This is a genomic window from Streptomyces sp. NBC_01446 (genome assembly GCF_026340095.1).
Lineage (GTDB): Bacteria > Actinomycetota > Actinomycetes > Streptomycetales > Streptomycetaceae > Streptomyces > Streptomyces aureus.
Genome location: NZ_JAPEPO010000001.1, coordinates 7695991 through 7751062, shown reverse-complemented (window position 1 = coordinate 7751062; position 55072 = coordinate 7695991). Strand labels below are relative to the sequence as shown.

The following is a 55072-nucleotide window of genomic DNA, read 5'->3' as shown; positions in this document are numbered from 1 at the left end:
CGACAACGTGGCCGACACAGGCGGCATGGACGTCGCACCCCATCCGCACACAGGCCTGCAGACCGTCAGTTGGCTGTTCAGCGGAGAGATCGAGCACCGCGACAGCCTCGGCAGCCACGCGCTCGTACGGCCCGGTGAGCTGAACCTCATGACGAGCGGGTACGGCATCAGCCACTCGGAAGCCTCCACCACCCGCACCACGATCCTGCACGGTGTCCAACTGTGGGTGGCTCTTCCCGAGGAGCACCGGCACACCGCCCGTGACTTCCGGCACTACCTCCCGCGCCCGGTCCGGGTGGGCGGGGCAGAGATCAGAGTGTTCCTGGGATCCCTCGCCGGTGGCACCTCGCCGGTACGGACCTTCACGCCCTTGCTCGGTGCCGAACTCCTCCTTGAGCCACGCTCGACGACCACGCTCCCGGTGGAAGCCGCCTTCGAGCACGGCCTGCTCGTTGACCAAGGAGATGTCCGCATGACCGGAACGCTGCTGCGCCCGGCGGAACTGGGTTACCTCGGCACGGGAATCGACACACTCACGCTGACGAACGAGACGGACACCCCCGCTCGGGCGGTCTTGCTCGGCGGGACGCCGTTCGAGGAACACATCGTCATGTGGTGGAACTTCATCGGCCGCAGCCACGAAGACATCGTCGAAGCCAGGGAAGCCTGGGAGAACGCATCCGACCGCTTCGGCGGGGTCGACGGTTACGACGGCGCACGTCTTCCGGCACCCGCTCTTCCGCACGCCACCATCGCACCGCGCAAGAACCCGACGCACCGCTGAAAGGCACACGATGACACAGCCCGCCGCCGCTTCGACCGTCCAGCGAGTGGACGCCAAGCACAGGTACGAAATCCTGATCGACGGCAAAACCGCCGGCCTCACCGCGTACCGCGACCGCGGCGACCAGCGCGTTTTCTACCACACCAAAATCTACGACGCCTTCGCCGGTCAGGGCCTGGCCTCGCTCCTCGTCCAGCAGGCCCTGACCGACGTACGTGCCTCGGGGAAACGCATCGTGCCGGTCTGCCCCTACGTGGCGAAGTTCCTCAAGAAACACACCGAGTTCGCCGACGTAACCGACCCCGTGACCCCCGAAGTCCTGCAGTGGCTGGACACCGAGCTGACGCCGTGACCGCCCGCGCCGCCACCAGCTCCGCCTCGTCAGAACGTCCGGACCCCGTCCGTATGTAGAGCCGACGCAACAACATAATGATCGATGGCCGGGAGCGGCCCTCAAGGAGCCCACGTTGAGTGACACGACAGCAGACCCTGCAAGTCAGCGAGTCTTCATTGACAAGCAGAGCCCGAAGGCCTACCACGCACTGGTCGAGACGGCCGAAGCGGCCCGCTCGGTCGCCACCGAGGCCGGACTGAACCGCACCCTCGTGGAACTGATCAACCTCCGCGTGTCACAGATCAACGGCTGCGCCTACTGCCTCAGCTTGCACACCAGGGCCGCACTGCGCGCGGGCGAGACCGCCCTGCGCCTGGGCGTGCTGGCTGCCTGGCGCGACACCGAACTCTTCACGGCGCGGGAACGCGCGGCACTCGCGTTGGCGGAGGCGACCACCGAACCCGCAAACACCGTCGCACAGGAGGACGCCTACGCCGCGGCCCGCGAAGTCCTCACCGACGACGAGATCTCTGCCGTGATCTGGGTGGCGATCACCATCAACGCCTTCAATCGGGTCTCCATCCTGAGCAAGCACCCCGTCCGCGCGATCCCGCAGCAGTGAGCCGGTTTCCCCCTGTGCTCGAACGCACCATCGCCTGGCCCACCGGATACCGACGCCTGCACTGCCGCTACGAGCTCCAACAGCAGCGCACGGGCGAATCCCCGGTCTTCGGCATCAGTTGGGCCTCGCTGGATCCGGCTGACGCGTCGAGCTGTTGCACCGCGGCCCTCCCAGGGCGGATCCGCCGTCAGCCAGGTCGATGCCCCAGAGTGGGACCGAAAGGCATCGACTACATCGGCAACCCGTCGGCCGTTCGCCGGTCGCCGTCGAAGTACATCTGCGCGCCTTCGCCGTGGGTGCCGGCATCCCGAGCCTCCGCTACGAGCAACTGCGAGCTGTGTACGAGGAAGCCGCCATACTTCTCGGGCACGAACAAGGCGGGCAGGAACATGCCGTCTGGCGGTATCAGTCGGAGGCCGTTTAGCCACCACTTCTGCACCCAACCGTGCAACTTGGTCCGTGCATCTTGTTCAACGGTTTAAGAGGTTGTCTCACGTGGCAAGTTTCGCGAGCTTCTTGTAGCAGGTCGGGGCGGCGGCCATGGCCAGGCCTCGGCTCTGCCAGTCGTTGCGGACCACGTACGGGATTTTGAGACCACGAGCTGCCCATGGCAGGCTCATGCCGCATGATCGATGAATTCGCGAAGGACAACCTGCACGGGAGACTGCGGCGGGACCGCGAGGCGCTGCTCTGGAAACTCGACGGCTTGTCCGAATACGACGCCCGCCGACCGTTGACAGCGACCGGGACCAACCTCCTCGGCCTGGTCAAACACGTGGCCAGCGTCGAGGCCAGGTACTTCGGCGAGGTCTTCGACCGCCCTTCCCCGGAACCGCTGCCCCGGTGGCAGGACCACTCCAACGGCAGCGATCTGTGGGCGACCGAGGACGAGACCCGCGATCAGATCATCGGGTTCTACCGGCGCACGTGGCAACACTCGGACGCGACGATCAACGAGCTTCCCCTCGACGCCCCCGGCCACGTGCCGTGGTGGCCGGAGCCTCATCCCAACACGAACCTGTTCGCCATCATGGTCCATGTCCTCGGCGAGTCCATCCGGCATGCCGGGCACGCCGATATCCTGCGCGAGGGCCTCGACGGCCGGACCGGGCTGCGCGCCGAACACGAGAAGCAGATCGACGAGGAAGCCCGCGCAGCCTACTGCGCGAAGATCGAGCAGGCCGCCAGGTCGGCCGCACCAATCAAGGCTTAGAGGCAATGCCGTTGCCTTTGCTGTAGGCGTACTGTGCTTGGCAGTTCGTCCTGGGGGTGGTTCAGGTGACTGCGAGTGTGTCTGACTTATCGGGTCTTGGCCTGTTGACCTGGGTGTATCCGCCGGGTTTGGTGGACCGGGTGGTGGCGGCGTGCGGCCGTGCCGAGCAACGTCAGCGGCTGCTTCCCGTGAGGTTGGTGGTGTACTTCGTGCTGCGCTGGCCCTGTTCTCACCTGCCCCGTATCTGGAAGGGATGCGCCATCTCGTCGAGGGCTTAAGGGGCTTGGGGCTGCTGGGCAACTGGCGTGTCCCTGCGAAGTCCTCGCTGTTCAGGGCCAGGGAACGACTCGGTTTTGAACCGTTGCGCGTGCTGTTCGCCACAACCGCGAAACCGATCGCGACCGAAGCGACGCCTCGCACCGGGATCTTGACCCGCTGGGCTCGACTCCGATGATGGCAGGATGAGGACACAGAACGGCGAGTCGGTCCTGGCCAGAGCGGTGCGGATCTTCGAGGCGTTCACTCCCGAGGAACCGGCCCTGACCGTCTCTGAGATCTCCCGGCGCACCGGGCTGCACGTGGCCACCGCGTCGCGGCTCGTCGCCGAGCTGGTTTCGCACGACTTTCTCGCCCGCGACGGGGACCGGCGGGTGCGCATCGGCATGCGTATGTGGGAGTTGGTGACGCGCGCCTCGCCCGCCGTGTCCCTGCGGGACGCCGCGATGCCCTTTATGGAAGGTGTCCACGATGTGGTGGGCCACCATGTGCAGTTGGGCGTCCTCGACGGGGACGAGGTGCTGTTCCTGGAGCGGCTCAGCGCGCCGGGCGCGGTCATCAACTACACCCGCATCGCGGGCCGGCTGCCGTTGCACGCCTCGTCGAGCGGCCTCGTCCTGCTCGCCCACGGACCTGCTGACCTTCGGGAACGAGTGCTCTCGGAGCCACTGCACCGCTACACCTCGAACACGCCCACCACCCCTGCGCGGCTGCGCGCCATCCTCGCCGACATCCGGCAACAGGGGTTCGCGTGCTGTCCCGGATATGTGCACCCCGATGCATTCGGCATCGCAGCCCCCGTACGGGACAGCGGCGGCACGGTGGTGGCGACGCTGTCGGTGATCGTGCCGAACGAGGACGGTGCCACTTCCGTCGTGCCGGTGGTAAGGACCGCCGCGCGCGGCATCTCCCATGCGCTGGGAGCGCCCTTGCGTCCGACCTGGAGTTCCTCTCTCACTCATTGAGAATGGCGTCGCGCCCGTCGTCGCCGGCCACGCATCCTTCCTGCAACCCAACGACGGGAGGCGACAACGTGGTCGGAACCAGCGTGGTTGCGGAGGGTGCGACGAGCACCGACCCGCGGCGGACAGGGTCGAGCAGCGCGGTGACCTTGACGGTCGCCGCCAAGGAAACGGTGGCTGAGGGTGTCGTGTCTCTCACGCTCACCCACCCGAACGGCGGCAGGCTGCCGGACTGGACACCGGGCTCACACATCGATCTGATCCTGCCGGACGGGACGACCCGGCAGTACTCGTTGTGCGGGGACCGGTGGGACGCGCACACCTACCGGGTCGCGGTGCTACGGGAACCGGCGGGCCGGGGCGGATCCGCGTACGTACACGATCGGCTGCGGCCGGGTGACCGTGTCGGCGTGGGAGGTCCGCGGAACAACTTTCCCCTGGTGCCGTCGGAGAAATACCTCTTCATCGCGGGTGGCATCGGCATCACACCGCTGCTGCCGATGGTGCGCCAGGCCGAACTCCTGGCCACAGAGTGGCAGTTGTTGTACGGGGGCCGGACCCGGGCCTCCATGGCCTTCCGCGAGGAGTTGGCGGCGGCGTACGGCGAGCGGGTGCACATCGTGCCGCAGGACGAGTGCGGCCTCCTGGACCTGAACGCATGGCTGGAGGGTCCGAACGCGGATACCAAGGTGTACTGCTGCGGTCCTGCTCCGCTCCTTGCCGCGGTGGAGCAGGCCGCCGCGTCCTGGGGACCGTACGGCCTGCGCACCGAGCGGTTCACGGCGAGGACCGACCAGGCCGAGCCGCTACGCGCCACCCCGTTCGAGGTCGAGTTGCGGCGCAGCGGACGTGCCGTGACTGTCTCCCCCGGGGTCTCCGTACTGGAAGCGGTGCGCGGGGCCGGTGTGGACGTGCTGTCGTCCTGCGAACAGGGGACGTGCGGCACCTGCCTGACGCCCGTCGTCGAGGGACGTCCCGACCACCGGGACTCGATCCTCACGGATCACCAACGGGCCGCGAACGACTGCATGTTCGTCTGCGTGTCGCGCGCCTGCGGCGACCGTCTCGTCCTCGACCTCTGAGCCCCATCCACCACATCTCCCCCTTCCTTGTCCCCCCTCCCTTCGTTCTTGCGGAGCCGCCATGACCGAAGCACCCGTGCATGCCCTGACACCACCCGTCAGCGACGCCGACCCGTTCGCCCACCAGAACCTGCTCAACCCCGAGCCGCTCCACCAGGCGCTGCGCGAGGCAGGCCCCGTCGTGCACCTCTCCCGCTACGACGTCCACGCGCTCGCCCGCTACGAGCAGGTGCACGCCGCGCTGGTGGACTGGCAGCACTTCGAGTCGGGCTCTGGGGTGGGCCTGGCCAACTTCCGCCATGAGGAACCCTGGCGTGCGCCCAGCCTGCTTCTGGAGGCGGACCCGCCCCGGCACGATGCCCCGCGGGGCGTACTGCGGGAGATCCTCGCCCCGCCCGCGCTGCGCCGCCTGCGCGACACCTGGTCCGCCGCGGCGGAGGAACTCGTCGACCAAGTACTGGGCGATGCCACGGAGTTCGACGCGCTTCCTGCCTTGGCGGAGGCATTCCCCCTGCGCGCCTTCCCGGACGCCGTGGGCCTTGGGCCCGAGGGCCGGGAGAACCTCCTGCCGTACGGCAACATGGCCTTCAACGCATTCGGTCCCCGTAACGACCTGGTCGCCGCCGATGCGCACCGCGCGGCTGCACTGGGGGCATGGGTCAACACCCAGTGCGAGCGTGCCGCACTCACCGAGGACGGATTCGGCGCCGCAATCTGGGCCGCCGCCGACCGGGGTGAACTCACGCACGAACAGGCCCCGTTGGTGGTGCGGTCGCTACTGACCGCGGGCGTCGACACCACCGTGCACGGCCTGTCCGCGTGCCTGTACGCGTTTGCCACGCACCCCGAGGAATGGCAACGACTGTGCGAGCGACCCGAGTTGGCCCGTACCGCCTTCGACGAGGCGGTGCGCTGGCAGTCCCCGGTGCAGACGTTCTTCCGTACCGCCACCGCCGACGTCGACGTGGCCGGAACCACGATCCCCGAGGGCACGAAGATCCTCATGTTCCTGGGCGCCGCCAACCGCGACCCGGACCGCTGGCACGACGCCGACCGCTTCGACCTCACCCGCGACCCGTCCGGGCATGTCGGCTTCGGCATGGGCATCCACCAGTGCGTCGGCCAGCACGTCGCCCGCCTGGAGGCGGAGGCGCTGCTGACCTCCCTGGCCCGCCGCGTGGAGTCGTTCGAGCTGACGGACACCCCGCGCCGCCACACCAACAACACATTGCGCGCCTGGGAGTCCTTGCCGATACGGGTCCACCCCGCGGCCTGAACCCCCCACACGTACACACACATCGCCAGCGGTGCCGCACGCGCAAGGAACCCCGCAATATCCCAGCAAGTACGAGGTGTTGTCGCCCGGGCGAAAGGTGAGCCGGTCGGCATCGAGACCATCGTGATCCCCGACCCCGGGCAAGGCGAGGCGGTGGTGAAGGTACAGGCGTGCGGGGTCTGCCACACCCAGGTGGGTGCGGCGCGAGCCCATCGCGCCGATGTAGGCGACCGGGAGGCGCAGCGCCAGCCGTAGCAGCGGCAGATCGAACTTGACGGCGTGCGTGAGGACGCACAGCACGGTCCGCCCGTCTACCTCGGTCCATTCCAGATACTTGTGCGGCCACTCGACAACGATCTCGGCGGCCTCCGAGAACCGTGCGGTCCTCGCAAAGACGGACCGCGCGTCGCACACCGAGACTCGGTAGCCGAGGAACTTGCCCATCCGCACGAGCGCGGGGGCGAAGTCGATCGCGCCGAACACGATCATCCGCGGTGCGGGAGCCGACGACTCGACGAGAAGCGCCAGCGGTGCTCCGCACCGTGACACCTGCTCGCCGATCTCCAGAGTGGCGGTGCGGCCAGCATCGACATACTCCGGATGGGGCCCGAAGCCGCCCTCGTGCGAGCCGTCGGGGCGCACCAGCAGCGTCCGCATTCGTCAGGCACCCGTGCTCGCATCGCGGATGGCCACCGCGAGAAGGACAAGGGCGAGTCCGGTGGCCACGGCGCCCAACCAGACGGGGGAGGTGAAGCCGAGCCCGGCCGTGATCACGAGCCCGCCGATCCACGACCCGAGGGCGTTGCCGAGGTTCACTGCCGCGATCGGGGCTCCGGACGCGATCGCTCCGGCGGCGCGCGCGTGTCGCATCACCCGGTGCTGGTAGCCGGGCGCAGCGGCGAAGCCGAACATCCCCATGAGGCCCAGCGATATCGCCGCGACGACAGAATTGCCGGCGAGCAGCCCGAAGAGGATCTGCACGGCCAGAAGGCCCAAGAGTGCCAGCGTCACGGTGGCGTCCAGTGCGCGGTCGATCCAGCGGCCGCCCAGAACGTTGCCCACAACCAGCCCGACGCCGAAGAGTACGAGCAGCCAGGGCACGGCGCCCGTGGAGTAACCCGAGACCTTCGTCAGCGTCAGTGCGACATAGGTGAAGGCGCCGAACATGCCACCGAACCCGAGCGTCGCGACCGCCATCGACAAGAGGGCCTGCCGGTTGAGGAGATGCCGCAGATCGGCGAGGGAACTCGTGGGCGCGGAAGCCACGTGAGGGACGACCGCGAGGATGGCCAGGGTCGCGACGACGGCAATAGCCACGATGACGCCCAACACGATCCGCCATCCGAACTGCTGGCCGAGGACGGTGCCGAGCGGCACCCCAAGGACGTTGGCCGACGTCAGTCCACCCAGCATGACGGCGATGGCCCGGCCCTGGCTTTGCGCGTCGACCAGGCTGACGGCGACGACTATGCCCGTCCCGAGAAACGCCCCGTTGGTCATACCGGCAAGGATTCGTCCCAAGAGGACGACCTCGAAGTTCGGGCCCAGCGCGCAGAGGAGGTTCCCGATGACAAACACGACACCGAGCCAGATCAGGGCCGACTTGGGCGGGATGCGGCTGAGAGCCGTGGTCAGGGCGAGGGCGCCCACGACGATGCCCACCGCATACGACGTCACGAGGGCGCCCGCGTTGCCGTCGCTGACCGACAGATTGTCCGCGACATTTGGTAGGAGGCCGGCGATCACGAACTCGGCCAGGCCGAGGGCGAAGCTCGCCAGAGCGAGCGCGTACAGCCCGATGGGCGACCTGCGGGTCTCGGTGGTCGTCTCGTGGGTTGTCTCAGATGCGGTGTACTCACTAGTCATGACAGGCCGAACCTTCGCGCACCCCTCGGGATTCCTGATGTGAAGCCAACGACCCATCGATTATTTCGATCCCACCCGCTCTAGACGTCGATGGGTGCAGGTCGGCCGCCCGGAAGTTGGCGGCGTGCCACGGAATCTCTGCGCGGTGCCCGTAGGCCCTACGAAGACTGGTGCTGCTCCTCGGCGGGCATGGCCACTTCGGCGAGTTGCGTCCGTACGCTGCGCGGTACCCGCACGCCGTGAACGCGCAGTCCTGCGATGAACCGTGCGACGAGCGGATCAGGTCCGGCGGAGGTCACCGCCACCAACTGTCTGGTCCACCTCGGAGAGAACGACCGGACCACGCCGGGGAAGCCCGCGCTGACCGCGCTGACCGGGCACACGGCGATACCCAGCCCTGCGGCGGCGAGTTGGGGCGCCGCGGCCGAGACGGACGTCCTCATCACCGCCTCCAGATGGACTCCGGCACGGGCGAAGGACTGGTCGAGCCATGCGCCGAGGCCGTTGTCCGCTGTGAAGTGCACGAGCGACGCGCCGTCGAGGTCCCGGATGCGCAAGGCGGCCAGCTGCGTCAGCGGATGTCCAGTGGGCGCGGCCAGCACGATCTCCTCCTCGGCGACGGCGGTAACTCTGAACCGGTCGGACGGAGGGTCCGATACCACCGCGACGTCGACCTCGTCGGACTCGACCATCCCCAGTACCTCGTCCATGACTGTGAACTCGCGAAGGGTGATGGTCACCTCCGGGTGGCGGCGGTGCCAGTCGCGGATCACCGGGGCGAGCAGGGAAACGGTCAGACTCTGTGCACAGCCGATCCGCAGCGATCCCCCGCCCGCTTCTCCCACTGCCCGCGCGGACCGCACGGCGGCGGCCGCCGCCTCGACCGCCCGTCGGGCATCCGCGACGGCAACCCGTCCCGCGGCGGTGAGCCTGACCCCCCGGGCCTCGCGGCGCAGCAGAGCCGTCCGCGCCTCGCGCTCCAGTGAGGCGATCTGATGGGACACCGCCGGCTGCGAGGAATGCAGCAATGAGGCGGCTTGGGTGATGGATCCGGTGTCTGCGACGGCGACGAGACATTCGAGCGCACGGAGAGAAGGCATCCATGAATCCTATAGCAGTCCCCTGAAGCATGAATGATCCGATGGGAAGAATTCGGCGATATGGCTCGCTGATAACGACGTAGGACTCCTGCCGAGCGGGCGGGAGCGCGGCGCGAAGTGAACGGGCGATTTCGCGGCGTGGGGCTCGTCTCGATATGTCGATGGGTTGATTAGGAAAGGGCAGTGAGATGAAGGTCATGACGATCGGACGAGGAACGATCGGCGGCAGACTGGCACGGCTGCGGCAGGAAGCAGGACACGACGTCGAGGAATTGGGCCGTGGCGGCGACGACGCGTCAGACGCGGACGCCGTGCTGGTCGCTGTTCCCCGTGCCCAGATCTCGGCCGCGCTCGGCGAGGTGGGCGGACTCGAAGGGAAGGTCGCGATCGACGCGACGAACAGCTTCCCTTCTCGGCATGGCAAGTTCGGGTTTTACGCCTAGTACTACAGCCGGTGGTCTTACGGTGAGTGAGCGCGGGCGGTTCGGGTGCGGTAGTGGCTGGTTCGGGCTCGGGTCTGGTGGCGGGTGCGCCAGCGGTGCCAGTGCATGGCCAGCCAGGTCCGGGCGGTGCGGGCGGGAGCGAGGACGATCCGGTCGTACAGGCGGCGGATCTCGTTCACGGTCGGGGGTCGGGAGTCATCGGTGGGGCGGGTATGAGCCGGCTCCGGACGGTGACGAGGAAGGCCATGGCGAGCATGCACACGGTGGTGTGCCGGTACCACGAGCACCATTTGCGTACCTCGTGCTCGTCCAGCCCCACCTGTCCCTTGGCGACCTGGAACGACTCCTCCACCATCCAGCGCTGTCCGGCGGCGACGACCATCTCGGCCAGGGTTGTGTCCAGGTGGGTGTGGCACAGGAAGTAGGCGATCTCCCGGACGAGTTCGCCGGTCTTCTTGTCCTTCTTGTTGGGCACGATCGAGCGGCGGATCAGCAGATGCCGCTCGAAGTCCCCTTCAGTGGTGGCGAGTTGGACGGTGGCCCAGTCGTACTCGCGCGGGCCCTTGGCGCCGTCCGCGCAGGGCCGGCGCTCGAAGGCGTCCTCGGGTACCAGCGCCCACAGCTCGCGGGCCTGCCGGGTGCGCCCGTCGGGCAGCGGCAGCACCTCATCTTTCGGGACGGCGAGCACGTAGCGGACGTGGTGTTCCTCCAGCCAGGCGCGCAGCGCCCGGCACTGCCCGTATGCCTCGTCGGCCAGGAAGTAGGTGAACGGCACCGAGGCCGCCAGCGCGCGCTCCAGCATCCGCCGGGCCAGCTCCGGTTTGGTGACCACCGCGCTCGCGCGTTCGGGCGGGATGCCCTGCTCGGCGCAGCGGCGTTCGTGCTCCACGGTGGTGCCGGCCCAGTTCCTGCCGAGGTAGAGCTCGGCGTCGATCAGAGTGCGACCCCGGCGGGATCCGTACGACAGGTGCACGCTGACCTGGGCATTCTCGACCCTGCCCGCAGTTCCGGTGTACTGCCGCTGGACACCGGCGGTCTTGGTGCCCTTCTTGATGTCGCCGGTCTCGTCCGCGATCAGCACCGCGTCGTCGTCGGCCAGGGCGTCGACCGCGACGGCGCGGACCCGGTCGCGCAGTTCGTCCGCATCCCACGCGGCCTTGGCCAAAAAGCCCTGCAGCCGGTCCGGGTTGGGGTGGCCGGCCGCCTCCGCGAGCTGCCACAGGTTCTTGCGCGGCACCTCGCTCAGCAGCCCACGCACCATCGCCCGCAGGTTCTCCCGGGAGGCCGGACGCGCAAACACATCGTCTACCGAGGCACACAACGCCTCCAGCTCCCCCTCAAGCTCCCGCACTTGGCCCTCGGCCAGCTCGTCCGTCCGCACCACACCAAGCGACAGTTTCAACCCCACGAACGGAGCAACGAGCCAACCATCGTCACGTCACGTGAACCACCGGCTGTAGTACTAGGACGTTAAGAACTTCACCCGAGGTCCGGTGGCCAATATGCATTTCGGTGCGCTGCTGGAAATTGGCGAGCGAGCAGCGGGTGCGGCCGAGCAACTGGTACGTCGCGGACGACGATGCCCGCGAGGTCGTCGAGCGGCTCATCCGGGACGCCGGGCACGACCCGTGGAGCGAGGACCTGTCGGGGGCACGCGACTTCTTGAACATGGGCATCGAGCCGGTCGGCGGCGTGTTCTAGCACTTCGCCGCGCCGGTCGGACTCTGACGTGTCGTGACGTGACGATCGTGTGAGCAGCGGACGACCTCGAAATCCAGCAACATTACGAAGGAGAAATGGCAATGTTCGAGAAGGTGAACTGGCCGGAGCGGTACGACCCGAAAGCCTCGGCGATCTACGCGCTCAACGACATCGACGTGAAGGCGCCGGCGGAGGTCGTGTGGAAGCTGCTCGTCGACGCCGAGAACTGGTCGGCCTACTTCCCTCCGGAGGATCAGGTCAGGATTCTGGGCGGTGAGACGGAACTGGCGCTCGGAACTGAGTACAGCCGCTTGACGGTTGGGTTTCCCATGAGCCTCACCGTGACGGAGTGCGAGCCCTACAGGCGGCTTTCGTGGGCGACGGTGGTCGACGGCGACAACACCGACTCAAGCGCGTACCACGGCTGGGTCATCACCCCTACCGACGACGGTTGTCACGTCCTGACCGAGGAAACCCAGCAGGGAGAGTTTTTCCTGGAGGAACTCGGCCGGAAGAACCCCGGTGCGCTCTACCGGTACCACCAGGACTGGGTCGAATGCCTCGCCCGTGCCGCCGAGGAGATCGCGCCCCGGCCAGCGACCTGATTCGCTGTACGTCGACCCCGCGACCGTCCGGCCCGGTCGGCTGTTGTGACGCGTGCAAGCCATCGTCGCGGACAGCCTACTGCTCTGAACCTCTGCGGTCGCGGGGTGCCGAGGAGGCAAACGGAGCTATGACCGGCGCAGCGCGGGACGGGAAGCGGCGGACGAGGGCGGCACCTCGCCGACCCCATCTGACGCCGAACTGGCCCGTATCCAGAAACTGACGGACGACGCGGATTCCCCCGCTGCGGCAACGCTATCCGGCGCGGCGGGGGACAACTGACCGGTGCTCCCTGGCGAGGGGCAGCACTGCGCCGCGGGCGCTTTCGCCTGTCGCGGTGCCGCCGAACCGGATGCGAAGACCGGGCGGCGGCCGCCGCGCCCGCCGCCGCTCCGCAATGTCAGGTAATTGGTCGGTGTCGCCGGAGAGAACGGGCGGCCGACGCGGGCTTGGCTTCGTCGTCTGCGGTGCCGGTTGGACCAGGGCAGGAGACGCGACGCGGAAAGCCTTCCCAGGGTCGCGTCTCCGCGCCCGAACTTCCCGCTGTGTGGTGGGTCGACCCTGACTCCGATCCCGGATCCTTCCTGGTCCTCCACGCTCATGGACTGCTGCGCCAACGTGATCACCGACCATGCGCCCCACAGCCTGCTCGCCCTGATGACCGGCGCCGAACAGGACGCCTGACTCCCCACCGCGCGAAGCGACAGACGGCCCGAGGCAGTTCCCCGCTCGGCGACCTGCGGCCCGGGCCGCAGGCATCGGCTCAGTCCTGGCGGCCGTCGTCGTCCTCGTCCAGCTTCGGCACGTCCGGGTCGCCCAGCGGGCGCAGGGCGCCGGCGGCCAGGGCCCGGGACGTGTGCCACGGCAAGCGCGGCACCATCCACCAGGCGTACCGCGACGGCATGGAGGACCAGCTCGGCGCGCTCGATCTGGTCCTCAACGCCATCGTGCTCTGGACGACGCGGCACATCGACGCCGCCAGCTCGGCTTCGCGCTCCAGACGTGCACGGTGCGCTGCATCGGCCGGCCGATCCCGCTGCGGCAGGCGTTTCGCCGAGGACGGGCGGATCGCCAAGACCGAGCACCTACAGCGCCGCCCGGACGAGGGAGCGGAGATCATTGCGCGGTATGTGCCGTTCCACGCCCGCGCAGCCCGTACGGTCTACCGCGACCTCCCGCTGCTCATGGACGGCGGCCCGCTGGCTTTAACGAGGCGGGCCACACCATTACCTTCGTGCGCTTGACCGAATACCCCGCACACTGAGTCCCGCCCGCGTTGCGCGTGTACGCGATCCGCCACGACATAGGGCGGCCCGACCAGTTATAGGGTTCAGAACGCGGACCGAACCGTATGCGGCGCCCCGCTCCCCTTCGACGACCAGCGCCCCGTAGATGCCGGGTCGCCGGACCACCCAAAGCGGCAGGCTGTGAGCCGAGACTCAGCGTGTGGAGCGCCGGCCCTTCGCGCGCTGTACAAGATGGGTGTCATGATCGCGCCCCGCGCACTGCGGAGAACGCGCCGAAGCCATGGCCAGCGCGCTGCTGGCAGCCCGGTACCCCCACGTCGCCCGGGCCGTCGACGGGCGGACCAATACGCTCAGAGTTCTCCGGGGACGGCGAACCGGTAGAACACGCCGCCGACCGGCTCGATCCCCATGAGCAACCAGACCGCGTTCTCGAAGTCCCGGGCCCGAGACAGGTCGCCGACCCGCACCGGGTCGTAGCCGGCGTCGCGGATGAGCCGCTCCACGACTTCGCGGGCGCCCTCGTCCGCGACATACCAGTTGCTCGGCCGCACCCGCTGCTCGCGCACCGCACCGAACAGCGACCCGAAGTTCATGTTGAAACTCTTGGCCACCGGGCCGCCAGTAAAGGACTTCACCTCGTCGGCGTACGAGGGGAAGTCGCCCTGACGCGCGGGCATGATGTTCGTCGCGTCGACGGCGACCTTCCCCTGAAGCCCCGTCACTCTGCTCAGTGCGTCGGAGATCCTGGCGCCGGGAACCGCGACCAGGACGACGTCTGCGTCCGAGGCGTCCCCACCCTCGCGGCCGAGCTCCTCGACGTCGTGGCCCGCGTCCCGCCAGAGGCGGGCCAGCCCGCCCCCGATGGTTCCTCTTCCGACCGTGACGATCCTCATCGCGCTTCTCCTTCGGTCGAACGACTACATACGTGCTTATGTGTGTGCATCGATGTGCGGATATTGCCCGGCGCACCGGGCGGACCCGCGTGGCGCGTCACGCCCCGTCTGCGGCGAGTGCGTTCTTGACGGCCGCGAGGCCGGCGGCGTGTGCGACGACGGGCCGGTAACCGAGTTCGGCCACCGCCTTGTCGGTGCGCAGCACGCACGGCTGCCCGACGAACCACCGCGCCGGGACCGGGATCTCGCGGGCGGCGGTCTCGGCATCCAGGTCCGGGATCGGCGCGTCGACGCCGTAGAGCGCGAACAGCGTCTCGAGGAACTCCCGCAGGACGACCCGGTGCCGGTCGGTGACGAAGTACGCCTGGCCCGGCCGACCGCGCCGCCATCCGAGCACCAGGCCCTCGACGGCGTTGTCGACGTACGTGACGTCGGTGGTGTGCCGACCTCCGCCGACCCAGGCGAATTGCCCGGCCTGCGCCGCTGCGGCCAGCCCCTCGGTGAGGATGCTGCCGGGACCCCAGACGAACCGCGGCCGTATCGACACCGTGGCGAAGCCCGGCGCGTTCGCGTCCAGCACGATCTGCTCGGCGACGGCCTTCACCGAGCAGTAGGCGGCCTCCGAGTCCGGCCGCAGCGGCGCGGTCTCGTCCGCCTCCAGCAGCGGGTCGCCGACCAGGAGCGCTGCCTCGCTCCCGCAGTGGACGAACCGGGGGACGCTTGCGGCGCGGGCCGCGTCGACGGCCGCCTGGGTGCCGCCGACCGTCACCTGCTCATGCCGCCCTCGGTCGGCAGCGATGTCCGTCTCGGCAGCGAGGTGGAACAGCACGTCGCTGCCCGCCGCGGCCTCCTGCCAGGTTGCCGCCTCGGTCAACTCGCCCCGCACCGGGCTCGCGCCGAGCGCCGCGACCTTGTCGGCCGACGCCCCGCTGCGGACCAGCGCGCGGACCGAGTGGCCCTCGCCGATAAGCCGGCGGACCAGCGCCCGGCCTATGAAACCCGAACCGCCCGTGACGAACGCCTGTGCCATGGGAGCCTCCTTCCTCGTGTGCGCTCCCCGTCCGCTTCGGGCGGGAAGACCATGTCTGGTTGAGCAAACAGCGGTGTCCCGCTGTTCCCTCGATGCCATTCATGTATGTGGGGCTAGCGATAGAATGCATGGATGGCTTCTCATCGCGCGCTCGACTGCCTCGTCGCGGTCGCGAATAGCGGGACGATCGCGCCGACCGTGCTGCGGCCCCTCCCGTGTTGGGGAGAGAGCGAAGACTCAAGTTGCACAAGGCGAAACTGCCAAAGCCGGGATTGCCGAGGACCGGATGCGGGTGCTGTTCGTCTCGGCCCGGCCGACAGCATCGCGGCGACCTTCAAGCGCCGCCCGCCCCGGTCTTCTTCACGATGGATGGTGTTCCGGACGGCTCGACGCCGCGAGCACGCCAACGAATCGGAGGACGAGGGCGCCGGTGCATCCGACCCGCCGGCGCCGCAGCGCGAGCGTGCCGAGTGCCACGGTGAACAGCAGGGCTGTTGCAAAGGTGGCGTGACCTTGTGAAGTCCCAGGTCGGCTGTGACGTGACCGAACGTGCCGAAGCTCCGTTGCTGCAGGTGACCCTTCAAGTCCCTTGCCTGCCATGAAGCTTTGGTGATTCATCGGTCTGCCATGCCTGCCGCCCTCGCGCCCGTGCAGGTGGGCTACGGTCGCGGCGGCGGCCGCGTCGATCTGGTCGTTCTTGCGTCCGCCGCCGCGCGAGAGCTCACGGACCCGGCTGGTCGCCGTGGCGGGGACGTCGATGACGCGCTCGCCGCGGGCTATCAGCCACTGGACCAGGTGCCGGCCCAGCCCGTTGGCGTTCTCCACCGCCCAGGTGCGCTGCGGCCACTGCCGGGCCCAGCGCAGCAGGCGCCGGTACTCCGGCAGGCTCGCCCGGATCGTCACCGAAGACAGCTGTTGCTGGCTGTCGGCGGCCACACCGGCAGCGGTGTGGGTGGACTTGTGTGGATCGACTCCGAGCAGTACCACGGGAGGGTGCTCCCAAGAGGTGCGTGACCGACAGGGACGTCCACGGCCGACACTCCGACTTCCGGAACCAAACGGGCCGGGACACGCCTCTGTTGAGTCAGACCGTGGGCGGACGCCGGGCCGGTGGCACACCCCCGGAGAGCCAGCCCCGGGAGGCGGCAGAAGCTTCACGAGTCATCCCATCCGACGCCCTACGGAAACGCTACGAGCGGCCAACTCGACCGCACTCCGCTATCCCCATATAAGAGCGACCGCCACTTGATGGTCAGCGAGGGCTTCAAGTTGCTGGCCGATCGGCGTGATTCGTGCAGCCGGGTTCACCATCGGCGCTTGCCTGGGTGACGAGTCAGGACTCGTTGGCCTGGGCGAGGATCGCCTCGATGCAGGCTGCGGCCTGTCTCCAGACGGTGAGGAACTCTCTCCTGTCTACCTGCGCTTCGCGCCACTGCGAATTCTCGTCGTGCGAGCGGAAGCGGAACAGGATCGCGCGGTCGGTCATCTCGGCGTCGACCTGCATGTGGTCGAAGGTGTCACCCAGGCTCAGCTGAAACCGCTCATGCGGTTCGCCGCTCTCGACCAGGCGCGCGAGATCTTGCAGGTCGCAGTAGTGCGGATAGAACGCCGTTGTACTTCCGTCGCCCATCGGCCAGCCGCTCAGCAGGATCTGGAAGAGACCGAAACGCCGCAATGGCATGTACTCGAGTACCACGATCTGGAAGCCGCCCGGCTCTCCGAATATGCCCACAGACTCTCAATCTCCAGGGTGCCGGCCAGGTACGGCCTCAAGGGATGACTCGTAGGAACGACCTCTAGCGATCATGAAGATCTCCAAGCTCAGCGATCGCCGGAGGATTCGTGCCTACCGTCCCATCATCCCTGTTCGAACCGCTGTGGGATCAGTTCAGCGCGTTGCTTCCTGACCGGCCCGAGTTCGATCCGGCGCATCCATGGGGGTGCCACCGCCGCCGGGTACCCGACCGGGTCGTCTTCCGCCACGTCGTAGACGCCCTGGTCCACGGCTCGGGTTATGAGCGGATCGCCAGCAACGAGTGCTCGGCCACTACGATCCGGCGCCGGGTCAGGGAATGGGCTCACCTCGGACTCGCCAGGCGGCTGCACGCGATCGCCCTGGCCGCTTACGACACGATGATCGGCCTGAACCTCGATGATTTGTCTGCTGACGGCTGCCACACCAAGGCCCCTTGCGTCGGCGCCAAGGCCGGACCGTCACCGGTCGACCGTGCGAAGCAGGGACTCAAACGCTCCACTTTGGTCGATGCCAGTGGAATCCCGCTGGTCATTGCGTCGGCCGGCGCGAACCGGCACGACTCGAAACTACTGGAACCCACCATCGAGGCGGCCGAACATCAGCTCGGAGCCCTGCCTGAGAACGCCGTGATCCACCTGGACTCCGCGTACAACGGGCGGGCCTGCCGTCGAATTCTGGACGACCACAGGTTGATCGGCGAGATAGCCGTGAAGGGCATCCCGGCTCCGATCCAGGTTGGCAAGCGTTGGGTGGCCGAACGTACGCAGTCATGGATGAACGGCTACGGCAAGATCCGCAGGTGCTTCGAACGCGACGGCGAGGTCGTCGATTTCTACCTCTACCTCGCCGCCGCGTTCGTCACCGTCCGCGCGCTGATCCGCCAAGCGCGCCAGCTCTACCGCTGGACCACACGGCCAACAGCCCGCCGACTCGCTGACCATCAAGTGGCGGTCGCTCTAAGTCGGAAGCTTCACCTCCCAGCTGGCCACTGTGGACAGATGCCAGGAGTCGCCCGGGAATGGGGGACAGGTACGGGCTGCGCTTGTGTGACTGATATAGCCCGCACCGCAGCGAGTTCACACGCACGCACGGCCCATCTCAACCGGGATCCGGGCCGCGCAGTTGTTGACGACAGGGTCGTTCAATGAGCCTGTGACCGGCCCGAGGTGCCTTCCGGGGACGCATCGCCCCAGCACCCGTGGTGACGAGTCACCCGTAACCCACTCCCGCACGCCTTCGCAGGGGGGCAGACTTGGCTCATCTCGCAGCGAGATGAGCTGGTACGCGAGATTCGTGCGCTCTCCGACTCGGAGGCCGTGCGGGCGCTGAAAGAGCCCGAGGCTGGTGCATCAGTTTGGAAGATCCCGTGACCGGGTGAGGCGTGACCTGGCAGGATCTTCAGCTGCGCGTTCTTGGCGCGTTCCGCAGCTGTCCCCGCTACTGCCCGGCGGTCACTTCCCGACCGGACACGCGAGGGGCACGGTCTACCTGCTCCTGTCCGGAGGTTCCTTGAAGTTCGCAGACTGGGCACCGATCCTTGTGGCCTTCATCACAGTGACGGGGGGAATCGTTCAGGCCCGTCGTAAGCGGCCCATGACCAGGGAGATCGTTAAACAAGACGCTGAGCTGCTGGCCCTGCTCCCTGAGGACAGCGAGGCGAAGCAGATCCTTGCGGCGCACATTGATGGAGCCGTGCGCAAGATCGTGGAGGGGGAAGATGAGCAAACGCGTGATCTAGGTGGCGTTCTCTTCTGGATCAGTTTCCTGGTCCTTGCCGTTTTCCTGGTGGTGGTTGCCGTGGACCGAGGCGGGTACTGGTGGTTGCTGTGTCTCCCTGCCGCCGTCGCCTGGCTGCTCGGAGCCCCCGCGGTAGTGCAGGATGTCGCTCTTCGGCGTCGCGACGCCCGAGGAAGACCGGTGTAGCCGAGACGATCAACTCGAGCAGCTTCTGATCCGGATCCGTCAAGGCCTCCTGTCCACCATCGACCCAGGCAAAGCCGAGCAGACGCGGCCCATGGCGTCCAGGTCGTTCACACCCAGGCCGAGACCACCAGCCTTCGAACCAACCGGCCGACCCGGCCGCGACCACATCCGCAGCCCCCGCGAAGCCTTCCGTCGGCTGGGCAAGTCGCCCATACCTGCAGCAGACCCGGACGATTACAGATACGCAGCCTGATCAGCAGCGACGAGTTTTCGCCCCCCGCACCTTGTCCATCGGCGAGGGGAACGTTGCACCATCCCCGAAGTCCTTGGAGCTGGCGCTGACGAAGTACACGGTTTCAGATGGGTTTTCCTTCGCGTACTCCACCGGCGGACAACCAGATCGCAGCGTCCCAACTGCCGATCTCGGCCCCTTTGACGAGCCGACAATGACGCAGCAGGGTCGCCTCCCGGAACGGCGCTTCCCTCGTAGCCTCTGCGCTGGTCGGAATTTGCTCCACAACGGTGCGCCAGCGCTGCCGCCAGTACCTGCGCACCTCCTCCGGTTCGCTGGGACCGAGCGGCACGTCCAGACCCCACGGCGTGTTCTCGCACAGCACCTTCGGACGTCCCCTTCGATACGCCCCCAAGCATCCGGGCCGGAGCCGACGTGGTCGCCGACTCCGACCCGGTCGCGGAGGACAATGAGCGCCGCATCGGGCGACCACGTCCTCTGCGAGGGAGGCGCGACCAACCAGTGTTACTGGCCGGGCCGCTGAAGGTGCATCAGGTACTTCACATACTTCCGACGCTTCAGGTACGTCAGCCGGTGAAGGCCGCCGTGCCGTTCGGGACGCCGAGGCCGGTCGGGCCGTCGTACCCGGCAGCGGCGGTGCACAGGTACGCCGTGGTGCAGCTGCCGTTGGAGCCGCTGGTCACGTCGTAGAGCGCCGAGGTGTGCGCGTAGGGGAACGACGCCGGGTAGGAGCCGGACGACGGGGCGCCCGCCAGCGCGTAGGTCGCCGCGATGAGCGGGGCCGATGCGCTGGTGCCGCCGAAGACCATCCAGCCGGTGGACTGGCGGTAGGTGTCGTAGACCGCGACCCCGGTGTTCGGGTCGGCGACCGCGGAGACATCCGCGATCGTCCGCTTGGCGCAGCCGCTGTCGGTCTGCCAGGTGGGCTTGGCGTCGTACGAGGAGCAGCCGGATCCCGCTCCGCTCCACACCGTGTCGGTCCAGCCGCGCGTGGTGGACGAGGTCTTCAGCGACGTACCGCCCACAGCCGTCACGTACTTGGATGCGGCCGGGTACTCGGTGCCGTAGCCGTTGTCGCCGGAGCTGACGGTGATGGCGATGCCCGGGTGGTTGAAGTACGTCGAGTCGTACGTGGCGTCGCTGGAGGTCTCGCCGCCGCCGTAGCTGTTGGAGACGTACTTGGCGCCCAGGCTCACCGCGGTGTTCACGGCCGTGCCCAGGTTGGCCATCGTGGCGGAAGCGGCCTCGACCAGCAGGATCTTGCAGTTCGGGCAGGCCGCGCTGACCATGTCGGCGTCGAGGGATATCTCCTGGGCCCAGCCGGAGTCGGCGCGCGGGTAGCTGGTGCCCCCGGTCTGGTTGACCTTCTTGAAGCAGCCGTTGGCGGTGGTGCAGGCGGACAGGCCGAACTGGGAGCGGTAGGTCGCGAGATCCGCTTCCGCGTTGGGGTCGTCGTACGCGTCGACGATGGCCACGGTCTGGCCGGAACCGCCGCTGGAGGAAGGAAGGTTGTACGCGGCCTGCAGTGAGGCGGGGCCGTAGCCGGAAGGCGCGGCGGCCGCCGTCAGGTCGCTCTCCGCGTGAGCGGATTTCGGGGTGCCTGCGGTGACGCGGAGCGCCTTGCAGGCCATGACGTCCTTCTGCGTCGGAGTAGCACAGGAGTGGGCCACGGTGACGCCGTTGGGCGCCGATGCCTGGCCGGCCGGGGCGGCCAGAGCCAGGGCTGCTGCGGCCAGCGAGGCCACAGCTACGAGGGAACTGGATCTGCGCAACGTACTTCCTCCGTCAGGTGGGTGAACCAGGGGGATATGCGGGTGCGCTGTGCAGCCTGTGACGCGTGGTGCGCATCAGGACCGGCGCAGAACCTACGGTGTCCGGAGCACGTCAACAAGAAGATCGTTGAATCTGTAACTCCGCATTGCCGACTTGCACATGTCGCAAGATGTTCCTGGGCTGTACATGGCAGAACGCTGGCGTGATCACGGTTGACAGAACCCGCAATGAGACGTCGAAACGTTGAAGGGCAACCTCAACTGGGCGGAGCTCGCGGTGGCGATGCCCATGTCGGTGCGGGGCGCGCCGGGTTGGGTGGCGATGGTGATGCCGGCCATCGAAGGGCCGGGGTGCAGGGCGGTGGTTGTGGTGAGCCGGTTGCCCGCCGTCGTGCCGGAGCGGCAGGAGCAGCAGCCCGGAGGGGGCGGCCGAGTGGCCGCGGCTGTACTGGAAGTACACCGGCGGGAGATACCGACTGGCAGCGTGGCGACCTGGAAGCTGAGACCGGCGGTAAGCAGGGTGGTGTAGGCGCGGTGGCCGAAGAGGTGCTGCGGCAGGACGGGGACGGCGGCGCGCCGTTCGACGAGGCTCCAACTGTCGCGCATGACCGCGCCGGTCAAGCTCACCGCCGTGGCGTCGACCTCGACGGCGCCCCACGGCCCGGGACGCCGCCCGGAGGGCGGTTGCGGACGGCGTCCTCGACCGGCTGTACCTGTTGGGCCGTTGACCGGCCGGAGGGCGTGCTGGCCGTTCCTGCTAGCGCTCGGCCATCCAGAAGAAGACCGCCGTCATCCGTTTGTCCTCCAGCGTGGTTCCGCAGTAGCCGCTGGCGCTGTGGATGGTGTTGGCGGTGTAGAGGAGCAGGCGATTGTGGCGGTTCGGAACGGTGACGTCTTCGATGAACGAGTCCGGCGGGACGAAGCGCGTCCCCAACGCGTCCACCAGGTTATTGTGCGGCGCCGCCACCGTGTTGCCGCCCAGCAGGCCGCCGGGCATGCGCTGGCGGTAGAACCCGGTCCCGCAGTTCTTGGGTGCGTTCGGGGTGAGGTAGAGCACCGCCGCGTACCGGCACACGGCCCGTGAGTCCGTGTGCGGTCGGGGCTCTGACTCGCCCTCGCCGACGACCTGGATGCAGTTGTGGTCGGTGGCTCCGCCCATGGCGGAGGCCGGTGCCCAGATCTTGCGCGCACCGGTCGCCTTCCTGACCAGCTTCTCCACATGAGCCAGCTCGTCGGGTTCCAGCCCCGGCTTCGTACGCAGTCCCGGCCAGGTCTCGGGCCGGTGCGGATAACCCTGCGTCCAGTTGTCCGTGGCCAGGCAGCGCTTGCGGACCGCGTCGGGGTCCGCAAGCACGTCGTCCAGCACCCAGTAGTCCCTGCCGCGTGTGGGCTTGCGGTACGGAAGTGTCGGAAGCCCCGGCTTACGGGGCGGGCGCTGCGGCATGCCCAGAACCTAGGAGCGGACATGGCCCGGGAGGATCATGTGCAGGTCAATTGTCTGTCAAGGTCTGCCAGCGCTCGGGGGTTGCAGGCGTAGGGCAAACGCCGGTGCCCGGCGCGCCGCGAAGCCGCGGAGATCCGCCGGGTGTGTGGTCCCATATCGGATTTCCGTTCCCCACTTTCAGCTCCGGCGGGGACTTCACCGCCCCGAGCGCGCGCGGCGGGTTGCGGCTCAAGACGGCAGACCTGGACGGACCGGCGTACGACGCGTGCGTGCAGGCCCTGACCCGCGGCGGCCGCCTCTCTGAGGACCTCAACCACCTGTACGACGTGGCCCGTTGGAGCTTCCGCGGCGTTCTCGTGCCGGAGCACGAGCAACTCCGCATCCTTCGCCGCGTCGCTGCGAAGCAGCACCGACGGGAGGGAGGGCAACTTCCGGGTCACCGTGTACAGCAGGGACACGATCACCCGGGCATGCTGCCAGCAGCTGCGTCCCCGCAGCCACCGGCGACGATGGCTTTTCGAGCGGCACGGGCCTATGGATTCGTCGATTCGGCGGCGCGGCGGTATTGGGCGTTGAGGCGCTGGGCTTCTTCGAGCTGGTCTTCGAGGATGACGATGCGGCAGGCGGCCTCGATGGGCGTGCCCTGATCGACGAGTTCGCGCGCGCGGGCGGCGATGCGCAGTTGGTAGCGGGAGTAGCGGCGGTGGCCGCCCTCGGAGCGCAGCGGGGTGATGAGGCGGGCTTCACCGATAGCGCGGAGGAAGCCCTGAGTGGAGCCGATCATCTCGGCGGCCCGGCCCATGGTGTAGGCGGGGTAGTCGTCGTCATCGAGACGTCCGAACGAGTCGTCTGCTGTCATTGCACCTCTCTGTGGAACGCGTGGAGGGGCCCTGGTGCCGTGCGGCACCAGGGCCCCGAAGGAACTGCTACACCATCTGCCGACCCTATTACTGCGTCGGCCTGCTGTTTCCGCAGACCCGGCCGAACTGCTGCCGGGGTTGCGGGGATCGCGGTTGCTTGACCGGAGACCACCTCACTATCGATGTCCTGCGGTACCCGGGCCCAAGACTTCCGCCCGGGCGATCCTGATGGCGCCTGGATCCTCCGTTCTTTCCCTCTGAACCAATCACTTACCGAAGGGGAACTGCATACTGCTGGGTCCTGCGAACTGCTGGTGGCCTTCAACACCGCCACCCTTCGGCAGCCAGCCCCGTCGCCCGTCCTGCATCTGCTCTGGCTTAGAACCCCACTGCCGAACCTCCCGGCACGCGCGCCCGCAGCCGACGCCTTTACCGGGGAACCACTGACAAACACACTGCTGGAACTGCGAACTACACCTACTGAACTGCCACTGCGGTACTGCTCACGGCGGCCCCTGATCACTGCGGGCCACCCGGTCCGGTCGTCAGTCCCGTCGCCGTCCTGCAACAACGCTGGCTTCGACACTCCACCACCGCACCGTCCTGCAAACTGCTGTACTGCTGTACTGCTGCCCGGCAGTTCATCTCTGCCCGGCCTTCCTTGATCTCGGCTACGAGAGAAACCATAACCACGCCACCACCCAATGTCTACTCCAGCCAACACAGATTTCCTTGTGTTCGACCGTGAGGTAGTCGGCTTCGAACGGACCAGGAGCGGGCAGCGGCCCCAGAACCGGGCAGCAACCCCACCGCCGGCACCGCTCACGCCTGTCGGTGCCGCGAGCGAGAGCGCCGCAGGACGCATCGTGCGGCTTTACTCATGGCCAGCCGCACCCCGCTCCCGCCCCGCACGCCGCCAGATCGGCGGGACGCACGGGCCGGGCGGACAGGGCAGGACGTTGTCGATCCGGTGACCAGGGCGACCGGATGGGCAGGGTGAGCGGCAGCGTCGCGACTGATCGCTTCCGCGATCGTCGGCGGTGCACGTGATGTGCCCCCCGGCCTTCAGGGAAGCCCGGGCGGGCCGGCCGCGCCCTTGTGCGGCGGCTTGCACTGCGCGCGGCGGCATGACCGTCATTACGCGTGGCCGGGCGAGTCAGGGCGCCGGTCACCCCTGCCCGATGAGGGTGTCGAGCTGGGTGGCGAGGCGGGGGTGGGCGCCGGTCAGGTAGGGGCGGGTCGCGGCCAGGGGGTGGATGAGGGCTTCGGGGTCGTTGTGGGCGAGGGCCGCGTCGAGCTGAACGAGAGGGGTGCGAGAGGCCGGGGGGAGGTCGGTCAGGGCGGTGATCTGTCCCGCGAGGCGGCGCAGAGCCGCGGCGTTGTCGCGGGCCCATGCCGTGTGGGTGCGGTCGGCGGCGCGGCGTTCGCGGGTGGCCTGGACGCGCTGTTCACCGGTGGTTCCGGCAGGGCCGGGGCGGTTGCGCAGATAGCGGCGTTCGGCGGCCTGGCGGCTGGCCACGCCGAGGGGGTGCGCGAGGTCGGCCCAGCTCGCTCCCGCGTGGCGGGCGGTTTCGATCAGACCGGTCTCCCATCCGGCGAGCTGCTCGCGAACCTGCCGCAGCAGCAGGAGCGACGCCAGGACCTGCTGCGGGCCGGTACCTGCGCCGGCGGGGTCGGCAGCGCGGCCATGGGCGTCGTGCACGGCGTGGTCGATGGCTTCCAGGGCCGCGGCGGCTGCCAGGAACGAGGCCGGGCTCCGGTCGTCGGGGTGGGAGGGGGGCGGCTGGCCGGCTGCTGTCACGGGAACTCCTTCCGGCTGTCATCCTTTCGACGACAGGTTGTTTGTCATCCATTGGATGACATGTTACAACGGTGTCAGTGAAGCGCATTGGCGGGTACAACCCGAACCTTCTGGAGGTGTTTCGCGATGTTGATGCGCACTGACCCTTTCCGTGAACTCGACCGCCTCGCCCAGCAGCTGACCGGCACGGGCACCTGGACGCGGCCGTCCGCGATGGCGATGGACGCCTACCGCGAGGGCGACGAGTACGTGGTGGCCTTCGACCTCCCCGGCGTCAGCGCGGAGGCGATCGACATCGACGTCGAGCGGAACATGCTGACGGTCAAGGCCGAGCGCCGGCCCGCGGCGAAGGCCGACGACGTGCAGATGGAACTGTCGGAACGGCCGCTGGGCGTGTTCTCCCGCCAGATCGTGCTGGCCGACACCCTGGACACCGAGCGCATCAAGGCCGACTACGACGCCGGGGTGCTGACCCTGCGCATCCCGATCGCCGAGCGCGCCAAGCCCCGCAAGATCTCGATCGGCGGGGAGTCCTCCCGTACGGAGATCTCCGGCTGAGCTCGGCGATCCGGGCGGGCCAGCTGCGCAGGACGGGCACCTGATCTCCCCCTCCGCCCGTCCTGCGCACCCCTCAGGCCAACAGAGGCGGTGTCGGACATGACCCTGCGATGGGAAGCGTTCCTCGATCAGGTCAAGGAACGCGGCGAGTACGAGAGCGCCCAGGAAGCGGAACGCGCGGCCCGCGTCGTCCTCGCCCTGCTCGGCGCCCACCTGGTCGGCGGCGTGCGTGCCGAACTGGCCGCACGCCTGCCGGAAACCTTCGCCTTGATCCTCCTCAACCCGCTGCAGAGCGCTGAACCGCTCTCACCCGAGCGGTTCGTGCGGGCCACGGCGGCCTGGATCGAGGGAGCCACCGAAGCGACCGCGGCCTGGGACGTCAGCGCCGTCCTGAGCACCGCCGCCGACGCGGCCGGCGACGAGCTCACGCAGCAGATCCTGCTCCAGCTGCCAGCCGGCTACGACCTGCTCTTCGGCCGCCCCCAGCCCACCTGACCACCCACGGGTGCCCGCGTCAGCGGGGCACCCCCCACCTCGGCTACGAGAAAGGCAACTACGCAGTGATGTCCGACCAGCGTGAACCGGCCCAGCGCCTTGCGGCGATGACGTTCGAGGAGATGCTGGAGAAAGTCCGCTACGAAGGGGCCTACCCCACCCGCGAACGGGCCGCCGAAGCCGTCCGCCTGGTCCTTTCAGGACTCGGCGAACAGCTGACCGGCGATGAACGCGTCGAGCTGGCAGCCTGCCTGCCCTTCGAGGCCGCCCGCATCCTCACCCAACAGATCCCCGCAATCGAGCCCCTCACGGGCTGGGCCTTCGTCAAAGAACTCGCCACCCGAACCGGCGCCACCCCGGCCACCGTCCGCTGGGACACCGGCTCTGTCCTGGCCGCCGTCGCCACTCTCGCCGGCCCCGACCTCCTCACCCGCGTCCTCGACCAGCTCCCCACCGGCTACGCCCTCCTGTTCGGCCGCGCCGAACTCACCCAAGCCGCCTGAGACACGACACACCGCATGCAGCCGCGCGACAACCCGCACCCCCGTATTCCGGCCCCGGATCAAAGCAACCGCGGCCGGCACTGAGATCGGCCCCAAAGAGGAGCAGGTCCCGACCGACAGGCCGGGACCTGCCGCATGACGTCCGACTGCGGCCGAGGGCTAATCAGGGTTCCATGGGCACGGCCACCGATACTCGGCGCTTGGTTCGCCGCACGTTAACGGCACCTCATTTACGCAAAGCCGCAGCCCGCCGGGACGACTATCCCGTCGGTTCGTTGGCGTGCGTACGCCCGCCTGCGGCCCGGACGGTGGAGAGCGACGTCACCTCTACCTCATGCTCGACGCCTTCCGCGCCGAGCGGGCCCACCCACTGCCCGAACCGCCCATGACCCCCAGCCAGGCCTACGACGCCATGGTCCGCCTCGGCGGTACCGGCGCCTGCACGGCGACCTGACCGCAGCAGCGGACGCTCTCCGCGATCACACGGCCCGCACCGGCGCGCTCGTCAGGCGGAGGAAGTTCGCATTTCTGCGGTGACCGGTCCCCCTGCGGCATCGCCTCACGGCCGCTTCCGTAACGTGGCGCCAAGCCAGCGAGCGGACACCTCGACACGGACCGGCTTCGCGCGCTCTAGGCTCCTTGCGCCGGAGGCGTCGGCCCCTTCGCGTAGCGGTCGCGCATGGCCTCGCTGGCTGCAGGGCCCGCCGTGAAGACATACGCGGCGCTGTCGTCGAGCCGGCTGCCGGTCTTGGCGTCGACGACCACGGGCTCGACCTGCTCCCCGCTGTTCGCGTCAACGAGGATCATGCTGCGTTCCTCCGGCGCGAGGCGGGCGTTACCCCAGGCGGCCAGGGCGACGATCACCGGGCGCAGGGAACGCCCGAGTTCGGTGAGTACGTACTCGTGGCGGACGGGGCCGGTCTGATATGGCCTGCGTTCCAGCAGCCCGTCTGTGACGAGGGTCTTCAGGCGGGTGGTGAGCATGCTGGAGGAGATGCCCAGGCTCTCCTGGAACTGGTCGAAGCGGGTGTAGCCGTCGAAGGCGTCGTGGAGGATCAGCAGCGTCCACCACTCGCCGACGTGCTCCACCGTCGTGGACAGCGGGCACTCACGGTCCTCCAGCCTGATCCGGCTCGCCATGTCGACCATCCCCTCAGTTACTGCTAAAGTCGAAGTTAGTAGCTTCTATTTTAGCAGTAATGATAGGGGCGGCGCCGTCGGATGCCCGCGCCCCAGAACGGACCACACCGTGACTACCTCCATCAATGAATCCCTCGAAGGTCGGCGCGCCCTGGTCACCGGCGGCACCAAGGGCACCGGAGCCGCCATCGCCCGACGCCTCGCCCAGGCCGGCGCGAGGGTTCTCGTCACCTCCCGCAGCCGCCCCGCCGACGTCGAGGACAAGACCTTCATCGCCGCCGACCTGTCCACCGCCGAGGGCGCCGCCCACGTGATCGCGGAGGCAGACGCCCGCATGGGAGGCGTCGACATCCTGGTCAACACGCTCGGCGGTTCCGAGGCGCCCGCCGGCGGATTCGCCGCGCTCGGCGACGACGCCTGGGCCACGGAGCTGAACACCAACCTGCTGGCCGCCGTCCGCCTGGACCGCGGCCTCCTGCCCGGCATGATCACGGCCGGCAAGGGCGCGGTCGTCCACGTCACCTCGATCCAGCGCCGCATGCCCCTGTGGAACGGCACCCTGGCCTACGCCGCCGCCAAGGCCGCGCTGACCACCTACAGCAAGGGCCTGGCCAACGAGGTCGCACCGCACGGCGTCCGCGTCAACACCGTCTCACCCGGCTTCACCCAGACCACCGCCGCCGACAACCTGATCGCCCGGATCGCCCAGGACGCGGGCATCACCCAGGAGGCCGCACTGGGCCGGCTAATGGATTCGCTCGGCGGGATCCCTCTGGGCCGTCCCAACCGGCCCGAGGAAGTCGCCGAACTCGTCGCCTTCCTCGTCTCCGACCGCGCCTCGTCCATCACCGGCGCCGAATACGTCATCGACGGCGGCACCACCCCCACCGTCTGACCCGCTACGACCCGAAGGACCGTCATGCACGACAACCGGCCCCACGCCCTCACTGCCGACTCGCTCCCCGAGACAATCACCCGATACCTCAAGGCACACCGAGCCCACGACATCGCCACGGCGATCACCGCATTCACCAGCGACGCCACGGTGACCGACGACGGCACCACCTACGAGGGCACGGCCGCGATCGAGCAGTGGCTCAGCCGGTCCGCCAGCGAATTCACCTACACCATCGAACTCACCGGCGCCCAGCAGACCGACGCCACCCACTACAGCGCCACCCACCACCTCGAAGGAGACTTCCCCGGCGGCACCATCGACCTGCACTACCGCTTCACACTCCGCGACCACCTCATCGAACAGCTCGTCATCGCCCCCTGACCACGCGCCGCGGTCCGGAGGGGAGGCCGACGTCCTCGGGCCGTAGCCGCTCGCGACGGCTACGTGGCCCGGCTGCAGCCCCTATCCGCCACTGTCGGACCAGGTTGTGTCCTGCCGTTGCCCCAGCCGCTGTCGCTCCCCGTAAGCCGCCTGCCGCACCACCTGATCGTCTTCCAGCCCCGCGCCCAACGCGCCGCCCACCGTACCCATGGACGTGATGAACCATGCGAGGGACAGGTAGTAGGCCGCGTCGGGTTCGTGACCGAGCACCGGTCCCAGCGTGCCGGAGGGGAGCAGGAACAGTGCCGTGAGAGCAATGAGCACGAACAGCGCGGCGTATAGGAAGGCGATCCCCAGGTAAAGGGTGACGACCGTGGCCAGGTTGTACAGCCGGGCCTGGTACCGGGCCAGACTCCCGCGAGGGCGCTCCCACAGTTCGTGGTCGATGACGAGCCAGGCCACCACAGCGGTGATGGACAGGAAGGTGAGCGCGCAGGCACGGCCCGGACCAAGATGGCGGCTGACGTTCCAGACGTCGCTGCTCAGAAGGCCGAAGGAGGCTGTCGCGAAGACGACGGCGAGGACCCTGGACAGGCCGGTGAACAGCAGCCACGGCCGATTGGCCCGCACCATTCCGGCGAGCAGGCGCAGCCTCCCGCTGCGGCCCGGCAGCACGAGGTACCGCTCCGCCCCGCCCGGCCGGTGCACCTCCTCCTGTGGCCCGGCGGACGCTGCGAGGAGTTCGGAGACGGCGTAGAGCGCCGCGTCGCGCGCCCGACGGGAGACGCGGAACCACCCGAGTGAGGGCAGAGACACCAGGGCGACGCGCTCCGGCCGGCTCAACATCAGGACGACGGGGCGGGCGTTGGCCCGGAAGGGCAGGTCCGTGACGAACAGGGCCAGGTCCCACGTTCTGCCGTGCAGCCGCTGGGTGAGCGCCCGCACCATGCTCGGCGGGTCGGCCTGCGCGGCGAGCGCGAGCGCACTCGAATTCACCGACACGCGCCAGTCCACGTCCACCCGGACGCTGCTGAGGAGGCCGACGAGATCAGCCTGCAGACGGCGCGCGACGTCGGTCGGCCACCCCGGGTCGGACACCAGAACGAGATCGAGCGTCACTCGTCCGGCCGGGTCACGCTCTTCTGGTGTGATCATCGTTCCCGTGCGTTCATCCGTCGCCGTGGACAGTGAGCGCGACTTCGGGGGCGCGCTCGGAGGTGAGCGGTACTGCGGTGCTCGTCGTCAGCAACGCTAGGCCACACCGGGCAGTCCCGCACGGGTTGCCGCGGCAAGCGTCGGCAGCACGCGCTCCAGGAGTGCCGACGCGAAGTGAGTGCCGATGCGACGAGTCGCCGCCTTCGTCCTAGGCTCGGAACCGTGAGATGGCTACGGGCGCTGGATGACTCCATGCGCGCCGGGCTTCGCGTTGAGCGGACGCGGCTGGAACCCCTGGTCGCACTGCGCGCCGCGGCCGGGGTGGCGACGGTGATCACGCTCGCACTGTGGCTGGTGTCCCCGGCCTACGCTGCCTCCGCGGCGTTCGGCGCGTTCTCGGCTGGCGCCTCCTCCTTCCAGCGGGGCTGGCGCCCGCGCAAAATGGTCGCGCTGACCGCCGGTTTCGGACTGGCCGTCAGCACCTTCCTCGGCTATCTGGTGGCAGGACACCTCGCCCTCTTCGTCCCGCTGCTGGCCGTGTGGGCCTTTCTCGCGGGTATGGCCTGGGCGGTCGGACGGAACGCCGGCATCGTGGCGACGGCCACGGTGGGCATCATGCTCGTCACGATCACCCTGCCCGCCGGCATCGAGCAGACGCTTGAGCACGCCGCGGTGATCGCGTTCGGCGGTGTGGTGCAGGCGACGCTGATCCTGCTGTTTCCCATCCGCAGGTGGGGGGCGCACCGTGACGCGCTCGCCGACGCACTGGCTGCCGAGGCGGACTACGCCCGACGGCTGCGCCAGGACCCGACGGCCCCCTTCGATCCGCAGCCGCTGATGACCGCGCGCAGCGCCGCCACCCTCACCCCGTCGCAGGCACGCCGTCGGCCCCGCGTCCTGCACGGTCCGCGGGGCCTGGCCGAACGCATCCGGCCGGCCCTCGCCGCGCTCGCCGACCCTCGGGTCGGGGCCCCGGCGGAGGGCCCTGGGCGGGACCGGGCTCGGGAGCTGCTGAGCGCCGCCGCCGACGTCCTCGACGCCGCCGCGCGATCCATCCGCCACGGCACTGCGATCCAAGTTCCCGCCAGAGCACTCCAGGCTTTGCGCATCGACGAGGATGACGAGGTGCTGGACGGGCCCGCGCGCCGCGCGGCCGCCCAGCTGAGCAGGCTTCTGGATGAGGTGCTGGAGATCGTCGACAGTCGTGACACCCGTGCGCCGCCCGCTGCGGCCGGTGCGGACGGGCAGCTCCTAGTGGAGCCCACGATGTTCCGGCTGGTGCCCGTGGTCGTACGCGCCATGCGTCGCGAGCTCCGCCCTGACTCGCCCGTGCTGCGGCATGCCGTGCGCCTAGGGGCGGTTGCCTCCCTCGGGTACCTGCTCGGCACGTCGCTGCCCCTGGGCCACGGCTACTGGGTGCCCCTCACCTCCGTGATGGTGCTGCGACCGGACTTCCACCAGACCTACGCGCGTTCCGTGGGGCGGTTCGTGGGCACCGTCGTCGGGGTCGGGCTGGCGACCGGAGTGGAAACGGTCCATCCGGACGCGTTCGTGTCCGGCGGCCTGGCTGTGGGTTCCGCCGCGCTGACGTATCTGTTCATGCGTACCGGATACGCCGTCTCGCAGTGCATGACAGCGGCGTACGTCGTCTTCCTCCTCGGCATGGGCGGCGAGGCATGGCAGCAGACGGTACGGGACCGTGTACTGCTCACCCTGCTCGGCGGTGCGCTGGCGATGCTGGCGTACGTCGTTTACCCGGCCTGGGAGACACCTCGGCTGCGGGACCGGCTCGCGGACTGGCTCGGCGCGAACGGTCGGTACGCGGCTGCCGTGCTCCGCACCTTCGCCGAGCCATCCGGGAAGGGGCGTGCGGATGTGCGGCGGGCACTGCTCGACAGCCGCGCCGCCAACGCCACGTGGGCCGAGGCGTTCACCCAGGCCAGCCGTGAGCCAGTACGACATCGCGGCCTGACGCACCACGAGGCCGAGGAGGCGCAGGACGCGCTGCGGTCACTCGGCCGGGCCGCCATGCTGCTTGAGAGCCATCTGCCCGACGGCGACGACGCCCGCCCCGTTCCGCAGGCGGCTCGGCTGGCCGACGCCCTGGAGACGGACACCGCGCACGCGGCGCGGAACCTGCGCGAGGGGCACGACCTCAAATGGGAGCATGTCGCCGATGTTCTCGACGAGTGGGACACCGATGGAGGCGAGCAGGACCGGGTCGCGCGGCGAGGAGCGGAGCTCCATGCGCAGGCGCTGAATGAGCTGTCGACTGCCGTGAGCCGGACACCGCTCGAGCGCGACGTCGAGCCTGCCCGGCAGGAGCGGCGCGAACACGCGGAGCAGACCGCCCAGTGACAACTGCCTTGCCCGGCAGCGCAGTTGCTGCTCCCGCTTCGGTCACTGTCCCCTCTTCAATGACGGGTGTTCGCCCGCCGCGCATTCCCGCGCGTGCACCCCTGCGCCCTGTCAACAGGCCCACGGCCCAACGTGGCCCTTCTTCCTTCTCGTGATCTCATCGCCCGCCATGTGTCATGCGAGCCATGCGGACTCCTTGTGACGTATGTGTGGGGGGAGGTCCGAGCCGCCCGCGGGAGCGGAGGTGCCCGTGGTGGTGAGGGCGGCGGCCGAGTGCCCCAGGTGCCGGTGCACGAAGTGGATGGCCATCGCGCCCTCCCCGGCTGCCGAGGCCACCCGCTTCACCGAGCCGCTACGGGCGTCCCCGGCCGCGAAGACCCCGGGCAGACTGGTCTCCAGGGTCATGCAGGAGCGCCCGCGGCTGTGCCACACCTCGGGGTAGGCGCAGGCTTCCTGGGCCTCCGGCCCGGTGAGGACGAAGCCGCGGGAGTCGAGGGCGATGGTGCCGGCGAGCCACTCGGTGTGGGGGTCGGCGCCGGTGAAGACGAACAGGCCCCGTACGGCCAGCGGGCGGTGCTCGCCCGTGCGGTTGTCGACCACGTCGAGCTCCTCCAGCACCTCCTGGCCGGTGACCTCGGTGACCTCTGTGTGCAGCATGACCTCCACCTGCGGATGGCGCTCGACCTGGTCGACCAGGTAGCGGGACATGTTGTCCTCAAGGCTGCGTCCTCGGACCAGCAGGTACACCTTGGGCGCGTACCCGGCGAGGAAGAGCACCGCCTGGCCCGCCGAGTTGCCACCGCCGACCACGGCCACCGGGTCAGTGCGGCACTGCTGGGCTTCGTAGACGGTCGCCGAGTAGTGGACGCTTGTTCCCTCCAGGCGTTCGATGCCCTGCACCTGTAGCCGGCGGTAGCGGGCACCCGTGGCCAGGATGACGGCGCGGGCGGCGATCTCGCTGCCGTCAGCGAACTCCACCACGTAGTGGTCGTCGTCCTTGGGATGGAGACCGGTCGCCTCCGCCGGAAGGCTGATCCTGGCGCCGAACTTGTCGGCCTGGAGCAGGGCACGTTCGGTGAGTTCGGCGCCGGAGACGCCGGAGGGGAAGCCGAGCAGATTCTCGATGCGGGACGACGTGGCGGCCTGGCCGCCGGTGGCCAACGCCTCCACCACGGTGGTGCTCAGGCCCTCGGAGGCGGCATACACCGCGGCAGCGAGGCCGGCGGGTCCGGAGCCGACGATCAGGATGTCGCCGTGACGGTTTCCGGAAGGCAGTGACGGCAGGCCGATGAGCTGGGCCAGTGCCGCGTTGCTGGGGTTGCGCAACAAGGTGGTGTCCCGCCAGATGACGAGCGGTGTCTCTTCCGGGCCGACGCCGAAGCGGCGCAGCAGCTCCTCGGCCTCCTCGTCGGTCTCCAGGTCGATCCACCGGTGCGGCAGCCGGTTGCGGATGGCGAACTCGCGCAGCCGCCTGGTGTCGGGCGAGTAGCGCGAGCCGATGACGCGGAAGCCGACGCCCTGTCCGACGAGCAGCGCGCGACGGCCCAGACAGGCGCGCAGTACGACGTCCCCGAAGGTGGAGTCCTGGGCCACCAGGCGGCGCAACTGGTCCAAGGAGACGACGAGGACCTCGCCCGGCTCCCTGGCGACAGCGGTGTAGAAGGCCACCTGCCCGTGCAGCAGCCCGAGTTCGCCGATGAAGCGACCGGGGCCGTGCGCGCGCAGCATGTGCTCCTCGGGAGTGCCGTAGTCCTCGACGACGGCGACGGAACCGCTGAGGACGACGAAGAACGTCTCGCAGCGCTCCCCCTCCCGGATCAGCACGTCGTTCGCAGCCATGCTCCTGCGTTGCCCGTGCTCCGCCAGGCGCGCTATCTGGTCCTGCGTAAGGCGCGGATACGCGCCGTAGAGGTCCGGGGTCTCCCAGGAGACGGCCTCGTCCGCTTCCTCCGGCACCGGTTCTTCGCTCGGCAGCGACTGGTCGCCGGACATCAGACGAACGCCTCGTGGACGTAGCACCAGCGCCATTCCTCGCCGGGCTGGAACGACTGCACGATCGGATGGCCGTCGGAAGCGGCGTGCCTGCGCGCGTGCTTGTTCGGCGAGGAGTCACAGCAGCCGACGTGCCCGCAGCTCAGGCAGAGCCTCAGGTGGACCCACGGGGAGCCGAGCAGCAGACACTCCTGACACCCTTCTGGGGTCAGCGGCTGGACCGGCCGGACAAGCGCGAGGTGGGGGTCTGGGTGCAGGGTCATCGGGATCACCCTTCCGGGGCGGTGATCGACTGTTCCACCCACTGGCGCAGGACGGGGGCGGGCGCCGCCCCCGCCTGTCGGGCTACGGTCCTCCCCTTGTCGAGGACGAGGAGTGTCGGCACCGCCTGTACCTCGAAACGCTGCGACAGCCGCGGGTTCTTGTCGACGTCGACCTTGACGAGTTTGATTCGGCCGGCGAGGTCGGTGGCCACCTTCTCCAGCGCCGGGCTGACCATGCGGCAGGGACCGCACCAGGTAGCCCAGAGGTCGACCACGACGGGGACGTCGGCCCGCTCGGCGACCTCGGCGAAGTCGTCGTCGCCCGCGTCCACCATCCACGGTATGGGCTGCTTGCAGTTGCCGCACTTGGGGCGTCCCTCCGCGGCCACGGGCACCCGGTTCTTGCGCCCGCAGTTCGGACAGCTGACGGTCGCCGCCTGCATCGTGCTCATGCCGCCCTCGCTTCCTCCGCCGCCTCGGGCTGGTCGTAGGTGACCTCCAGCTCGCCTTCCCGGGCGTCGACCCGGACGGTGGCGCCGTCCTGGACGTCGCCGCGCAGCAGGGCCCGTCCGACGAGGGTTTCGACCTCGTGGGAGATGTAGCGGCGCAGCGGCCGTGCCCCGTAGACCGGGTCGTAGCCCTGATGGGCAATCAATTCTCGGGCGGCTTCGCTGAGTTCGACGGTGATGCGGCGTTCGGCGAGGCGGCGGCGCAGTTCGTCGAACTGCAGCTCCACGATCCGCTCGATCTGGGCCTCGCCGAGCGGCTTGAACAGCACGATGTCGTCGACGCGGTTGAGGAACTCCGGCCGGAAGTGGCCGCGCAATTCCCCCATCACCAGGGCCCGGGCGTCCGGCTTGATCTCCCCCTCGGCGGTGGCTCCTTCGAGGAGGTGCTGCGAGCCGATGTTGGACGTCATGATGATCACGGTGTTGCGGAAGTCGACGGTGCGGCCCTGGGCGTCGGTGATCCGGCCGTCGTCGAGGACCTGCAGCAGGGTGTTGAAGACGTCGGTGTGCGCCTTCTCGATCTCGTCGAAGAGCACGACCGAGTACGGCTTGCGGCGCACGGCCTCGGTGAGCTGGCCGCCCTCCTCGTAGCCGATGTATCCGGGCGGTGCGCCCATGAGCCGGCTGACGGTGTGCCGCTCCTGGTACTCGCTCATGTCGAGGCGGACCATGTTGTCCTCTGAGTCGAACAGGGCCGCCGCGAGCGTCTTGGCGAGCTCGGTCTTTCCCACACCAGTGGGGCCGAGGAAGATGAACGAGCCGATGGGCCGGCGCGGGTCGCGGATGCCGGAACGGGCCCGGATGATGGCGTCGGCCACCAGCTTGACCGCCTCGTCCTGGCCGATGACCCGCTCCCGCAGGATCTCGTCCAGGCGCAGCAGCTTCTCCCGCTCGCCCTCCTGGAGCCGGGCGACGGGAATGCCGGTCCAGGCAGCGACGATCTCGGAGATCTCCTCCTCGGTGACGACCTCCCGCAGCAGCCGGTTCTGGCCCTGCTTCGCGGCCAGTTGCTCCTCCTCGGCCTTCAGCCGGCGCTCCAGTTCCCGGAGTTTGCCGTAGCGGAGTTCGGCGGCACGGTTGAGGTCGTAGTTGCGCTCGGCCTCCTCCGCGTCGTGACGCACCTGCTCCAGTTCCTGGCGCAGTTCCTGCACCCGGCGGATCGCCTGCCGTTCGGCCTCCCACTGGGCATGCTGGGCGTCGGCCTCGGCCCGCAGGTCGACGAGTTCCTTGCGCAGGTCCTCCAGGCGGGCCTTGCTGGCCGGGTCGATCTCCTTGGACAGGGCCGCCTCCTCGATCTCCAGGCGGGTCACCCGGCGCGTGATCTCGTCGAGTTCGGCGGGCATGGAGTCGATCTCGGTCCGCAGCCGGGCACACGCCTCGTCGACGAGGTCGATAGCCTTGTCGGGCAGGAAGCGGTCGGTGATGTAGCGGTGGGAGAGCGTCGCCGCCGCGACCAGTGCCGTGTCCTGGATCTTGACTCCGTGGAACACCTCCAGTCGTTCGCGCAGGCCGCGCAGGATGGAGATGGTGTCCTCCACGTTCGGCTCGTCGACCAGCACCTGCTGGAATCGGCGTTCGAGCGCGGCGTCCTTCTCGATGTGCTGCCGGTACTCGTCGAGAGTGGTCGCGCCGATCATGTGCAGTTCGCCGCGGGCCAGCATGGGCTTGAGCATGTTGCCCGCGTCCATGGCGCCCTCGGCTGCGCCCGCGCCGACGACGGTGTGCAATTCGTCGACGAAGAGCAAGATCCGGCCCTCGGCCGCCTTGACCTCGCTGAGCACGGCCCGCAGCCGTTCCTCGAACTCGCCGCGGTACTTGGCGCCGGCCACCAGTGATCCCATGTCGAGCGCGAATACCGTCTTGTCGCGCAGGCCCTCGGGGACGTCGCCGCGCACGATGCGCTGGGCCAGGCCCTCGACGATGGCGGTCTTGCCGACGCCGGGGTCGCCGATGAGGACGGGGTTGTTCTTGGTCTTGCGACTGAGGATCTGGGTGACCCGTCGGATCTCCGCGTCACGGCCGATGACCGGGTCCAGCCTGCCGGCCCTGGCCTCGGCGACGAGATCGCGGCCGTACTTCTCCAGCGCCTCGTAGGCCGCTTCGGGGTTGGCGGAGGAGACCCGCTGGTTACCGCGGACCTGGGTGAGCGCGCTGAGGAACGACTCCGGGGTCACGCCGTGCTCCTTGAGCAGGCGTCCGGCGGCGGTCGCCGAGCCCTCCTCGGCCAGGGCGAGCACCAGGTGCTCCACGGACACGTACTCGTCCTTGAGGCGTTTGGCCTCCCGCTCGGCCGCGTCCAGCAGGCGGGACAGGCGCTGAGTGACGAAGACCTGCCCGGGTGCCGCGCCGGGGCCGGTGACCTTGGGACGCCGGGCGAGTTCCTCGCGCACGGCGGCCCGCAGTTCCTTGGGTTCGCTGCCCGTCTGCTGCACCAGTCGCGGGACGAGGCCGTTCTCCTGGTCGAGGAGAGCGAGCAGCAGGTGTTCACCGTCGACCTCGGTGTGCCCCATCCGGACGGCCGCTGTCTGGGCCTCCTGCAGGGCTTCCTGGGACTTCTCGGTGAGGCGGTTCATGTCCATGGTGGTATGTCACTCCTCGTGCCGGCGCGGCGCAGTGCGGCTTCGAGCAGGCTGATGCGGTCCAGCAGGTCGAGCACCAGGCCGATGGATGCGTAGTTGAGGCACAGCCCGGTGCGCAGCCGCTGGACGCGGGCGAGGGCGGCTGGGGCCGTGGGTTCGAACACCAGGCCTCCGGAGGCGTCGCGTTCGGCCTCGACCAGTCCCAGAGCGACGAACCGGCGGATGAGGTCGGGATGGACGCCGGAGCGGCGGGCCACGGTCTGCAGGGAGAGCCTGGGCACCGGAACGATCGCGTACTGGACGCGCGCCGGTGCAGGAGCGCTCTGCGAAGACGCCTGCCGCGCCTCGGCCGGTCGGTGGCTCATCATGTCCTCCTGGGGTCGAAAGAGGAGACTGCAGCGAGCTCCTCGAACAGCTCGCGCTCCCGGTCGCGGAGCTTGGGCGGCACCATGATGCGGAGCTCGGCGTAGAGGTTGCCGTTGGCGCCGCGCGGTCCCGGCATGCCCTCGCCGCGCAGCCGCAGCCGCCTGCCGCTGGAGGACCCGGCGGGCACGGTCACCTTGGCCGTCGTCCCGCTCGGCGTGGGCACCGGAACCGTCGCGCCCAGCGCGGCCTCCCAGGGGGTGACCGGAAGCTGCACGTACACGTCCCGGCCGTCGAGGCGGAACTGGGGGTGCGGCTGGATCCGCACCCGCAGGTACAGGTCCCCTGCGGGGCCGTCGCCGCTTCCGCGGCCGCCCTCGCCCGCCAGCCGGATGCGCTGGCCGTCGACGACGCCGGGCGGCACGTCCACCTCGTAGCGCCGCTGTCCGGAGGGCCCGGCGAGGGTGACGGTGCGGCGGCCGCCGCTGTAGGCCTCCTCGACGGTGAGCGGCAGTTCGGCCTCCTGGTCGGCCCCGGGGACACGCACCCGTCCGGCGCCCCCGAAGAGCGAGCCGAACAGGTCGTCGACATCGACGTCCTCCGCGCCGAAGCCGCTGGTGGCGTACCGGACCCGGGGGCCGTCCCCGGTGGACCAGCGGAAGCCGCCGCCGGGTCCCGCGCCGGCACCGACCCGCTCCTCCCAGTCCTCGGGGACCTTCCGGAAGTCCTCGCCGAAGCGGTCGTAACGGGTCCGCTGGTCCGGGTCGGACAGGACGCTGAAGGCCTCGTTGATCTCCTTGAAACGCTCCTCTGCCGCGGGGTCCTTGTTGATGTCGGGGTGGTACTTGCGGGCCAGCTTGTGGTACGCCCGCTGGATCTCGTCCTTGTCGGCGTTGCGCGGGACCCCGAGAACCTCATAGAAGTCGCGTGCCATGGCCGGTCACTCCCGCTTGGCGACCGTCACGGCGGCCGGCCTCAGCTGCCGCTCGGCCTCGCCGTAGCCGGGTCGAAGCACCTGCGCCACGGTGTTCGGTTCGGCGTCGGGGTCCTGAACCACGGCGACGACCTCGTGCCGGGTGGGGTCGAACGGGAGGCCGGTCTCGGCGTGACGCTCGTAGCCGAGGCGTTCGAGGATGGACACGGCCTGGTCGCGCACGGCGCGGACGCCCTCGACGATGGCCCCGGGGTCGGAGCCCGCGTGGTTCAGGGCCAGTTCGAGGTTGTCGATGACAGGAAGGAAGGCCGCGGCCGTGCGGGCGCGTTCGACCGCGCGCTCCCGGTCCAGTTCCCTGGCGTGCCGCTTGCGCATGTTGTCGAGGTCGGCGAGAGCACGCCGCCAGCGGTCCTCGACCTCTTTCAGGGCGGCCGCGTCCTCGACCTCGACCGGACCGGTGGCCGCGTCGGGCCCCGGTTCGGCCTCCATGGTCGGCGGCGCGGGCTCGGGCAGGTCGCCCTGCGGCGGTTGTACGGCGCCTTCCGGCGGAGGATCCGGCTCTCGGCCCCGGGGTGGGATGGGCATGGCAGGCACCTCAGCCCTTGTCGAACTCGGCGTCGATCACATCGTCGTCGCCCCCGGCGCCGCCCGGCGCGGCCCCGCCGGGAGCGGATCCGTCCGGTGAGCCGGTGCCCGCCGGACCGCCCGCGGCGGCTCCCGCCTGGTGGGCCGCGAGCCCCGCGAAGACCTGCTGGAGTTCGGAGATCAGCGGCCGGACCTTGTCCACCCCGGCCTCGTTCTTGACCGCCTCGCGGGCCTCGGTCACCAGCATCTCGGCGCGGGCCTTCTCGTGCGCCGGCGCGGCGTCGCCGAGCTCGCCGAGGCGCTTGTCGACCTGGTAGGCGACGGCGTCCAGTTCGTTGCGGGCGTCGACCGCCTCACGCAGGGCCTGGTCCTGGCTGCGGTTGCCTTCGGCCTCCTGGACCATCCGCTCGACCTCGCTGTGGTCGAGGTTGGAGCTCTCGCTGATGGTGATGCCCTGCTCCTTGCCGGTGTCCTTGTCCCGCGCGGTGACGTTGAGGATGCCGTTGGCGTCGACGTCGAAGGTGACCTCGACCTGCGGCTCGCCGCGCGGCGCGGGGCGGATGTCGGTGAGCTGGAAGCGACCCAGGACCCGGTTGTCGGCAGCCCTCTCCCGCTCGCCCTGCAGGACGACGACGTCGACGGCGGGCTGATTGTCCTCGGCGGTGGAGAAGGTCTCGGTACGGCGCACCGGGATGGTGGTGTTCCGCTCGATGATCTTCGTCATCACGCCGCCGCGTGTCTCCACGCCCAGCGACAACGGGGTGACATCGAGCAGCAGGACATCCTTGACCTCGCCCTTGAGGACCCCGGCCTGGATCGCGGCGCCCAACGCCACGACCTCGTCGGGGTTGACGCTCATGTTGGGTTCCTTGCCGCCGGTCAGCCTCCGCACCAGGGCCTGGACGGCGGGGATGCGGGTGGAACCGCCGACCAGGATGACCTCGTCGATGTCGTTGTCACTGACCTTGGCGTCGTCCATCGCCTGCCGCACCGGGCCAAGGCAACGCTCCACCAGGTCGCCCGTGATCTGCTCGAACGTGGACCGCATGATCGTCGTGGTCAGATGCTTGGGCCCGGAGGCGTCGGCCGTGATGAACGGCAGGCTGACCTGCGTCTGGGTCACCGAGCTGAGCTCGGTCTTGGCCTTCTCTGCGGCCTCGAACAGGCGCTGCAGCGCCTGCGGGTCCTGGCGCAGGTCAATGCCGTTCTCCTTCTGGAAGCCGTCGGCGAGCTGGTCGACCAGCCGGCGGTCGAAGTCGTCGCCGCCCAGATGGCTGTCGCCCGCCGTGGACCGTACCTCCACCACGCCGTCGCCGACGTCGAGGATGCTGACGTCGAAGGTGCCGCCTCCCAGGTCGAAGACGAGCACCGTCTCGTGCTCCTTCTTGTCCATGCCGTAGGCGAGGGCGGCCGCGGTCGGCTCGTTGATGATCCGCAGCACTTCCAGGCCGGCGATCCGTCCGGCGTCCTTGGTAGCGGTGCGCTGGGCGTCGTTGAAGTAGGCGGGCACCGTGATGACCGCCTCCGTGACCCGCTCTCCCAACTGCTTGGAGGCGTCGTCGGCGAGCTTGCGCAACACCTGCGCGCTGATCTCCTCGGGTGCGTAGAGCTTGTCGCGCACCTTGAAGCGGGCGGCGCCGCCCTCTCCCTCGACCACGTCGTACGCGACGGCCCTGGCCTCTTCGGAGATCTCGTCGAAGTGCCGGCCGATGAACCGCTTGGCCGAGTAGATGGTGCCCTTGGGGTTGAGGATCGCCTGCCGACGGGCCAGCTGACCCACCAGGCGCTCGCCGGTGTCGGTGAAGGCCACCACGGACGGTGTTGTGCGGTTGCCCTCGCTGTTGGGTATGACCGTCGACTCGCCGCCCTCCCAGGCGGCGATCACCGAGTTCGTGGTGCCCAGGTCGATGCCGACTGCCTTGGCCATGAGGAACTCCTTCCGTGACGGGCGGCCCCCGTTCGCCCTCGGAGTCGCGCCCGGTCTTCCGGACTCGCTCAGGTGACGGCGGGACCGGTCCGCGGGCGGCGGCTCTTCCAAGCTCCGCTGCTTGTGCTGGTGCCGGTCCCGCTGGGCAGCTCGGCCAGCAGCCGCACCACCTCGTCGGCGACGACGTCGTACCGGCTGGGCTGCATGAAGCTCACCGAGGCGAAGTCCCGGCGGCCACGCTGGGCCCGCATACACAAGCCGGCCGCAGAGCGCCGACGAGTGCTCCGGAAACCACCCCCGACAGGGCCGGGAGCAGCCCCGGCACGACCGCGACCAGCCAGTTCAGCAGACCGAAGATCCACCCGATCACTGCGCCGGGCAGGGCGCCGCTCGCCGCGCCGTGCAGCGCGGCCCCGTCATGTCCATGCGGCCGGTCACCTGCGCGGCCAGGCGCACGTCCTGCCCGATGATGGCCACCTCTCGCCGCGAAAGCCCTGATCGGAAAGGTGATCGACGGCGCGTTCCGCCTCCTGGTCGGTCGTGTACGAGGCGATGGTCCTGCGGGCCTGTTCGTTCATCAGCCAGTCCTTACGCCACGGCCACCAGTGCGCCCGGCAATCCCTGACGGAACCCAGAGTGGCAAGAGAGCAGCGCGCTCCGCCAGCACCCGGCAGGTCGGAATCCGACACAGTCGTTCGGTCCAAGAGAACAAGGCCCAAACCCACACAAGTCGGATCATTTTGCATAGGCTGGGTGCTCAGGGCTCGCCCAGGCGTGGATCCCACGACTCGCTCGATCGCGTCCGGTGACCGGGGGAGAACGGAGTGATCTATGGCCTGCCATCCGTCACAGAGGAGGCTGTCACCTCACGTCCCCGACCAGGAAGAGACCCGCCACCCGAGCAACACCGCGGACACCGAACGGCACGACCCCCGTCCACACCCCACACCGGCCCACGCGGCGCCGGACCCACACGGGCTGCTGGTGCTGTCCCACACCCTGTTCACGTGCGCGGAACGAAGTGAGATCGTGCGGCTGGCCATGCGGCACGTCAGTGCCCTTGGTCCTTACCACGCCGAGGCCGGATACCTCGCGACGGGCGACGGATTGTCCCGGGTCCCCGGCCACTACGACGCGGGAGCGCCAACGGTCGACGACGCACGGATGAAGGAGTTGGGCGAGGCTGACGGCTCCGTATGCCTTCCAGAACGGTCCTGGAACTGGGCGTTCGGCCTGCGCGGGGCCGACGGCCTGCTCGGCTACATCGTAGTTTCCTCCCGCTCCGGGCCCGATGAGCAGGGGCACTTCCTCCTCTCGACCCTCGTGGGGCTCACATCGGCGGCCCTGTCACTGGCGGCTACGCGCCCAAGGCACCACGACGACACCGGCGAACTGAGCCGACTCCGCACCGAACGGGACACCGCACTGCGGCAGGTGGACACAATGCGCTCCCAGCTGCACCTGCAGAAGACCGTTCACGAGGCCCTCGCACGCGTCGCTGCCCGGGGCGGCGGCGAGGACGCCATCACCCAGGCGCTGTACGAGCTCACCGGGCTGTCGGCGCTCATCGAGGACCGGTTCGGCAACCTGAGGTCCTGGGCCGGTCCCGACCGGCCCGACCCCTATCCGGTGCGGTCCTCGACCTACCAGGAAAGGATGCTGCGGCAGGTCGCGCACGAGGCGGGCCCGGTCAGAGTCAAGGACCGGCTGATCGCCCTGGCCCGGCCGCGCGGCGACCTCCTCGGCGTACTCGCCCTCGAGGACCCCGAAGCGACGGCCAACGAGCACACAGTGTTCGCCTTGGATCACGCCCAGCGGTCGCTCGCCCAGGAACTCATGCATATGCGCGAGCTCACCGAGGTCGAGCTGCGGCTGCGCCGCCAGCTGATCGACGACCTGTTGGAGGGTACTGACGAGACGAGCGCCTACGCCCGGGCCGAAGCCATCGGCCATGACCTGCAAAGTAGCCAATACGTGGTCGTGGTGCACTGGCCGGGCGACGCCCCTGACGACTCCTTCATCCGTGCCGTCGAGCAAACGACGGCCACCACGGCGGCCCGTCCGCTGATCACCCGTCGCGGCGACCGGGTGATCCTGCTGACCGAAGCGAGGCCCAACGACGATGCCGTGCACACTGCGCTGGCCCATGAGCTGGGGACGCCCGACGGAGCGATCGGGGTGAGCACCCGCTGCAACTCCCCGGACGGCGTTCCCCGCTGCTACCAGGAGGCACTGCGGGCCCTGGAGGTGCGGCAGAACTCCCGCCAGCGCAGCGGGACGACATTCTTCGACGACCTCGGGCTGTACCGGATCCTGGGGCCCGGCAACGATCTCCGGGAGCTCGAAGGCTTCGTGCGAGAGTGGCTCGGCCGGCTGATCGACTACGACGCACAGCACGACACGGAGTTGGTGGAGACGCTCACGCGCTACTTCGACTGCGGAGGCAACTACGACGATGCGGCCGCCGCGCTGACGGTCCACCGCAGCACCCTTCGCTACCGGCTGCAGCGCATCCGTAAGATCAGCGACCGCGACCTGGCGGATGTGGACACCCGGCTCAATCTGCAGGTGGCAACGCGCGTCTGGAAGATCATCCTGTGCGGGCGGCGCTGACCGCGGACACCCGGAGGGCCGGCGCAGCAGGTCAGCACGCGACTCGAACGGGTCGCCCGTGTGCTCAACTTTCCGGTCGGCCCGCTTGATCAGGACGAGGCAGCGGCAACAGAGCTTGGGAGATGCCCGAGAAGGATCGCAGTGACCCCGTCGCATCATCGGCCAGGTTCTGATCAAGCCATCCAGGCGCGTCGCCGCGCCTGCCGAGGCCGGGCGCCCGCCCCGGCTGAAGCCGGGGATACCCACGCAAGAGAAGAGATGGAAGCGAACACTTGGTGGTTGAGGATGAACAGCGCCCAGACCAAGTTGATGACCATCAAACCCACGTGGCCGACGGCTTCGAGCTTCAATTCGGCACCAACCACGTCGGCCATTTCGCCCTCATGGCTCACCTGCTGCCGCTGCTGCCGCCAGCCACACACGCGTGACCTCACCTCTCGCATCCCGGGGTCGCCCCGACGAACCTGCTCGCTGCCCGTCCTGAGGTCGGACGCGATCAGGACACCAAGGGTGTGCGCATCATCCGGGCTCTGTCGGCCCGCGGCATCGTCGTCGGGACGGTCCGGACCGCGCAACTTCCCGCCCTCTACGCCGCCACCTCCCCCGACGCCGAGCGTGGCGGGTTCTATGGGCCGCGCGGACTCGGACACATGGGCGGCCCTCCCGGAGAGCAGAAGCTCTACTCCCGCCTCCGCAGCGTCGAGGAGGCCCGACGCATCTGGCACGTTTCCGAAGAGCTCACACAGGTTTCCTTCCCGAGCGGTTGAGCCGCTCGGCGCCTGCTCCGTGCACGCCGCCCCGTGAGTCACCGTCGACGGGACCCCGGTGGGGTGGAGGCGGGTCACAGGGCCTCCTGAAGGTCGGCGGCAGTGAGGGTAAAGCCGAAGCACTGGCGGACGTTGTAAACGGTGGCGTCCATGCAGTACGCGGGTGAGGTGGTGGCCACCGCGTCCTCCAGCATCAGCACGTCATAGCCGAGGTTCGCCGCGTCCATGAGGGTGGCAAGGACGCACTGGTCGGCATTGACTCCCGCGAAGAGGAGCGTGTCGGCGCGCAGATTGCGCAGGACGCTGTCGAGTTCGGTGTCCTGGAAGCCGCTCATGCGGTACTTGGCGATGTGCAGGTCGCCAGGTGCCGCACGGAGGGGTGCGGTGATGTCGGCGGAGGCGCTGTCGCGTTCCAGGACTCGTGCGCCGGTGGGCAGTTGGGAGCCGAGGCCGCCTCCGGTTCCATCCTGGTCGTAGACGTGGAGGACGCCGGGCGGGAGGTTCGCGCGGTCGGGGCGGTTGCCCCAGTTGAGCCAGACGACCGGGACGTCGGCTGACCGGAGGGCGGGGAGGAGCCGCTGAAGGACGGGGATGGGGGTGCGGGCCGGGGACACGTCCACGCCGATCGAGGCCAGCCAGCCGTCGGGCGAGCAGAAGTCGTTCTGCATGTCGATGACGACGATTGCCGTTGAGGCCAGGTCGAGCGTCAGTATTTGGGGCTGAGCGTTCACGGTCTTGGGGCGGGAGGGGCGTTGTGGGCGGCGGAGGTCGACATGCTGGAGGTCCGCGCGCCAGGAGTTGCGGGAGTTGGGGCCGAGTTCATGCATGGGTCAGCTCCAGGAGGGCGTGCTCCATGGTCGGTGCGCCGATCGCGCAGAGGCCGACCGGCAAGTCGCGCACCCGCAACCGGGGCATGGTGACGGCGGGCAGGCCGGCGAGCGAAGCGAGGCAGGTGAGGCGGAGGGTTGCGGCTCGTGTGGTCTCGACCTCGGCCAGTGTCGCGTCGGCGCGAAGAGCCGGGCTGCTCGTGGTGGGGAGAAGGAGCGCGGCGCCGGGCGAGAGGGCTTCCGCGATGACCGAACGCGCTGCGGTGAGGCGGGAATTGGCGTCACACACTTCGTCGTCCGTAATCCGGCTGCCTGCAGCGAACCGGGCCTCGATGTCGGCCCCCAGTGCGCCCGGGTGCTTGTCGATCCACTCCCCGTGCGCGGCCCAGGCCTCGGCCGCCTGGACGGTACGGAAGTCGGGCAGCCACTCCTCCAGGTAGTGCCCCATGCCGGTGTCAGTCCGTACGAGCTCCAGACCGGTACGGAGCGCGAGTGCCCGGCACACCGCCTCGAACGAGGCCCTGACCTCCGGCTCGGCGAGCGCGGTGAGGGCGTCGTCGACGAGGAGCATGGTGACGGGGGCCGTTTCCCGCGCGGGCAGCAGCACCTTGGCCGCCGCGCACAACAGGTCCGGTTCACGGGCGAGCAGTCCCACCGTGTCGAAGGAGGGGGCCAGTGGGAGCAGGCCGCCGGTCGGGACGGAGCCGTGGGTGGGACGCCAGCCGTAGAGGCCGCAGTAGGAGGCGGGCACCCGGATCGAGCCCGCCGTGTCCGTGGCCAGGCCCAGGTCCGCCCAACCGCGGGCGACCGCCGCCGCTGGGCCGCTGCTGGAGCCGCCGGTGATCCGGCCGGGGGCGACGGGGTTGACCGGGGTGCCGTAGTGGGTGTTGGCACCTGCGAGGCTGAAGGCAAGTTCGTCGGTCTGCGCGATCCCGGCGAGCTGGGCCCCAGCGCTGAGCAATTTCGCTACAGCGTCCGCGTGTTGGGACTCCACCGGCGCTTCGGCCAGCCACTGAGGGTTGCCGCCGCCGATCCGCTGTCCGGCGACGGCGAAGAGGTCTTTGACCGCGGTACGCAGGCCGGCGAGCGGCCCCTCCCCTGCCCCTGCGACCAGCGGCTCCCCCACCACCCGCCACACCGCGGGGTCCGGCGTCTCGTCCGCCGGCGGGCCCGGCACCGCGCTGACGTGCGCGGCCGCGATCCGCCAACCCTCCCCAGCCAGCTGCCACACCTGGGTCTGCAGGCCTCGCGCCCCGCCGGCCCGCAGCGTTTCGGCGATCAGTACGGCGACGCCCTCGGTGACTGGCACCTCGTGGACGCGCTCGACCGTACGGGCCGGGGCTCCTGTGCCACGGCTGCGGCGGAAGTCCGAGATGGCCGCGTGCCCGCTCAGCACCATCGAGCCCTCGGCGCGCACCGTGTCCGGTGCGTCCAGGAGCCAGTGGTCGAGCGCTGCCACGTCATTGGCGCCGAGGGCCTTTTCGTAGGACCAGAAGGCATCGAGCAGCTCGCTCATCGGGCGGCTCCGAGGACGGCCAGGTCCGCTTCGTCGAGGACGGCGAAGGGGCCGCGCTGTATCAGGTCGGCGAAGCCCTCGTCGGGGGACATGACTGTGAGGGTGTAGAGCCGCTCGGTGGCCGAGGAGTTGGTGATCCGGTGCTTGGAGCCGACGGGCAGGACGAGTACGTCGCCCGGTGCGAGGTCGCGTTCATGCTCGTCGCTGACCGCGCGGCCCTCGCCCGCGAGCACCACGAAGGTCTCCACGGACTCGGGGTGCCAGTTGAGCGGCTGGGCGCCACCCGGCTCCCACACCTCGAAGACGACGGTGGTCTGTGAGCCGTCGGCCGGTCCGGTGAGGACGGCGAGCTTGACCGTGTCGCCTGCGGTGATGTGGTGGGCGGTGATCTTGCTGAGCGGCTTGTGGAGCGGGGGGATGGCCATGGCGGGGTGTCCTCGACGTCGGGCGTTCAGGCAGAAGGCAGAAAGCGGGAGCATTCGCGCAGTGCGGCCGCGTTGGTGGCGATGGCGGTGTCGACGAGCTTGCGGCCGAGTTCGGGGGTGGCTCCGGTGGGGTCGCCGATGACGCCGTTGCCCGTGCCGAAGTCGTCGCTCGTCCAGCCGAAGGAGACGGACTTGCCGAAGCCGATGTGCTCGTAGGCGGTCAGGTGCTCGGGGACACTCCGCTTGGCGAGCGACATGTCCACCGTCTCCGGGTGGAGGTGGAGCATCGCCGCGGTCTCGTTCAGCCCGCCGTGTACCCCCAGACCCAGCTCGCCGGACGGGGACGTGCCGCCCTGGTCCGCAGGGAGCGCGGCGTGCAGCAGGAAGGTGAACAGACCGTATTTGGTGCGGAGTTCGCGCAGGGCGACTCCCAACAGCGCACTGTTTCCGCCGTGGGCGTTGAGGAACGCGAGCCGCCGGACGGGCCCCTTGGCGAGGGAGCGTCCCAGGTCGTCCAGTACCGCGAAGAGTGTCGAGGCGCTGAGCCACAGCGTCCCGGGCGACCAGGCGTGTTCGTCGGATTTGGCGTACGCGAGGCCCGGCAGCAGCGTGATGTCGCAGCTGCCGGATGCGGCCAGGGCGGCTCCCTGAGCTATCGCCTCTGCCATGAAGTAGTCGGTGGCGACGGGAAGGTGGGGCCCGTGCTGTTCGATCGCGCCGACGGGTAGGACGGCCACGGTGTCGGCGGACAGGCCGGTGACCGATGGTCCGCTGAGGTCGGTGAAGCGGTTGAAGGCCATGGTCAGAGCGCTCCCAGGAGGTGGCCGGGGTTGAGCAGACCCAGCGGGTCGGCGGTTCGGGCGGTGGCGCGGGCGAGGTCGACTCGCCGGTCGACGTACCAGTTGTGGACGTCATGGACGCCGACTCCCAGTGCCTCCAGGGCGGCGATCCCCTCGTACACGGTGGCTTCGTCCTGGTAGTGCGCCATCAGCATGCCGACGGTCCCCGAGCGCATTCCCTCCAAGTGCAGCACCGTCTCGGGGAAGACGGCCTTGACTGCCGCCGGGTCGCCGAGCAGTACGTCGCCGCCGATCTCCAGGTGGAAGTAGCCGTCCTTGGCCTTCATCAGGTGGTACGTGGGGTGGTTGAAGGAGAGCGAGGAGATGAGGGCGGGGCCGCGCGGCGCGGGGCGTACCTCCGTCACCCGCCCGCCGCGCTTCTCGATGATCGTCCGGGCGTCGGCCTCGGCCTCCTCCTCGATGATCGCGCGGACGCTCAGTGCGGTGGGGTCGAGGGCCGGGTCGGCCTCGAAGGTCTCGACGAGACCGGGCTCATCGAGGGAGACCAGGCGAGGGGCGGGCTCCAGGCGTACAAGGTCGGAGAGTGCGGCGGTGGCGGAGGTCCAGGTGTTGAACGAGGCGAAGAGGCCGGTCCAGACGCGGGCCGGCTGAAGTGCGACGGTCGCGGTCGTGGTGATGCCGGTGGTGCCGTAGGCGTGGATGTACGGGAGCGCGTCCTCGCCGCGTACGGTGACGGGCTCGGCGTGCGTCGTGCACGGGACGACCGTCAGCTCCCGTACGAAACCGTCGCCGTTGGTGCCGTTGGCGAGCGATCCCGTGCCGCCGTTCCCACCCGAGAGGAAGCCGCCGAGCGACGTCCCGAAGGTGGACGGGAACATCCACAGCTCCTGGCCCAGCGAGCGCGCATGAGCCTCCAGGTCGGACATCTTCGCGCCGGCTTCGGCCCTGATCCACCCGTTGCCCGCGCCCAGGATGCGCCGGCACCCGGTGAGGTCGAGGACGGCGCCGCCGTGGAGCGGGATCGCCTGCCCGTAGTTGCCGGTGCCCTTGCCGCGTGGGGTGAGCGGGATGCGTAGGCGGTGGGCGAGGGCGACGAGAGGCTGGATCTGTTCGGACGACGACGGGCGCAGCACCACCTCGGCGCGACCCGCGGGGAGCTTGGCGGCGAGGATCGGCGACATGTGCGCCCAGTCGCGGGACGCCTTGTCGAGGGCGGAGTCCTCGCGTACGACGGCGTCCACGCCCAGCAGTGCGGCAGCCTCCGCACAGAATTCGTCGATGCCGGGGGTCCGGTGCGCGACACCTGGGCCGACGCCCGGCACCGCGTCGTCTGCGACAAGTTCGGTCATCCGGCGCAGTTCGGCGGCGGACAGGGTCGCGCCGTTGGGGTCGACGGCCATCACTTCATTCCGATCTTGGTGTCGATGAATTCGTTGGTCGCCAGGTCCTCGGCGCTCAGCCCGGCCGGAAGCTTGACGCCGCCCCGGGTGAGGATCGGTTTGAAGGTTTTCAGGGAATCGGCAACCCGCTTCTTGTCGAAGCTGCCGATCGATCCGTCGGCCTCGTTGCCGAGGATGCCGAGCTTGACCATCTCCTTGGCGGCGTACTGGCCGGTGCCCTTGGAGTAGACCCAGCTGGTGCCGTACTGCTTGACGATGTCGTCGATGAGCGTGACCGCGGTGTCCGGCGCGGCGGCGAAGTCGGCGGCCGACTGCTGTATGACGGGAACCAGCTTCTTCAGGCAAGGACTGAGCTTCTTCAGTGCGCCGGTGCGGACGGAGAGTGCCTGCGGGTAGACGGTGTAGCCGACGTCGGCCAGCAGCTGGAACTTGACCGGCTTCTTCCAGGCGCCGATCTCGTGCTCGTAGAGGTACGGTTCCGCGGTCGCGAAGCCCTGCTGGGCGATGGAGGGGTCGGCGACGAAGCGGGACGGCGCGCTGTCGTAACTCCCGTCCAGCTGGCTCTTGTTGATGATCCTCTTCGACACCAGCATGGGGGCGAAGGTCTCGCCGTCGCGGTAGACGACCTTTGCGCCGCTCTTGCCGATGTCGGCGACGGTCTGCCAGTCGGGGTGGGTCTTGGGGTCCCACATCAGGACCTGCGGGCTCTTCTTCATCAGCGCGGCGACCGCGGTGACGGGTTGCTTGCCGGCCGCCTGGATGGCGCTGTCGGTGGTGACCATGCCGAGGGTGATGGACTGGTCGATGTACATCTGCGAGGCGGGGCTCTGGAAGCCGACGGCGCTGCCGCCCGCCCGTATCTGGATCTTGACGCCGGTGTCTTTGCCGCCGATGACGAGCGGGCCGGTGACCCGCTTCTTGTCTGTGTCGACGGTGTAGCCGGGGCCGACGAGGTTGTAGAGCGGGCCGTGTTCGGCCTCAGGCTCCCAGTCGGCCTGGACGACAACGGTGGCGGGGCAGACCTTGTCGAGACGCTGGGCGGCGGGGGCGGGCTTGGGATCGGCGGATGGCCCGGCGGCGGTGGCGCCGGCGCCGCAGCCGGTGGCGGCGAGCAGAAGGAGCGAGGTGCTCAGTCCCGTGACAAGGCGTCGTCCGGAGGGGGTTGGGGCGGCGGAAAGTGGCATGGCTGTCTCCCGGAAAGGGCTCTGATGAGGGTGGTCAGCTGCGGCCGGACGCGTGCCAGGAGCCGATGGCGAGGCGGGACACCAGTGTGAAGAGGGCGAAGACGGCGACCCCGAAGAGCGAGGCGAGGATGATCGCGGCGAAGAGGTCCTCGGACTGGAGGCGTGAGCGGTAGACGTCGAGGAGGGTGCCGATTCCGGCCGCTCCCTGCTTGAAGAACATGTCGCCGACGATGGCGCCGATGACGGACAGGCCGGAGGAGGTCCGCAGCCCGGTGAAGATGGCGGGGAGTGCGGCGGGCAGCTCCAGCTTGCGCAGCCGGGCCCAGCGACTCGCCTTCTGGAGGGTGAAGAGGTCGTGGTGGGCACGGTCCACGGACTGCAGTCCGAAGAGGGTGTTGGCGATCAGCGGGAAGAGGGCGATGAGGACGCAGACGACGACCCGGCTGGTGAAGCCGAAGCCGAACCAGAGACCGATGAGCGGGACGATGGCGAGGATCGGCACGGTCTGCAGGATGACGGCGTACGGATAGAGAGAGCGCTCCAGCCAGCGGGCGCGGCTCATCACGACGGCCCCGGTGATACCGAGGGCGGCTGCGATGGCGAGCCCGGAGAGAGCGACCTGCGCGGTGAGGGCGAGGGCTTGGAGCATGGGCTGCAGGTGGGTCCAGTCGAGGACGGCGACCCGGAGGACCTGGTGCGGGGGCGGTACGAGGAAGCGGCGAGCGGGGGCGAGGAGGAGGTAACTCACCGCGTACCAGAGGCCGATGGCGACGACGAGTGAGCCGATCGGGGCGAGCAGGACGACGGGGCCGCGGCGCGGGCGCAGGGGTGCGGGGGCCGCCGCCCCGGCGGACCCGCGGACTGCATCCGACGCGCTCCGGGCGGCGGACCGGGTGTCCGAGGTGGTGACGGCGGCGGGCGAGTCGGCTGCAGCGGCACCGGCAATCTCATGGTCCGCCGACGCGATGGGCGCGGACGGCGCCTGATGGGCCGCGGACGGGGTGTTCGTGGTCACGTGGCGTCTCCTCGCAGGGCCGCGGAGACCGCGCCCGCGATCGCGGCGAACTCCGGTTCATAACGGAGCGATGCGGGCCTGGGGTGGGCGAACGGGACCTCGAATTCGGCGGTGATGCGTCCAGGACGGGCCGACATCACCACGACCCGGTTGGCCAGGAAGACCGCCTCGGTCACCGAATGCGTGATGAAGAGACCCGCGAATCCCGTCTCGGCGAAGATCCGCTGGAGCTCCTCCTGCATACGGAGCCGGGTCATCTCGTCGAGCGCGCCGAAAGGTTCGTCGAAGAGGAAGAGCGCGGGGCGCATCATCAGCGCGCGGGCCAGCGAGACCCGCATCCGCATACCGCCCGAGAGCTGGCCCGGCAGCTGCTTCTCAAAGCCGTCGAGGCCGACGAGACGGATGGCGTCCATGGCGCGCTCGTGCCGTTCTGCCTTGGGACGGCCGGCCAGTTCGGCGGGCAGCGCCACATTGGAAAGGACACTGCGCCAGGGCAGGAGGGTGGCGTCCTGGAAGACGTAACCGACGTCCCCGCCCGGGACGCTGATCTCGCCCGAGCTGGGGGCGTCGAGACCGGAGGCGAGCCGCAGCAGGGTGGACTTGCCACACCCGGAGGGGCCGACGACTCCGACGAACTCCCCTGCCCCGACGTGGAGTTCCACTCCCGAGAGCGCGGTGGTCCCGCTGTCGAAATGCTTGTCGACGGCTACAAAGCTCAACGCCGTCCGCACTGCTGTTGCCACGCCGACTCCTTCCTGTGTGCCGGGCCTGTGGTGCATTCATCGATGTTCGTAGCATCAACATTCATTGTTTCGGAGGGATGTCTCGGGCGTTTACGTCCTGGACCGTTCAGAGCACCTCGCGGACAACCGTGGTCCGGCTCACCGCTCGCCCGCCCTTGAAGACGATCCGGTCCGGGTACGAGGCCCCGAGGGCCCCCGAGAGCGAGTCACTCCGCACAGCGAGGAGGTCGGCGACCGCACCCTCGTACGGTCCCGCCGCGGGCAGTCCGAGGACGCGGCGGGAGCCGGTGGTCACCGCGTGGACGGCCTCGGGGAGCGTCAAGTGGCCTGCTGCGACCAGGAGGCCGGCGGTCTCCAAGGGGTCGGCCCGCCCCACCGGGTTGAAGGGGTCGCGGATGTTGTCGCCGCCCCCGGCCAGGGGAACGCCCGCGTCGAGGAGGGCGCGTACGGCGGTCAGTCCGCGCGGGGTGCGCGAGGGCGTGCCGCGGCCCTGGAGATAGAGGTTGGTGAGGGGCAGCGCGACGACCCCGATCCCGGCAGCGGCCGCCTCCTTGGCTATACGGGCGGCCTCGACCGTATCCAGGCCGCCCAGCCCGACGCAGTGGCTGGCGGTCGCCCCGTGCACAAAACCCCGTTCCCGAACGCACCGGGCGAGCAGCAGTAGATCTTTCGGATCCGGGTCGAGATGCTCGTCCGCGTGCAGATCGACGCCAACGCCGTGCCGCTCGGCGATCGTCAGGGCGCGAGCGACGGCGGCCTGCGGGTCGTCGGACAGGTGCGGGCAGCCGCCGAGCAGGTCGGCTCCCAAATCCAGGGCTTCGTCGAGGATTTCGTCGGATGCGTCGACATGCAGCACGGCGATTTGCAGCACGACCCGTTCGCACACTTCCTCGCGCAGCCGCAGGAGCGCCCGCAGGCCCCGGAGCGGATCGGGTCCGGGCAGGACGTCTGCGTGGGTGCGAACGGCGGTGGCCCCGTTCGCGACCAGCTCACCCAGGGCGCGGCGGGCCCTGACCAGCACGTCCTGTTCCGTCACCCGCTCGGCATATCCGTGCCAGGCGGCGACCGCCCCCGGCAGATCACACGGCGGTGCACCGGCCAGGTCCCAGGTGAGGGCCTTGTCGAGATGGGCGTGGGGTTCGGCGGGGGCGGGCAACAGCAGGTAGCCGGCCAGGTCCATCTCCCTCCACGAGGAGGGGAGCTGACCGGCGGGCGCGACGGACGACACCCCGCCGTCCTCGATCAGCACATCGCGGACCTGCCCTTCGGGCAGCCTGGCCCCACGCAGCAGCAGCGCCGTCATTTCGACTCCCCGCTCTCCGGCGCGGTGAGGACCGCGAAGCCGTCAAAGTCGTGCCACAACGCGGGCGCACCGAACATGTCACGGCGGCGGACCGGGCGGGTCCTGCCACGTACCACCCGATCGAACGCCTCGGCGACCCGCCCCACGAAGTAGTGGCCCTCGCGGTGGCGGAGGTTGTGCCCCAGCAGGGCTGTCCTGACCGGGAGTTCGGCAAGCCGCCGCGTCGACGCGGCGAAGGCGGCCACATCGGCACCCGGCACATGCGCGAAGAAGGTGCCGCTGATCAGGGTGTCGCCGGCAAGGAGCATCCCGGTCCCCGGCTCCCAGAGGCAGATGCCGTCGGGCGAGTGCCCAGGGGTGTGCAGGACGCTCAATGTCCGACCGCCCAGATCGAGCCGCTCCCCCTCCCTGAGCAGCCGGGTCGGTCGCACCGCGTCGATGCGCCACTGGGTCAGATCGGGAACGGGCCGCACCTCGATCCGTGAGTCGGTGAGGAAGAAGCCCTCGGCCGAGAGCGCACTCAGTTCCGTGTACCGATGCCGCATCTCGTGGGCGATGTGCCCATACCCCTCGAGCCACTCGCGGGGCGCGGGCTCAC

The 55072-nt window shown here is 69.3% G+C and carries 57 protein-coding genes and 7 pseudogenes (2 of these 64 running past the window's edge); 24 read left to right on the top strand and 40 right to left on the bottom strand.

All coding sequences use genetic code 11. The features are described from left to right. The 3 genes from OG456_RS35025 to OG456_RS35015 all read left to right on the top strand — a co-directional run. Window positions 1-784 carry the 3' portion of a pirin family protein gene (locus OG456_RS35025; RefSeq protein WP_266568123.1) on the top strand. Its footprint begins 191 nt before the window's first position, so only the last 784 of its 975 coding nucleotides appear in the window; the start codon falls outside the window, past its left edge; it ends in the stop codon at window positions 782-784. A 10-nt stretch (window positions 785-794) separates the two neighbouring features. Then, window positions 795-1136: a GNAT family N-acetyltransferase gene (locus tag OG456_RS35020; protein WP_266568121.1), complete on the top strand. Its 342-nt coding sequence runs from the start codon at window positions 795-797 to the stop codon at window positions 1134-1136. A 115-nt stretch (window positions 1137-1251) separates the two neighbouring features. Beyond that, window positions 1252-1740, top strand: coding sequence for a carboxymuconolactone decarboxylase family protein (locus tag OG456_RS35015; protein WP_266568119.1), 489 nt, complete (start codon window positions 1252-1254; stop codon window positions 1738-1740). Window positions 1741-1969: 229 nt separating this feature from the next. Here the strand turns inward: OG456_RS35015 and OG456_RS35010 are convergent, their stop codons facing one another. Together OG456_RS35010 and OG456_RS35005 are read right to left on the bottom strand one after the other, a co-directional pair. Continuing rightward, window positions 1970-2131 carry a hypothetical protein gene (locus tag OG456_RS35010; protein ID WP_266568117.1) on the bottom strand — a complete coding sequence of 54 codons (162 nt, stop codon included), beginning with the start codon at window positions 2129-2131 and terminating at the stop codon, window positions 1970-1972. Between the two features lie 100 nt (window positions 2132-2231). Continuing rightward, window positions 2232-2360, bottom strand: coding sequence for a hypothetical protein (locus tag OG456_RS35005; RefSeq protein WP_266568115.1), 129 nt, complete (start codon window positions 2358-2360; stop codon window positions 2232-2234). Window positions 2361-2365: 5 nt separating this feature from the next. Between OG456_RS35005 and OG456_RS35000 the strand changes: the two genes are divergently transcribed. The 3 genes and pseudogenes from OG456_RS35000 (at window position 2366) to OG456_RS34995 (ending at window position 4194) form a co-directional block, all read left to right on the top strand. Continuing rightward, entirely contained in the window at window positions 2366-2953 is a 588-nt protein-coding gene (locus OG456_RS35000; protein WP_266568113.1) for a DinB family protein, read from the top strand. Window positions 2954-3009: 56 nt separating this feature from the next. Further along, a pseudogene (locus OG456_RS50875) lies at window positions 3010-3407 on the top strand (transposase domain-containing protein). Between the two features lie 7 nt (window positions 3408-3414). Beyond that, window positions 3415-4194, top strand: a complete 780-nt coding sequence (locus tag OG456_RS34995) for an IclR family transcriptional regulator (RefSeq protein WP_266568111.1) — start codon at window positions 3415-3417, stop codon at window positions 4192-4194. Here the strand turns inward: OG456_RS34995 and OG456_RS34990 are convergent. Further along, window positions 4184-4357: a hypothetical protein gene (locus OG456_RS34990; RefSeq protein ID WP_266568109.1), complete on the bottom strand. Its 174-nt coding sequence runs from the start codon at window positions 4355-4357 to the stop codon at window positions 4184-4186. The genes OG456_RS34995 and OG456_RS34990 overlap by 11 nt on opposite strands. A 7-nt stretch (window positions 4358-4364) precedes the next feature. Here OG456_RS34990 and OG456_RS34985 point away from each other — a divergent pair, with 7 nt between their 5' ends. The 3 genes and pseudogenes from OG456_RS34985 to OG456_RS34975 form a co-directional block, all read left to right on the top strand. Continuing rightward, window positions 4365-5273 (top strand): PDR/VanB family oxidoreductase, encoded by a 909-nt coding sequence (locus tag OG456_RS34985; protein ID WP_266568107.1) that lies wholly within the window; start codon window positions 4365-4367, stop codon window positions 5271-5273. Between the two features lie 61 nt (window positions 5274-5334). Then, on the top strand, window positions 5335-6549 hold the full coding sequence (locus OG456_RS34980) for a cytochrome P450 (RefSeq protein ID WP_266568105.1): 1215 nt from the start codon (window positions 5335-5337) through the stop codon (window positions 6547-6549). A 57-nt stretch (window positions 6550-6606) separates the two neighbouring features. Further along, window positions 6607-6744 (top strand): annotated as a pseudogene (locus OG456_RS34975) (S-(hydroxymethyl)mycothiol dehydrogenase); the annotation flags it as partial. Here the strand turns inward: OG456_RS34975 and OG456_RS34970 are convergent. The 3 genes and pseudogenes from OG456_RS34970 to OG456_RS34960 form a co-directional block, all read right to left on the bottom strand. Continuing rightward, window positions 6739-7209: pseudogene (locus tag OG456_RS34970) on the bottom strand (XdhC family protein); the annotation flags it as partial. The pseudogenes OG456_RS34975 and OG456_RS34970 overlap by 6 nt on opposite strands. Continuing rightward, window positions 7210-8415, bottom strand: a complete 1206-nt coding sequence (locus tag OG456_RS34965) for an MFS transporter (RefSeq protein ID WP_266568103.1) — start codon at window positions 8413-8415, stop codon at window positions 7210-7212. A gap of 158 nt (window positions 8416-8573) precedes the next feature. Further along, window positions 8574-9515: a LysR family transcriptional regulator gene (locus OG456_RS34960; protein ID WP_266568101.1), complete on the bottom strand. Its 942-nt coding sequence runs from the start codon at window positions 9513-9515 to the stop codon at window positions 8574-8576. 188 nt (window positions 9516-9703) lie between these two features. Between OG456_RS34960 and OG456_RS34955 the strand changes: the two genes are divergently transcribed. Continuing rightward, on the top strand, window positions 9704-9958 hold the full coding sequence (locus OG456_RS34955; RefSeq protein ID WP_266568099.1) for a hypothetical protein: 255 nt from the start codon (window positions 9704-9706) through the stop codon (window positions 9956-9958). 17 nt (window positions 9959-9975) lie between these two features. Here the strand turns inward: OG456_RS34955 and OG456_RS34950 are convergent, their stop codons facing one another. Then, window positions 9976-10137: a hypothetical protein gene (locus OG456_RS34950; RefSeq protein WP_164324575.1), complete on the bottom strand. Its 162-nt coding sequence runs from the start codon at window positions 10135-10137 to the stop codon at window positions 9976-9978. Then, window positions 10134-11366: an IS701 family transposase gene (locus OG456_RS34945; protein ID WP_266556846.1), complete on the bottom strand. Its 1233-nt coding sequence runs from the start codon at window positions 11364-11366 to the stop codon at window positions 10134-10136. Before OG456_RS34945 ends, OG456_RS34950 begins: the two co-directional genes overlap by 4 nt. Before the next feature lie 119 nt (window positions 11367-11485). Between OG456_RS34945 and OG456_RS34940 the strand changes: the two genes are divergently transcribed. The 3 genes and pseudogenes from OG456_RS34940 to OG456_RS34930 all read left to right on the top strand — a co-directional run. Continuing rightward, a complete protein-coding gene (locus OG456_RS34940) occupies window positions 11486-11659 on the top strand; it encodes a hypothetical protein (RefSeq protein ID WP_266568097.1) in 174 nt (57 codons plus the stop codon). A 101-nt stretch (window positions 11660-11760) separates the two neighbouring features. Further along, window positions 11761-12264, top strand: a complete 504-nt coding sequence (locus OG456_RS34935; RefSeq protein WP_266568095.1) for an SRPBCC domain-containing protein — start codon at window positions 11761-11763, stop codon at window positions 12262-12264. An 843-nt stretch (window positions 12265-13107) separates the two neighbouring features. Further along, window positions 13108-13239 (top strand): annotated as a pseudogene (locus tag OG456_RS34930) (Tn3 family transposase); the annotation flags it as partial. Window positions 13240-13859: 620 nt separating this feature from the next. Here the strand turns inward: OG456_RS34930 and OG456_RS34925 are convergent. From OG456_RS34925 to OG456_RS34910, 4 genes are all read right to left on the bottom strand, one after another. Next, window positions 13860-14402: an NADPH-dependent F420 reductase gene (locus tag OG456_RS34925; RefSeq protein ID WP_266568093.1), complete on the bottom strand. Its 543-nt coding sequence runs from the start codon at window positions 14400-14402 to the stop codon at window positions 13860-13862. 97 nt (window positions 14403-14499) lie between these two features. Further along, window positions 14500-15432 (bottom strand): NAD(P)-dependent oxidoreductase, encoded by a 933-nt coding sequence (locus OG456_RS34920; RefSeq protein WP_266568091.1) that lies wholly within the window; start codon window positions 15430-15432, stop codon window positions 14500-14502. A gap of 360 nt (window positions 15433-15792) precedes the next feature. After that, a complete protein-coding gene (locus tag OG456_RS34915) occupies window positions 15793-16419 on the bottom strand; it encodes a transposase (protein ID WP_266568089.1) in 627 nt (208 codons plus the stop codon). 346 nt (window positions 16420-16765) lie between these two features. Beyond that, window positions 16766-17164 carry a hypothetical protein gene (locus tag OG456_RS34910; protein ID WP_266568087.1) on the bottom strand — a complete coding sequence of 133 codons (399 nt, stop codon included), beginning with the start codon at window positions 17162-17164 and terminating at the stop codon, window positions 16766-16768. A 110-nt stretch (window positions 17165-17274) separates the two neighbouring features. On the opposite strand from OG456_RS34910, the pseudogene OG456_RS34905 reads away from it, so the two are divergent. Beyond that, window positions 17275-18120: pseudogene (locus OG456_RS34905) on the top strand (IS5 family transposase); the annotation flags it as partial. A gap of 577 nt (window positions 18121-18697) precedes the next feature. Then, on the top strand, window positions 18698-19111 hold the full coding sequence (locus OG456_RS34900) for a hypothetical protein (protein WP_266568085.1): 414 nt from the start codon (window positions 18698-18700) through the stop codon (window positions 19109-19111). Window positions 19112-19930: 819 nt separating this feature from the next. Here OG456_RS34900 and OG456_RS34895 read toward each other — a convergent pair. The 6 genes and pseudogenes from OG456_RS34895 to OG456_RS34870 all read right to left on the bottom strand — a co-directional run bounded on the left by OG456_RS34895 (window position 19931) and on the right by OG456_RS34870 (window position 25241). Beyond that, window positions 19931-21136: a S53 family peptidase gene (locus OG456_RS34895; RefSeq protein ID WP_266568083.1), complete on the bottom strand. Its 1206-nt coding sequence runs from the start codon at window positions 21134-21136 to the stop codon at window positions 19931-19933. A 207-nt stretch (window positions 21137-21343) separates the two neighbouring features. Next, window positions 21344-21763, bottom strand: coding sequence for a hypothetical protein (locus OG456_RS34890; protein WP_266568081.1), 420 nt, complete (start codon window positions 21761-21763; stop codon window positions 21344-21346). Between the two features lie 130 nt (window positions 21764-21893). After that, entirely contained in the window at window positions 21894-22580 is a 687-nt protein-coding gene (locus OG456_RS34885) for a DUF6445 family protein (RefSeq protein ID WP_266568079.1), read from the bottom strand. Between the two features lie 347 nt (window positions 22581-22927). Then, window positions 22928-23044: pseudogene (locus OG456_RS34880) on the bottom strand (integrase); the annotation flags it as partial. A gap of 68 nt (window positions 23045-23112) precedes the next feature. After that, on the bottom strand, window positions 23113-23439 hold the full coding sequence (locus OG456_RS34875) for a MerR family transcriptional regulator (protein WP_266568077.1): 327 nt from the start codon (window positions 23437-23439) through the stop codon (window positions 23113-23115). Window positions 23440-24608: 1169 nt separating this feature from the next. Beyond that, a complete protein-coding gene (locus OG456_RS34870) occupies window positions 24609-25241 on the bottom strand; it encodes a type III effector protein (RefSeq protein ID WP_266568075.1) in 633 nt (210 codons plus the stop codon). 126 nt (window positions 25242-25367) lie between these two features. Between OG456_RS34870 and OG456_RS34865 the strand changes: the two genes are divergently transcribed. The 4 genes from OG456_RS34865 to OG456_RS34850 all read left to right on the top strand — a co-directional run bounded on the left by OG456_RS34865 (window position 25368) and on the right by OG456_RS34850 (window position 27251). Further along, window positions 25368-25799, top strand: coding sequence for an Hsp20/alpha crystallin family protein (locus OG456_RS34865; protein WP_266568073.1), 432 nt, complete (start codon window positions 25368-25370; stop codon window positions 25797-25799). Between the two features lie 99 nt (window positions 25800-25898). Next, complete coding sequence (locus OG456_RS34860) at window positions 25899-26294, top strand: DUF2267 domain-containing protein (protein WP_266568071.1); 396 nt, start codon at window positions 25899-25901, stop codon at window positions 26292-26294. A gap of 68 nt (window positions 26295-26362) precedes the next feature. Further along, window positions 26363-26797 carry a DUF2267 domain-containing protein gene (locus tag OG456_RS34855; protein WP_266568069.1) on the top strand — a complete coding sequence of 145 codons (435 nt, stop codon included), beginning with the start codon at window positions 26363-26365 and terminating at the stop codon, window positions 26795-26797. A gap of 280 nt (window positions 26798-27077) precedes the next feature. Beyond that, on the top strand, window positions 27078-27251 hold the full coding sequence (locus OG456_RS34850; RefSeq protein ID WP_266568067.1) for a hypothetical protein: 174 nt from the start codon (window positions 27078-27080) through the stop codon (window positions 27249-27251). Between the two features lie 176 nt (window positions 27252-27427). On the opposite strand, the gene OG456_RS34845 is transcribed toward OG456_RS34850, so the two are convergent. Then, window positions 27428-27937 carry a helix-turn-helix domain-containing protein gene (locus OG456_RS34845; RefSeq protein ID WP_266568065.1) on the bottom strand — a complete coding sequence of 170 codons (510 nt, stop codon included), beginning with the start codon at window positions 27935-27937 and terminating at the stop codon, window positions 27428-27430. Window positions 27938-28046: 109 nt separating this feature from the next. On the opposite strand from OG456_RS34845, the gene OG456_RS34840 reads away from it, so the two are divergent. Next, a complete protein-coding gene (locus OG456_RS34840) occupies window positions 28047-28832 on the top strand; it encodes an SDR family oxidoreductase (protein ID WP_266568063.1) in 786 nt (261 codons plus the stop codon). A 24-nt stretch (window positions 28833-28856) separates the two neighbouring features. Next, window positions 28857-29216 carry a nuclear transport factor 2 family protein gene (locus tag OG456_RS34835; protein ID WP_266568061.1) on the top strand — a complete coding sequence of 120 codons (360 nt, stop codon included), beginning with the start codon at window positions 28857-28859 and terminating at the stop codon, window positions 29214-29216. 81 nt (window positions 29217-29297) lie between these two features. Here the strand turns inward: OG456_RS34835 and OG456_RS34830 are convergent, their stop codons facing one another. Then, window positions 29298-30371 (bottom strand): hypothetical protein, encoded by a 1074-nt coding sequence (locus tag OG456_RS34830; protein ID WP_266568059.1) that lies wholly within the window; start codon window positions 30369-30371, stop codon window positions 29298-29300. 222 nt (window positions 30372-30593) lie between these two features. Here OG456_RS34830 and OG456_RS34825 point away from each other — a divergent pair, with 222 nt between their 5' ends. Beyond that, on the top strand, window positions 30594-32729 hold the full coding sequence (locus OG456_RS34825) for an FUSC family protein (RefSeq protein ID WP_266568057.1): 2136 nt from the start codon (window positions 30594-30596) through the stop codon (window positions 32727-32729). A 174-nt stretch (window positions 32730-32903) separates the two neighbouring features. On the opposite strand, the gene OG456_RS34820 is transcribed toward OG456_RS34825, so the two are convergent. The 9 genes from OG456_RS34820 to OG456_RS34780 form a co-directional block, all read right to left on the bottom strand. Beyond that, window positions 32904-34721 (bottom strand): FAD-dependent oxidoreductase, encoded by a 1818-nt coding sequence (locus OG456_RS34820; RefSeq protein WP_266568055.1) that lies wholly within the window; start codon window positions 34719-34721, stop codon window positions 32904-32906. After that, complete coding sequence (locus OG456_RS34815; RefSeq protein WP_266568053.1) at window positions 34721-34984, bottom strand: UBP-type zinc finger domain-containing protein; 264 nt, start codon at window positions 34982-34984, stop codon at window positions 34721-34723. Before OG456_RS34815 ends, OG456_RS34820 begins: the two co-directional genes overlap by 1 nt. A gap of 5 nt (window positions 34985-34989) precedes the next feature. Beyond that, window positions 34990-35436 carry a thioredoxin gene (gene trxA, locus OG456_RS34810; RefSeq protein ID WP_266568051.1) on the bottom strand — a complete coding sequence of 149 codons (447 nt, stop codon included), beginning with the start codon at window positions 35434-35436 and terminating at the stop codon, window positions 34990-34992. Further along, window positions 35433-38072 carry an ATP-dependent chaperone ClpB gene (gene clpB / locus OG456_RS34805; RefSeq protein ID WP_266568049.1) on the bottom strand — a complete coding sequence of 880 codons (2640 nt, stop codon included), beginning with the start codon at window positions 38070-38072 and terminating at the stop codon, window positions 35433-35435. Before clpB ends, trxA begins: the two co-directional genes overlap by 4 nt. After that, window positions 38063-38437 carry a chaperone modulator CbpM gene (locus OG456_RS34800; protein ID WP_266568047.1) on the bottom strand — a complete coding sequence of 125 codons (375 nt, stop codon included), beginning with the start codon at window positions 38435-38437 and terminating at the stop codon, window positions 38063-38065. The genes clpB and OG456_RS34800 overlap by 10 nt, the downstream gene beginning before the upstream one ends. After that, on the bottom strand, window positions 38437-39369 hold the full coding sequence (locus tag OG456_RS34795) for a J domain-containing protein (RefSeq protein ID WP_266568045.1): 933 nt from the start codon (window positions 39367-39369) through the stop codon (window positions 38437-38439). Before OG456_RS34795 ends, OG456_RS34800 begins: the two co-directional genes overlap by 1 nt. 6 nt (window positions 39370-39375) lie before the next feature. Continuing rightward, window positions 39376-39954 (bottom strand): nucleotide exchange factor GrpE, encoded by a 579-nt coding sequence (gene grpE, locus OG456_RS34790; RefSeq protein ID WP_266568043.1) that lies wholly within the window; start codon window positions 39952-39954, stop codon window positions 39376-39378. 10 nt (window positions 39955-39964) lie between these two features. Continuing rightward, window positions 39965-41881 carry a molecular chaperone DnaK gene (gene dnaK / locus OG456_RS34785; RefSeq protein ID WP_266568041.1) on the bottom strand — a complete coding sequence of 639 codons (1917 nt, stop codon included), beginning with the start codon at window positions 41879-41881 and terminating at the stop codon, window positions 39965-39967. A gap of 68 nt (window positions 41882-41949) precedes the next feature. Continuing rightward, window positions 41950-42087, bottom strand: a complete 138-nt coding sequence (locus OG456_RS34780; protein ID WP_266568039.1) for a hypothetical protein — start codon at window positions 42085-42087, stop codon at window positions 41950-41952. 778 nt (window positions 42088-42865) lie between these two features. On the opposite strand from OG456_RS34780, the gene OG456_RS34775 reads away from it, so the two are divergent. After that, entirely contained in the window at window positions 42866-44494 is a 1629-nt protein-coding gene (locus tag OG456_RS34775) for a CdaR family transcriptional regulator (protein ID WP_266568037.1), read from the top strand. Window positions 44495-44667: 173 nt separating this feature from the next. On the opposite strand, the gene OG456_RS34770 is transcribed toward OG456_RS34775, so the two are convergent. Then, a complete protein-coding gene (locus OG456_RS34770) occupies window positions 44668-44868 on the bottom strand; it encodes a hypothetical protein (protein WP_266569574.1) in 201 nt (66 codons plus the stop codon). Between OG456_RS34770 and OG456_RS34765 the strand changes: the two are divergent. Further along, window positions 44824-45261: pseudogene (locus OG456_RS34765) on the top strand (hypothetical protein); the annotation flags it as partial. The gene OG456_RS34770 and the pseudogene OG456_RS34765 sit on opposite strands and share 45 nt — an antisense overlap. A 74-nt stretch (window positions 45262-45335) precedes the next feature. Here the strand turns inward: OG456_RS34765 and OG456_RS34760 are convergent. From OG456_RS34760 to OG456_RS34715, 10 genes are all read right to left on the bottom strand, one after another. Further along, window positions 45336-46088, bottom strand: coding sequence for a cysteine hydrolase family protein (locus tag OG456_RS34760; protein WP_266568035.1), 753 nt, complete (start codon window positions 46086-46088; stop codon window positions 45336-45338). Continuing rightward, the gene (locus OG456_RS34755; RefSeq protein WP_266568033.1) at window positions 46081-47604 is read right to left on the bottom strand and encodes an amidase; all 1524 of its coding nucleotides are present in this window, start codon (window positions 47602-47604) and stop codon (window positions 46081-46083) included. The genes OG456_RS34760 and OG456_RS34755 overlap by 8 nt, the downstream gene beginning before the upstream one ends. Then, window positions 47601-48029 carry a cupin domain-containing protein gene (locus OG456_RS34750; protein WP_266568031.1) on the bottom strand — a complete coding sequence of 143 codons (429 nt, stop codon included), beginning with the start codon at window positions 48027-48029 and terminating at the stop codon, window positions 47601-47603. Before OG456_RS34750 ends, OG456_RS34755 begins: the two co-directional genes overlap by 4 nt. Before the next feature lie 26 nt (window positions 48030-48055). After that, a complete protein-coding gene (locus OG456_RS34745; protein WP_266568029.1) occupies window positions 48056-48829 on the bottom strand; it encodes a creatininase family protein in 774 nt (257 codons plus the stop codon). Between the two features lie 2 nt (window positions 48830-48831). Then, complete coding sequence (locus tag OG456_RS34740) at window positions 48832-50229, bottom strand: FAD-binding oxidoreductase (RefSeq protein ID WP_266568027.1); 1398 nt, start codon at window positions 50227-50229, stop codon at window positions 48832-48834. Continuing rightward, window positions 50229-51413: a hypothetical protein gene (locus OG456_RS34735; RefSeq protein WP_266568025.1), complete on the bottom strand. Its 1185-nt coding sequence runs from the start codon at window positions 51411-51413 to the stop codon at window positions 50229-50231. The genes OG456_RS34740 and OG456_RS34735 overlap by 1 nt, the downstream gene beginning before the upstream one ends. 34 nt (window positions 51414-51447) lie before the next feature. Then, window positions 51448-52428: an ABC transporter permease gene (locus OG456_RS34730; RefSeq protein WP_266568023.1), complete on the bottom strand. Its 981-nt coding sequence runs from the start codon at window positions 52426-52428 to the stop codon at window positions 51448-51450. Then, window positions 52425-53171: an ABC transporter ATP-binding protein gene (locus OG456_RS34725; RefSeq protein WP_266568021.1), complete on the bottom strand. Its 747-nt coding sequence runs from the start codon at window positions 53169-53171 to the stop codon at window positions 52425-52427. Before OG456_RS34725 ends, OG456_RS34730 begins: the two co-directional genes overlap by 4 nt. Window positions 53172-53277: 106 nt before the next feature. Next, on the bottom strand, window positions 53278-54474 hold the full coding sequence (locus OG456_RS34720; protein ID WP_266568019.1) for an amidohydrolase family protein: 1197 nt from the start codon (window positions 54472-54474) through the stop codon (window positions 53278-53280). After that, a protein-coding gene (locus tag OG456_RS34715) for an MBL fold metallo-hydrolase (RefSeq protein WP_266568018.1) crosses the window boundary here: on the bottom strand, window positions 54471-55072 show its 3' portion. 286 nt of this gene lie beyond the right edge of the window; 602 of the gene's 888 nt are visible here — the last part of the coding sequence; the start codon falls outside the window, past its right edge — the gene reads right to left on this strand; its stop codon occupies window positions 54471-54473. The genes OG456_RS34720 and OG456_RS34715 overlap by 4 nt, the downstream gene beginning before the upstream one ends.

Excerpts from the sequence above, each read along its gene's own strand:
- OG456_RS35020 (WP_266568121.1), top strand. The coding sequence starts at position 795 with ATGACACAGCCCGCCGCCGCTTCGACCGTCCAGCGAGTGGACGCCAAG.
- OG456_RS35010 (WP_266568117.1), bottom strand. The coding sequence starts at position 2,131 with ATGTTCCTGCCCGCCTTGTTCGTGCCCGAGAAGTATGGCGGCTTCCTC.
- OG456_RS35005 (WP_266568115.1), bottom strand. The coding sequence starts at position 2,360 with ATGAGCCTGCCATGGGCAGCTCGTGGTCTCAAAATCCCGTACGTGGTC.
- OG456_RS35000 (WP_266568113.1), top strand. The coding sequence starts at position 2,366 with ATGATCGATGAATTCGCGAAGGACAACCTGCACGGGAGACTGCGGCGG.
- OG456_RS34995 (WP_266568111.1), top strand. The coding sequence starts at position 3,415 with ATGAGGACACAGAACGGCGAGTCGGTCCTGGCCAGAGCGGTGCGGATC.
- OG456_RS34980 (WP_266568105.1), top strand. The coding sequence starts at position 5,335 with ATGACCGAAGCACCCGTGCATGCCCTGACACCACCCGTCAGCGACGCC.
- OG456_RS34965 (WP_266568103.1), bottom strand. The coding sequence starts at position 8,415 with ATGACTAGTGAGTACACCGCATCTGAGACAACCCACGAGACGACCACC.
- OG456_RS34960 (WP_266568101.1), bottom strand. The coding sequence starts at position 9,515 with ATGCCTTCTCTCCGTGCGCTCGAATGTCTCGTCGCCGTCGCAGACACC.
- OG456_RS34955 (WP_266568099.1), top strand. The coding sequence starts at position 9,704 with ATGAAGGTCATGACGATCGGACGAGGAACGATCGGCGGCAGACTGGCA.
- OG456_RS34935 (WP_266568095.1), top strand. The coding sequence starts at position 11,761 with ATGTTCGAGAAGGTGAACTGGCCGGAGCGGTACGACCCGAAAGCCTCG.
- OG456_RS34925 (WP_266568093.1), bottom strand. The coding sequence starts at position 14,402 with ATGAGGATCGTCACGGTCGGAAGAGGAACCATCGGGGGCGGGCTGGCC.
- OG456_RS34920 (WP_266568091.1), bottom strand. The coding sequence starts at position 15,432 with ATGGCACAGGCGTTCGTCACGGGCGGTTCGGGTTTCATAGGCCGGGCG.
- OG456_RS34885 (WP_266568079.1), bottom strand. The coding sequence starts at position 22,580 with ATGCCGCAGCGCCCGCCCCGTAAGCCGGGGCTTCCGACACTTCCGTAC.
- OG456_RS34875 (WP_266568077.1), bottom strand. The coding sequence starts at position 23,439 with ATGACAGCAGACGACTCGTTCGGACGTCTCGATGACGACGACTACCCC.
- OG456_RS34865 (WP_266568073.1), top strand. The coding sequence starts at position 25,368 with ATGTTGATGCGCACTGACCCTTTCCGTGAACTCGACCGCCTCGCCCAG.
- OG456_RS34860 (WP_266568071.1), top strand. The coding sequence starts at position 25,899 with ATGACCCTGCGATGGGAAGCGTTCCTCGATCAGGTCAAGGAACGCGGC.
- OG456_RS34855 (WP_266568069.1), top strand. The coding sequence starts at position 26,363 with ATGTCCGACCAGCGTGAACCGGCCCAGCGCCTTGCGGCGATGACGTTC.
- OG456_RS34845 (WP_266568065.1), bottom strand. The coding sequence starts at position 27,937 with ATGGCGAGCCGGATCAGGCTGGAGGACCGTGAGTGCCCGCTGTCCACG.
- OG456_RS34835 (WP_266568061.1), top strand. The coding sequence starts at position 28,857 with ATGCACGACAACCGGCCCCACGCCCTCACTGCCGACTCGCTCCCCGAG.
- OG456_RS34830 (WP_266568059.1), bottom strand. The coding sequence starts at position 30,371 with ATGATCACACCAGAAGAGCGTGACCCGGCCGGACGAGTGACGCTCGAT.
- OG456_RS34820 (WP_266568055.1), bottom strand. The coding sequence starts at position 34,721 with ATGTCCGGCGACCAGTCGCTGCCGAGCGAAGAACCGGTGCCGGAGGAA.
- OG456_RS34815 (WP_266568053.1), bottom strand. The coding sequence starts at position 34,984 with ATGACCCTGCACCCAGACCCCCACCTCGCGCTTGTCCGGCCGGTCCAG.
- trxA (WP_266568051.1), bottom strand. The coding sequence starts at position 35,436 with ATGAGCACGATGCAGGCGGCGACCGTCAGCTGTCCGAACTGCGGGCGC.
- clpB (WP_266568049.1), bottom strand. The coding sequence starts at position 38,072 with ATGGACATGAACCGCCTCACCGAGAAGTCCCAGGAAGCCCTGCAGGAG.
- OG456_RS34800 (WP_266568047.1), bottom strand. The coding sequence starts at position 38,437 with ATGAGCCACCGACCGGCCGAGGCGCGGCAGGCGTCTTCGCAGAGCGCT.
- OG456_RS34795 (WP_266568045.1), bottom strand. The coding sequence starts at position 39,369 with ATGGCACGCGACTTCTATGAGGTTCTCGGGGTCCCGCGCAACGCCGAC.
- grpE (WP_266568043.1), bottom strand. The coding sequence starts at position 39,954 with ATGCCCATCCCACCCCGGGGCCGAGAGCCGGATCCTCCGCCGGAAGGC.
- dnaK (WP_266568041.1), bottom strand. The coding sequence starts at position 41,881 with ATGGCCAAGGCAGTCGGCATCGACCTGGGCACCACGAACTCGGTGATC.
- OG456_RS34780 (WP_266568039.1), bottom strand. The coding sequence starts at position 42,087 with ATGCAGCCCAGCCGGTACGACGTCGTCGCCGACGAGGTGGTGCGGCTG.
- OG456_RS34770 (WP_266569574.1), bottom strand. The coding sequence starts at position 44,868 with ATGGCCGACGTGGTTGGTGCCGAATTGAAGCTCGAAGCCGTCGGCCAC.
- OG456_RS34760 (WP_266568035.1), bottom strand. The coding sequence starts at position 46,088 with ATGCATGAACTCGGCCCCAACTCCCGCAACTCCTGGCGCGCGGACCTC.
- OG456_RS34755 (WP_266568033.1), bottom strand. The coding sequence starts at position 47,604 with ATGAGCGAGCTGCTCGATGCCTTCTGGTCCTACGAAAAGGCCCTCGGC.
- OG456_RS34750 (WP_266568031.1), bottom strand. The coding sequence starts at position 48,029 with ATGGCCATCCCCCCGCTCCACAAGCCGCTCAGCAAGATCACCGCCCAC.
- OG456_RS34745 (WP_266568029.1), bottom strand. The coding sequence starts at position 48,829 with ATGGCCTTCAACCGCTTCACCGACCTCAGCGGACCATCGGTCACCGGC.
- OG456_RS34740 (WP_266568027.1), bottom strand. The coding sequence starts at position 50,229 with ATGGCCGTCGACCCCAACGGCGCGACCCTGTCCGCCGCCGAACTGCGC.
- OG456_RS34735 (WP_266568025.1), bottom strand. The coding sequence starts at position 51,413 with ATGCCACTTTCCGCCGCCCCAACCCCCTCCGGACGACGCCTTGTCACG.
- OG456_RS34720 (WP_266568019.1), bottom strand. The coding sequence starts at position 54,474 with ATGACGGCGCTGCTGCTGCGTGGGGCCAGGCTGCCCGAAGGGCAGGTC.